The following is a 57671-nucleotide window of genomic DNA, read 5'->3' as shown; positions in this document are numbered from 1 at the left end:
CAAAGCGACTGTCTGATTCTTGAATGCCTTTGATGGTTGACAGACTGTCATCTGCTGAACCATCATCCACAAACAGCACACGCCACTGGACATCACAGGTGGCCATCACCTCAGTGATGCGATCCTGAAACAAAGGAATGACGTCTTGTTCGTTGTAGACAGGTACAATGATGTCAACTGTTGGCATGTATCAAGCGTTGGTCAAAACGGGTATTTTACCCAATAAAACCATGAACTTGGGACTTTACTGCAATTGATCCAACAATCGTTCTGTATTTTACTCATCGGTGTAGACCCATAGCGGGATATGTATTGAACCTGCCAGCTGGTCGTCCAGTCTCCTGGTGGTGTTTAACCACCACCCTGATCTGATTGCACAGGGCGGATAAAAAACCAGCGCCAACCGAATACCTGGTATACCACCCAGGCCAGCCCAACACCGCAGGCATTCATCAATGCATCCAGCCATTCGGTACTGCGCGCAGGGTTCAGGGCCTGTAAAGCCTCGAGGGACAGCCCCAACAGTACCAAACCGGTCAATACCTTCAGTAAATGACGGGGGTAGAGATGATAAAACCAAAACCCAAGCCAGCCATAACTCAACAAATGCAGCCACTTATCAGTGTCAGGTACTCCGGTGTTGACAGCAGGCAAAGAAACCAGTGACAGCACCACCAGTCCACCAAGCATCATCCAGCCTGAGACCATCGCCCAGCGGGGCGCCTGAGTTAACTCAGCCATTGCAGGTAGTCCTGATGTAATGCACGCCATTTCAAGGCCGACAGATCGATCGATTGGGTTGGCAGTTCCAACAGTTTGTGAAACATGTGCCTGGCCTCTTCCTGGGGGTTGTCGGGGCAGGAAGGATAGCGGCAGTCCTCTGGATACCATTCCGGATAAACCAATCGGTCAGGTGCCAGCGGAACACAGCCACAAGCCACTGCTTCCTGCAATGCCAGGCCCTGAAAGTCATGGTAAGCGGTTGAAATGCCGACATCTGCCTGTTGCAGGGTGGCCAGGTAGTCAGAGCGGTCTGTCAATCGACCAGTTTGCTCCAGTTGTGCGGCGTGCTGATCAAGTATTTGTTGCATGGCATGTGGAACTTTTTTGAATGACTGGCCCAACAGGTGAAACCGAAATGTGCTTGCTTTTGGATGTTGCTGACAGTGTTGCAACAATGCCAGTAACACCTCAGGGCCCTTGTCATGTTCCCAACGGTGGTTCCAGATAATGTGCAGTTCGTTTTTCTGGTTTTTGTTGGTCAGTGGCTGACAGTCTTCTGTCAACGGCACCGGCAACACCACCGAGCGAGCAGCCAATTGTTCAGGTAAATCATCAGGCGTGCCGTCAGGCATGCTGTTAAGCATTTGTCTGAGGCCTGCCAGGAAGGTGTCTCTGTTGTAGTGGGAGTTAAACGCCAGGCGGTCTGCGCTGCAGGCGCTGAGTACTGAGCGTAATTGCATTTCCAGCAACCCCTGTTGCCTGTGATTGACTGGGTAAGCAAACTGGTTTTCATGAAAGTACAGCAGGTTGGGCACCTGGCTCAGGTGCGGATACCAGCTTCTCAGGGAGGTCAGATCAGTCATTGATGTGGCCACAACCAGATCATATGCCTCACTCAGTTGCCGGTCATATGCGGCTTTAAAACTGAGGGCATTACCCCCCATGCGCCAGGCAAAATAACGGTCTTTCAAACTAAGTAGGGTCCAATTCCAATTGGGGAACTGCAGGCGCAACTGCTGGTGCCAGTAGCGATGTGATGCGGCATCATAGGCGGACAACAGCAGCACCCGCCTGTGGTTTATCTGGCTCACCTTTGGTGCATCATTCAACGTTGATTTTTCAGGTCATGTTTCAATCGTTCAACAAAGCCCATCACTGCTTCCTGGGCGGTATCGGTGGCATTCAGGCTGGTATAACTGAGCTCTGAGCCATAACCCATGCCAATGGAGTCACCAGTGGCCAGGTCATAACTGTCCACATCCAGTTGTGCATTGACCAGGATGGACTGGCGGCCGTAATATTCAAGGGTTTGTTCTCCCACATGGTTGACATTGGCAATGATCATTGTCTGACCACCGTAAGCATCGAGTTTTTCTTTGATCATGGCCAGATCGATGCCTTGTGACATGACTTGTGACAGGCCAGGAACAAACTGTTCATTGAGCACTTTGATGTTGGCCCTTTTGAGCTCTGACTCAAGGATCTTTTCAATCGGATTCGCCACCGCTGGATCACCAAATACCAGCACCGCAACGCCTTTGTTTTTGATCACTGGTTTGGGTTTGCGCACCACAGGTTTGCTTTGCTGTTCAATGAATGCTTGCTTGTCATTGCTGGTTTTGTCTACCGAGGCCATCAGCGAGGCATCATTGATCACCTGTTTGCTGACCTGTTTGTCGAGCTGTTGTTGGCTGGTGGTAGTCTGTGTGGTTGCCAGTTGCTGGTCAGATTGGTTGCTGACAACCGGTGGCTGACCGGTCGGTTTGGCAGTGTTGTCTGTCAGTGGAGTAGTTTCGGCAGTTGGTTTTTGTGCTGTTGCGATGGCATTGTCTTCAGCTGCTTCGGTGTTTGTCGAAGTGCTTTTCTGGGGCTGAGCGTCTTCCAGGGCGGCATTCATATCGGCGCTGATGGCTGCCAATTCTTCTTTGGATTTGAGGTTGACATCCTGCAGTTCCATGTCATCTTGCTGGTTGCCCAGCAAGGTCATGGCCTGACGGTCATCAGCCTTGAATGGAGAAGGAATGTAGCCTTCATGAATGCCCACAGCGCCAACACCGACCGCCAGTGCCAGCACCAGAACACTCCACACCGCTTTGTTGGATTTCTTGCGACCTGAGGGAACCACGGTATCGATCGCAGCTGATTGCAGGGTCACCTGTTGTGACACCCTGGCAGTGGGTTTCTCGGGTTTCACAGAGACGGCTTGCTTTTTTATCTCTGCCAGGCTTACAGTACCAGATGATGGCCCCAAAAACCTGATCACTTCCTGACAGGACTGACAACGCTCTTCGGGATTCTTGGCAATCATTTTTTCCAGGATATAACTGGTTTTTTTGTCGACTTTTTTGTTGATGGCACGAATGTCAGGAATGTCGGCCTGTACCACTTCCAGCATCAGCCCCAGCGGACTGTCGTTTTCAAAGGGCACTTTTCCGGCTAGCATCTCATAGAACACAATTCCCAACGCGAAGATGTCTGAACGGGCATCCACTTCTTTGCCGGTACACACTTCAGGAGACAGGTATCCAGGGGTGCCGACGAACTCACCGGTGTTGGTCAGTTTGTCACCATATTCACGGGTTTGCGCGATGCCAAAATCAACCACTTTAACCGTGCCGTCATCACACAACATCAGGTTGGCGGGTTTGATATCCCGGTGCACCAAATCCTGGTCATGGGCCACGGCCAAACCAGCACAAGCTTGTCGCAGTATGTCTTTGGCGTGGGGTACGGACAACACATGATTGCCGCGCAACAGGTCATCCAGCGAAACGCCTTCAATGAACTCCATGGCAAAAAATGGCTGACGATCCTCTTTACCAATGTAGTAGACCTGAATCACATTTGGGTGGTTAATGGCAGCCATGCTTTTGGCTTCCCGGGTGAATCGTTCAATCAGGCCTTCGTCTTCAAGCAGGTGTTCACCCAGTGCCTTGATCGCCACGTGTCGGTTTAATGAAGGTTCCCAGGCTTTATAGACCACACCCATTCCGCCTCTGCCCAGTTCAGAGACCACTTCATAATGACCAAATTTCTTTTTCATGTTTGTTACCCCGGTCAACGGCGCTAGGCCTTACTGTTTCGGTGACATTGTGGTTACAGCCTCATCAAATTCAGACCGCCACATTGTCAAATATTATACCTCTGATTGGCTGAAGGTCTTGGTGTTCAACCTATTCAGTGGTGCCAGGCTGTTCAACAGCCCATTGATGAGACTACCATTGTAATGATTGGGTTTGAATCTCAGCTTAACGCAAAAAACCGCTAATTGTGAAGCACGTCACTTTTAAATCACCTTATTTGGCCACTTTAGCGCATAAATAGGTGTAATCTGAAGGATGGGTTAGGTAAAATTGCCTGCTTTTTTACGGTAAATTAGGTTTTTTCATCATGAGGAACGAGTTTTGTGGTCAGGTCACGGAAAAATACCTGGATCAACAAGTTGAAGTGAGCGGCTGGGTGAACAATCGCAGGGATCACGGTGGCGTTATTTTCATCGACCTCAGGGACCACACAGGACTGGTTCAGGTGGTGGTCGAGCCAGACAATGAAGCGGCATTTCAGATCGCTGACAGTGCCCGCTACGAGTATTGTCTGCGGGTAACCGGGCAGGTCAGGAAACGACCCGCCGGACAAAGCAACGATAAATTATCCACCGGGCAGATTGAAGTGGTGGTTGATGAGTATCACGTGCTTAATGCCTCCAAGCCCTTACCATTCATGCTGGATGAAAATCCTGGCGAGAACATCCGACTGCAATACCGTTATCTGGATTTGCGACGCGATCGCATGCAACACAACATGCGTCTGCGTTCAAAGCTGACCCATGCCCTGCGTCATCATTTGCATCAACGTGATTTTCTGGATATTGAAACACCGGTACTGACCAAAGCCACCCCGGAAGGTGCCCGGGATTTTCTGGTGCCCTCCAGAATGAATCCCACGCAATTCTATGCCATGCCACAATCACCACAACTGTTCAAGCAGTTGCTGATGATGTCGGGTATGGACCGTTATTATCAAATTGCCCGATGTTTCCGGGATGAGGATTTGCGTGCTGATCGCCAGCCGGAATTCACCCAACTGGATATAGAGATGGCTTTTGTGGAGCAGGAAGATGTGCTGAACATGGCCGAAACCCTGATTCGTGACACCTTCAAAGAAGTCATGGATGTTGAGCTGGCCAATCCTTTTCCCCGCATGACCTATGCCGAAGCCATGCGCCGCTACGGCTCAGACAAGCCTGATTTACGCATCGACCTTGAGTTGGTGGATGTGGCTGATGCGGTGAAAGACTCTGAATTCAAAGTATTTTCGGCACCAGCCAATGACCCCAAAGGCCGGGTGGCGGTATTGAAAGTGCCACAGGGCGGAGCCAACTTCACCCGCAAACAAATTGATGAGTATGAGCCATATGCCCGTCGTTTTGGTGCACGCGGTTTGGCCTGGATCAAGGTGAATGATAAAGATGCCGGTAAAGAGGGCTTGCAATCGCCAATTGTGAAATTCCTCAGTGACGATGCCCTGACAGGCATTTTGGCAGCCACCGGAGCCGGGAATGGTGACTTGCTGTTTTTCGGTGCTGGCAAGTACCACGAAGTTTCTCAGTTCATGGGTGCCCTGCGATTGAAAGTTGGACATGACACCGGCCGGGTTGCAGATACCTGGCAACCATTATGGGTGGTGGACTTCCCGATGTTTGAATACAACGACGATGAAGATCGCTGGGATGCTTTGCACCATCCTTTCACGGCGCCAACCGGAACTGTTGATGAGTTGCAGGCCAACCCGGGCGATGCTTTGTCCAAAGGTTACGACATGGTGATGAATGGCGTTGAGTTGGGTGGTGGTTCAATCCGTATTCACGACCAGCAAATGCAGTCGTCGGTGCTTAAATTGTTGGGCATCAGTGAAGAACAGGCTGAGGAGAAGTTTGGTTTCTTGCTGGAAGCCCTGCAATTTGGTTGTCCGCCGCATGGTGGTATTGCCTTTGGTATTGACCGCATGGCCGCTTTGTTATGTGCTGAGGACTCCATCCGTGAAGTGATTGCTTTTCCAAAAACTTCCAGTGGTCATTGCCCGTTGACTTCGGCGCCATCGAACATTGATGCCAGCCAATTGGCGGATGTGCATGTTCAGGTCATTGAACCTGAGCAGGATGACTGATCAAGCTGCCATAGTTATGGTCCACGGTTTATGGATGAAACGGTGGACCTGGTCGGCTTATCGTTGGTTTTTCAACAGTCAGGGGTTCCGGGTTTACCTGTTTGGCTATAAAACCACAAAACAACCATTTGAGCGCAGCGCCATGAAGCTGGCGGCTTTTGTCAATTCACGTCCAGAATCAACGGTTCACTTGCTGGTGCATTCCATGGGCGGGTTGTTGGCCATGCAGGCCATGCCCAACATCATCAAAACAGGCAAATTACTGATGCTGGGTTCTCCGGTGAGGGGTTCTCAGGTGGCCAGAAAACTGCATCGGCTTGGCTGGCACCGCCGGTTACTGAAGCATGCCACCAGCCCGCTGACCACTGGTGTCAGTCAGAGTCAGTTCAAAAGACCCAGTTTGATGATTGCCGGCACTTCACCTGTGGGCCTTGGGCGAGTGATTGAGCGTCAGTTGGGTCATGGAGATGGCACCGTTTCAGTCGAAGAAACCCGTGCAGAATGGATTGATGAGCACCGCGAGGTTCACACCAGTCATTTTGGGTTACTGATGAACCGACAAGCCATGCAATTGGCTCTCGACTTTCTCAGTCCGGTCATGGATTCAGATGAATCGGCATTGTGACTTTTCTTCACAATCAACTGACTGCATAATTTGTTAAAATGGGATTTTTTATTTGCAGGGAAATCACATGGCAGAAGAAAATCAAAACCTGTTTCAACAGATCAAAAACCAATTAACCGATTACATGTCCAACCCGGAAATGTTGCTTGATGTGGCTCAGTCGTTGTTACTGGCACTGGCCATTTACTGGGTGGGAAAACGCATTGCCCGTTTGGTCAGTAACATGACCGGTAAAGGCCTGACCCGTACTGGCAATGAAGCGATTCTGGTTAATTTCATCAAAAACATTGTTTATTACATCCTGTTGACGGTGGTCATTGTGATGGCTCTGGGACAGTTGGGCGTACAAACCACCTCACTGATTGCGGTGATGGGTGCAGCCGGTCTGGCCATCGGCCTGGCGTTGAAAGATTCATTGTCCAATCTGGCCTCCGGGGTTATGTTGGTGCTGACCCGACCCTTCAAGAAAGGTGACTTTGTCGAAGTGGCAGGCACTTCCGGAAAAGTCACTGGCATTCGTTTGTTCAGCACCATCTTACATTCACCTGATAACAAGGAGATGATCATACCCAATGGGCAAATCACCGCAGACATCATTGTGAATTACACCACTGAAGATAAACGTCGCATAGATCTGGTCATTGGTGTCAGTTATGACGATGACATCCGGGAAGCAAAGAAAATTTTACAGGACACCATTACGAGTCATGAGCTGGTGTTGTCAGAACCTGCCCCGGTGGTCATGCTCAAAGATCTGGGTGCTTCCAGTGTGGATTTTGTGGTGCGTCCCTGGGTCAAAACCGAAGACTACTGGACGGTTTACGGGGAGTTAATGGAACAAATCAAGCTCAATATCGAAGCCGGAGGTTGTGCTTTTCCATACCCGCAAACCGATGTGCATTTACATCAGGTCAACGCCGGGTAATCGCATTCAGAAGTTTTTCAGAAAGGTCCGCTTGCGGGCCTTTTTTATTTGCGGGCCAGCACCACCAGTCGGTCTGCCTCCAGGTCATAATCGGCGCCGTCCAGTGAACCATAAATCATCACCTCTGAGAACCCTGCCAGCTTCAACATGGCGGTGATTTCATCGGCCGAATAGACATAATGCTGGTATTCCCAACGGTAGGCTTTGTTGCCCCTGACCAGGGTCCATTCGTTGGCATAAATACGCATCTGGTCAATCAATAATGGGCGCTCAAAACGAAGGTCTCCGTTGTCATATTCCGTGCAATGAACCGGTTCAATGTCCCGGGCTGCCTGTTCCTTGCCAAAGGTGTCTATCAGCAAAGTACCGCCTATATTGAGCCAGGTACAGGCATTGTTCAAGACCTGTTGATTTTGTTCAGCATCCGGATAATAACCAAAAGAAGTGAACAGGTTGGTGATCAGGTCAAAACGACCTGTTGGCTGATAGTCCAGCAAGTCGCTGTGAACCAGATTGGCGGTGAGTTCCTGTTGGGAAACCAGATTGGCTGCCTGATTGAGTAAATAACCACTCAGGTCAACGCCAGTTACCGGCAATTGCCGGCGGGCAAATCCCAGTACGTGCCGGCCAGGCCCGCAAGCCAGATCAAGGATGGATCCGGGCGTTTGGCCGATCAACCGCAATACCTGTGCACACTGCTCGTCTGCCAAGGCAAAACTGTCATCGTCAAACATGCAGTCGTAAAACACTTCCCACATGCTGTTGTCATCAAACCAGCTCATTGATTCTCACATAAAAAAAGGACACTTTAACGTAAAAGTGTCCTTGATGGTTAACCGTTTGAGTTGATTACTCTCTTTCGTCAACCACGGCTGCATCGCTGGCATTTTTGGCCACTGAAGCCATGCCGTTTTTACAGCCACTGTTGGTTTTGTACATTTGTGAACGTCCAATTTCCTGGCCGTTGCTGGCTTTCAGAACGAAATAGGTGCGACCATCTTTGGCTTCTCTGCACTCAAATTTAGATTCATCAGCGGCGTTGGTTCTGACTGATTCGATGCCGTTCTCACAACCGGAAGCTGAGCTGTAGCCCTGTGATTGTAAAATGACTTCACCATTACCGGCTTTCAATACAAAATAATCTTTACCGTCTTTACCTTTAGTGATACAAAATTTTCCTGCCATTTTGATTTGCTCTCATTTTGGTGGCTGATGGTTCTGAAAAGAACCAATGACCACATCGTAAAAATAAACATCCGCTGAGGACATTTGCCTTCAACCATATTAAAATAGGCGGTTGAGAATGTAAAACAGATATTATAAAAGTTTACAATTGCCCTGAAATCAATTTGTCCGAGTTCATTTTGCCTGAGAATAATTTAAATAACCAACAGAAGCCAGCCTTGCTTGCCGGTTTGATGCTGACGGCATTATGGCAGTCAGCCCTGGCTGACCTCAGTGAATGTCCGGCTGTGGATGTGTTGCTCAATGAGTCACAACTACGCTGTGTGAATCAAACGGCACCTGACAACCGCATTGGGGTGATGGCCAATCGCTCTCAGATGCTCAATGCCAATGAGTTTTTGCTGGATGGTGAGGTGTGTATCATGCAGAATGACTTACGTCTGATGACACCACAAATCAATTACCATCAGGGACAACAGACATTTGACACCACCGGTGGGGTGATGCTGCAAGACAGCAATCAACGCATCGCTGCCGCCAGCGCCAGTTTCGATTCGGGTCAAATGAGTGCGACCTTACAAACAGTGGATTATTTTCTGCGGGAATCAGACATCAACGGCAAAGCCGATGTGTTGTGGTTCGATGAAGATCAATCCACCCTCAAGGCGTTGACCTTTTCAACCTGTTCTCCTGAGCAGCGTGACTGGGAAGTGGTGGCCCGTGAAGCCAGGTTGGATCATCAAGAGGGCACTGGCACATTTAAAGGCGTCAGCCTGCGGTTTAAAAACGTGCCGATTTTATATCTGCCATGGGCAAAATTACCCCTGAATGATGACCGCCGTACAGGATTGCTGGTCCCTGGGTTCTCATATTCTGACAACACCGGCGTGGATTTGTCATTGCCTTATTACATCAACATCGCACCTCAAATGGACGCCACCCTGACGCCGCGTTATTTGCAGGAGCATGGCTTGATGCTGGGTGCTGAATTCCGTTACCTGGGCAGTCGTTCAAGTGGGGTTTTCGAGGGTACCTATTTACCTGATGATGATTTGCGCAACCGTGACCGGGGATTGATTCAATACGCTCATCAAACACGCCTGGGTGGTGGTTGGTTGTTCAACAGCAACCTCAATCATGTGACAGATTCACAGTACTATGAAGATTTTTCTTCCAGCTCTTACATCACCTCTACGCCATTTTTGCGGAGCACAATCAATGTCCGGGGACAAGGGGCAGGGTGGCAGTTTTTTGCAGGCATCAATGACTTTCAGGTCCTCAGTCAGGCCATCAGTGATGATCAGGAACCATATCAAACTTTACCCGAAATTGATTTTAACTGGTATCGCTACAACCCGGCTCAACAATTGAATTATGGCGTCAATTCCGAGCTGATCAATTTCTATCGTGAAGATTCGCTGGGAGCCTGGCGCAGTGACATCACTCCCTGGGTTGAAAAACGATGGTCCAACGCCTGGGGTTATCTGAAACCCAGGTTGCAATACCGCAGCACCCATTATCAGTTTGATGATGACCGCCCTGATCTGAGCAGGAATCTGCCTATTGCCTCAGTGGATATGGGTATGAGTTTTGAAAAAAATCTTGCTGACGGCCGTTTCCGAACCTTGGAGCCCCGTTTGTTTTATGTGTATGCGCCTGATCGTGATCAAACCGACATTCCGGTTTTTGATAGTCGCGAACTGACCTTTGGATCGGCTTTGTTGTTTCAGACCAATCGTTTTTCCGGTGCAGACCGGCAAGCGGACATGAATCAGGTGGCGGTGGCCATGACCCACCGCAGTTTCACCGCCCAGGGACAGGAATCATGGAACCTGACCATTGGGCAGATCAAATATTTCACTGATCAGCAGGTACAAATCAATAATCAACCGGAAAATTTAACGAAATCCCCATTGGTCATTGAATACAATCACTTCCTCAGCCGGTACTGGAACGCCGGGTTGAGTTTGCATTATGATCAGAGTGCATCGGAGGTGGAGCGGGGTTTGTTTCGGGTGCAACGAAAAGGGGCCAACCAGAGTCTGTTTAATTTTGCATACCGCTTCAGACGCAATCAATTGGAACAGTTTGACACATCTTTTGTCTTACCCATCAAAGACCAGCATCGTCTGATCGGCAGGTGGAATTATTCCACCCGGGAAGACAAAACCATTGAAGCCTTGCTGGGCTATGAAAGAAAAAATTGTTGTTGGGCATTTCGACTGATGGCCAGACATTATATCAATGATGAGCTGGGTCAGTCCAACAACGGCATTTATGCTGAAATACAACTGAATGGGCTGGGTTCTCTGGGCAGAAACCCAAGGCGCATTCTTAAACAATCAATATCAGGATACCAAGAGGCCTTTTAAGTATGAAAAAATTCATGATTTTTAGTTTGCTGTTTTCCAGCCAGCTGTATGCACAGGAACTGCTGGATGAGATCGTCGCAGTGGTTGATGACTCAGTCATCATGAGGTCAGAACTGGAACGTTCGGTCAATTCCATTAAACGCCAGATTGAAGCCAGCGGCAATCAGGTGCCACCGGCTGAAATTCTCAATGAGCAGGTACTGGAGCGAATGATCATTCAGGAAATTCAGCTTGAGCGGGCAAAAATGGTTGGTATTCAGATTTCCGATGCCGAACTTGATGCTGCATTGAGCAACATCGCTCAGCAAAACGGCCTGACCCTGGCACAAATGCGCCAAACCATTGAAGAAGATGGTTTTGATTTTTCTGAGTTTCGTCGTGATATGCGGCGTGATATGCAGGCAGAAAGGGTGCGCTATGCCTATGCCAATTCAAATGTCAAAATCAGTGATCATGAAATAGACCTGTTCCTGGCTGACAATGAACTTGATCAGGGAGAAGTTGAATTGCAGCATATACTGATCGCCACCAGCAGTGAAAACGATGCAGCGGCCACCGAAGCGGCTTTTCAGGAAGCCACTGAATTGTATGATCGGATTGTCGCCGGAGAAAACTTCGCTGTGATGGCCACCCAATTTTCGGATGGTCAAAAAGCCCTGGAAGGTGGTCGTCTGGGCTGGCGCCCGGTGAATCAACTGCCACCGCTGTTTGCAGAGCAGGTGAAAAGCATGACGGCCGGAGAATTGACACATCCGATCAGGTCGCCCAGTGGATTTCATATCTTGAAGTTACTGGACAAAAAGAGCAACACTGTGAAAACCCAGGATCAGTACAATATGTTGCACATCATGGTGGAAACCAATGAAGTGGTTTCGCCCAAAGACGGTATGAATATTGCCAATGGCCTGTATGACAAAATCATCGCTGGTGAAGACTTTTCTACCATTGCCGAAGAGCATTCTGATGACCACAGTTCTGCCCCATTGGGTGGCGACATGGGGTGGTTCGAAATCAACAAATTTGGCCCCCGCATGGCTGATGTGATCCGCAGCCTTAATGAAGGTGAAATTTCCCGTCCTTTTCAAACTGACGTGGGCTGGCACATCATCAAATACCTGGGTAAGAAAGAAGCCGATGTGACCGAGGAGTTCAAACGAACTCAGGCTTCCAATGCCATCAGAGAACGTAAAGTGCAGGAAATCATCGATTCATGGATCCGTGAGATCCGTGGCGAAGCCTTCGTTGATATCCGCATTTAAACTCAGTCGGCCGGTGTTTTCATGATTGCCATAACGGTGGGAGAGCCGGCCGGTATCGGTGTCGAACTGGTGGCCCAACTGGCTGACCGACAGGAGCTCGATGATTGTGTGTTGATTGGAGATGAGTCTTTCATTTCAGCACATGTCCCTCAGGCACAACAGCTCAACATCCACCATGTTCCACTGGCCCGGCCGGTTACATTGGGCCGGCTTGATGTGGCCAATGCCGGCTATGTACTGAACACCATCAAAGCCGCGACCATGGGTTGCCTGTCAGGACAGTTTTCGGCGATGGTAACTTGTCCAATCCACAAAGGCATCATCAATGATGCGGGCATCACTTTTTCTGGTCACACCGAATACCTGGCAGAATTGACCGGTACCCGGCAGGTGGTGATGATGTTATTGAACCAGGTTATGCGGGTGGCACTGGTCACCACCCATCTGCCACTGAAAGATGTATCGGCACAGATCACCCCGGAATTGCTCAGTACAGTAACCACCATACTGAACCAGGACATGCAGGATAAATTTGGCATTGCCCAACCCCACATCGGGGTGTGTGGTTTGAACCCGCATGCCGGCGAAGATGGTCACCTGGGCAATGAAGAGCTGGAGGTCATCATTCCCACCCTGGATGCCTTGCGGGAACAGGGTTTGCATTTAAGTGGGCCGATTCCAGCAGACACCCTGTTCACCCCGAACAAAGTAAAACAGTTCGATGCCATCCTGGCGATGTATCATGATCAGGGATTGGCGCCACTCAAATACGCCGGTTTTGGAGAATCCGTGAACATCACTTTGGGTTTGCCGGTGATTCGCACCAGTGTGGATCATGGTACAGCGCTTGACATTGCCGGACAAGGTAAAGCCGATGCCGGTAGTTTGCGGGCGGCGCTGAAACTGGCCCGGGAATGCATCAGCAGGAGCGTTTCATGAGGGCTAAAAAATCCCTGGGGCAGAATTTTCTGCAGGATGAGGGAGTGATACACAACATCGTGCGCCTGATTAACCCTCAGGCGGATGAACCCATCATTGAGATTGGTCCAGGACAAGGTGCCATCACCGACCACTTACAGGCCAGTGGGGCACAATTGCGTCTGATTGAACTGGACACCGATCTGATTCCCAAACTGGAGAGCCGTTATGCTCAGGCCGCAAACGTACGCATTGATCACATGGATGCCTTGCAGCTTGAACTGACCGGAGAACCGGTCAAAGTGGTGGGTAACCTGCCTTACAACATTTCTACTCCCTTGCTGATCAAGATGCTTTATCAGTCTGCCCAGGTCAGTAAAATGGTGTTCATGTTGCAGAAAGAAGTGGTGCAGCGGATTTGTGCCGTTCCGGGACAAAAGCTGTTTGGACGCCTGTCGGTGATGCTACAGCACCGGTTTGATTGTTCTGCCCATTTACACATTCCTCCGGAAGCCTTTATCCCTCAACCAAAAGTGGATTCGCAAATTGTGGTGATGGTGCCCAAAGTCAACCCCAAACAGGTGCCCCTGCCTGAACTGGAACAACTGGTTAAACAAGCCTTTGCAATGCGTCGTAAAACCATTCGCAATAACTTAAAGAAAATCGTCACAACAGCCCAGTTGGAGGCAGTGGGGATCGATCCGGGTCAGCGGGCTGAAACCATCGAGCTGACACAATTTGAACAACTGACTCTGCTATTGACAGATGCTGATCACTGAATTTGACCAATTGCCATCCTGTTTTATCACCGCCACCGATACCGATGCCGGTAAAACTTTTGTATCCGCTGAAATCCTCACGGCCTGGAAGCAAGCGGGTTTCACAGTGGGGGCTTATAAACCTGTGGCTTCGGGAGCCATTTGGCAAAAAGACCAATGGGTCAGTGAAGATGCCCTGGCTTTGGCCGCTGTGACCGGTCAGCCGCTGGATGAAATCAACCCCTATACCTTCGAAGCACCTGCTTCACCCCACATTGCAGATACCGGAGGCGTTTTTGATTTGCAGGATTGTCTTCGGCGATTCGGGGACATGCTCAACAGGTATGACCGGGTGTTGGTCGAAGGCGTGGGTGGCTGGTGTGTGCCGTTGAGCCAAGAGTTGATGTTGAAAGACCTGGTTCTGGCAATTAACCTGCCAGTGGTGATGATCGCCCGGATTGGTTTGGGGTGTATCAATCACAGCTTACTGACCATTGACCGGATCCGTCAAGACACCCATTTATACCACGGTTGGATTGCCAATCAGATTGATCCGGGTTTCATCGATGCCCGGGCCAACATTCAAGCCATCATTGACCGCAGCTGAGTCGCAGAGGGCGCCTTCATCAAAGCTTCATAAAACTGACACAATACGGCAACACCAGCACACTAAGATCGGCGAATTTTATAGACACATATAAAGAGGTTCTCTATGTCAAAAATTCGCCATTCACTGAAATTATTGGCCATGCTGGCCATGACCGGCAGCAGTCAGGCAGCCATTGAACTGGAAAAAATCAATCACCTCAGTACCGGTTTGGGTGAGGGTTCTGCTGAAATCAGCAGTTTTGATGCCGGCAGTGAGCAGTTGTTTGTCATCAATTCCGGCTTTGCCTCGTATTCGGTCTTTGATTTCTCCGATCCGCTGAATGTACCGGCGCCAACCACGGTTGACCTCAGCTCATTCGGTGCCGGCCCCAACAGCATCGCCAGCTTCAATGGCCTGGTGGCCGTGGCAGTTGAAGCCAGCACCGTGACCGATCCGGGCACCGTGGAATTGTTTGACAGCAATGGCAACCACCTCAAAACCCTGACCGTGGGCGCCTTGCCGGATATGCTGACCTTCAACCAAGCCGGTGATCAGTTGCTGGTGGCCAACGAAGGTGAACCGGACGCCGGCATCAACCCAGAGGGCTCAGTAAGCATCATTGACCTCAGTCAGGGGGTGGCCAATGCCACGGTGAATACGCTGTCGTTCAGTGCATTCAATGTGGGTCAGCCGCGTCATGGTGAGTTGCCGGCAGAAATCATCCTGCTGGATACCGTGACCGTGGCCGAAGACCTGGAACCTGAATACATCGCGATCAGTGAGGACGATGCCGAGGCTTATGTGACCCTGCAGGAAAACAACGCCGTGGCGGTGATCAACCTCAACAATGAAACCATCACCGGTATCCAGGCGCTCGGCTTCAAAGATCACTCTCTGGCAGGGAATGAACTGGACCCCAGTGACCGCGATGGGACCGGTGGCACCGGCGCCATCAACCTGAACACCTGGCCGGTCAAAGGCATTTACATGCCCGATGCCATCGCCGCGGCCAGTTTGAATGGCAGCCATTATTACCTGACCGCCAATGAAGGTGATGCCCGTGATGAAGATGACCGCATCAAAAACCTGACCCTGGATCCGGTGGCCTTCCCACAGGCAGCGACCCTGCAACAGGATGCCCAGTTGGGTCGCCTGGATGCCCAGACCAACCTCGGAACCGGACCCAATGGTTTCACTGAGTTGTATGTTTATGGCGGACGTTCTTTCTCAATCTGGGATGCCGGCAGTGGTGCCCAGGTATTCGATTCGGGCAGTGAAATCGCCATGAAAGTGGCTGAACTGAACCCGGAATTGTTCAATGCCAATGATTCAACAGCGGCCAAGTTTGATGAGCGCAGTGACAACAAAGGTGCCGAACCGGAAGGCATCACCGTAGCCCGGGCGAAAGACAAAGTCCTGGCCTTCATTGGCCTTGAACGGGTGGGTGGCATCATGGTCTACGACATCGGAACGCCTGCGCTGGCAGCCTTTGAAAGTTTCGTCACTGCCACCGATGGTGATGTGGCTCCTGAAGGTCTGTTGTTTATTCCGGCTGCTGACAATGCCAGTGGAGAAGACCTGTTGGTGGTGAGCTATGAAGACACTGGCACCCTGGCGGTGTTTCGTCTGATCGAAGTGCTCTTTGGTAATGGTTTCGAATAAGCTGTGACGAAGTAACTGCACCCCAAGAGGGGTGCAGTCAATGGGTTAATTTTTCTGTAAAGCCTGAATCGGATCCAGTTCAGCGGCTTGTTTGGCCGGATAATAGCCGAAGGCAATGCCGGTGAGCAGACACACCCCGACCGCCAGGATGATGGAGAACAGGCTCCAGGCCACAGGCCAGGCGGCAAAAGACTGGATGAGGAAAGACAACGCCACCCCCATGATAATCCCCAGTACCGCACCCACCGCAGCGATGGTGGCACTTTCAATAAGGAATTGATTCTTGATGTCTGACTTGCGGGCGCCCAAAGCACGCAATAAACCAATTTCTTTGGTGCGTTCCAGAACCGTGGCAAGCATGATGTTCATGATGCCGATTCCGCCAACCAGCAAAGAGATCCCTGCAATGCTGGACATCACAATGGTGAATATCTGCTGGGTTTGGTTTTGTTGGTTTAACAATGATGCCGGTACCACAATCTGATAATCATCAATGTTGCCGTGTCGTCTTTTCAGTAAGCGATCAATGGCCACAGATGCCACTTGTGGTTTGACACTTTCATCCAGGCCCACGCGAATGGTGTCCAGTTGACTTTCCAGCGATTCGAGTTTTAACCGCTTGAAGGCGGTTTCAACAGGGATGAATATCTGGTTGTGTTCGGCACCCAGCTTGATACCCTGTATTTCATCTTTGCTCAATTCATCTTTTTCCAACACACCGATGACTTCCACCCACAGGTGGTTGACTTTGATCAGTTCGCCAATCGCGTTACCCTGGGGAAACAACTGGTCGGCCACTTCTGAACCAATCACTGCAACCTGGGCAAATTGATTGTTGTCAGCTTCAGTGAACAGGCGACCCGCAGATACCTGCAGGTTGGTCATGTCAAAACAGCTGGGTGATACGGATTTCACTGAACCGTCTGAATTGGCATTGACTGAGAACAAGCTCCAGGTTTTCAGGGTTTTTTCACCACAGGTTCTTTCCACGAAAGGCAGGCTTTTGCGAATTGCGCGAACATCATTGATTGACAGTCCCAAGGTGTCTTCACGGATTTCCTTGAGGGTTTCCTGATCAAATTTCTTTTCTTCAATGACCAGGTTACGCAAACCCATTTTTTCAATCAGTCGGGTGGCTTCTGCCTGTGCGCCTTCGCCAATGCTGAGCATTGCGATCACTGCACCAACCCCAAAAACCATACCCAGCAAGGTCAGCAGGGTGCGCAGTTTGTGATGCAACATTTCAGATATTGCATGTTTTAAGTTGATGGTGAGGGTGTTCAAGATTTATTCTCCGGCGGTTGGCTGAGGGCGATGATTTCACCACTGTTCAGGCCTTCCTGAATGGTACATAGTGTGGCACTGCAGAAGCCTGTGGTGATGGGTCTTTGTTGGAAACCGTCGGTGCTCTTCACATACACCCAGGTGCTGTTTTCTTCACGAAAAACGGTTTGAATGGGGACCACCAATCCTTGATCCTGCTTCACCACATGAATGCTGGCGGTCAGCCTCTGCCCGGGTTTCAGTTGTTCGGTGCCGGTGGCATCCAGAGCCACTTCTACCGTGAAGTACTTGACTGGATTATCCCGCTCTCGTGGTTGTGCGGTCTGACTGATCGAGCTGACCGTACCACTGAACATGCTGCCGGGATAGGCATGCAATGACACTTCAACTGCTACCCCTTCTTTGATGCCAATGGCTTCGACTTCAGGAACAAATACCTTGGCTTGCATTTGACTCAGGTCGGGTAAAGAGGCCAATTTACCGCCTGGGAATATCGATTTCCCTGGTTCCGGTAAACTGCCATCCCAACTGGGCTCCAGAACCAATAAGCCGTCATGTGGAGCCACCACTTCGAGCGCACTGAGGCTGGCGTTGTTCATGGCCAGCTTGGCTTCCTGAACTTTCTTGGAACTTTCCAGAACGGCGATTTCTGTTTCGGATTTTTCCTCAAAGTTGTCTTCTACTTTGTCGATGTGATCGGCTTTGGCTTTGAGAAAATCTTCATTGTCGCCGGCCTCGATCATTTCGATCTTGGTGTACAACAGTGGGTCGTCTATGTTGAACTGTTTGGCCAGTTCATATTCATAGTCTATGACCTGTGATTCGGCATTAAAGCTGAATTTACTGTTGTCTATTTCCCGGTCTTTGGCCATCATTGAGTACATCAGCTTCTGAATTTCGTAACTGGTTTCATCGACTTCAATCTGAAAGTTGCTGCCATCAAAACGAGCCACCACTTCACCTGCTTTCACCCGTGAAAATTGTGGCATGATCCAGGCCAGTGTTTGTGGTCTGCGGGAAGTGGCCGGTGCGGTAATCGGGGTGGATTTAACGGCTTCCAGTTCACCTTCGGCATAAATTTCAAACAGCACCTTATCCTGATTGATCTGAATCACTGGTGTGCTGAGCTCTTCACTCTGCTGACAGGCGCTGAGTATGAAGATCCCCACGGGTAAAATCCATAACCGGTTCATGATGACTCCGTGATGATGGTGGCTTTGATGCTCATGCCTGGTCGCATGATGTCAAGATTCAGTTCGTCAATCGCCACCACGGCATCCAAAATTTTGGAGGGTTGGTTTTTTGATTTGGTGCGCACCACTTTGGACAATGACTGAATGTGACCAGTGAATTCCAGATCAGGGTATGCATCCAGGGTGAATTTAACCGGTTGGCCTTCAGAGACCCGGGACATGTCATTTTCTTTGATTTCCAACTGGGCAACGATCTGATCGAGGTCAGCCACTTCGACCACCCGCATGCCTCCCCATATGTTATCACCCACTGAAAACTTGTTGTTTTGCCAGTCAGTCTGATGCATCACGATGCCTTTGCGCTTGGCCATGATACGCATTCTTTTGATCGAGCTTTTGAGTTCATTCACTTCAGCTGTGAGCTTGGTGATGTTGCTGTTGATGATGGAAACTTCAGTGGCCAGCTTTTCTTCATTCAGGCGTCGGTCATCCAGGGCGTGCTGATATTCCAGTTTAGCCAGTTCGTGATTCAGCTGGTTTTCTTCATATTCATTCAGGGCAATGACGCTTTTGGGTAACTCGGCTTTGCGGCGGGCTTTGTCCAGCAGCATTTTTTTCTCTTCCACTGCCAGGTCTTTGTTCTGCAGGGTTTCTACTTTCCCGACCTCGGTGTTTTTCAGCTCTGATTGTTTGACGCTCAGTTCGCCTTCTTTTTCCAACAGGCGCTCTTTGAGTTGATCAGTTTTGAACATCAACACAGGTTGGCCGGGATTCACCTGACTGCCGTCGGGTGCCATGAAGGCGATGGTGTATTGCCAGATACGGCGAATCTTAGGTGGTGAAATGTTGTCAGTTTCCACTGCTTTCAACTCGCCACTGGAGCTGATTTGATTGGCCTGAACCGGGGCGGCCAGGAACAACAATAAGATCATTAATGGTTTCATGTCATACCTCCTGCATACTGACCAGGGCGCTCATACCAGGTAACAAAGGAACCTGATCTGCGTTCTCAAGGGCAATTTCAATTTCATAATACAAACCGGAACCCCAGTCTTTTTTGTCTCTGCCACCGCTGGAAACAGTCTTGATCCGGCCTGCCACACGCACCTCAGGCAAGGCATCGAATGCCACGTCAACTGATTTGCCTACAGTCAACTCAGGGATGTCGATGGCGTTGACCCAGGCGGTGACTTTCATGTTCTGTTTTTTTGATACTTTGAGGATCTCCATCCCCGTTGAAACCTGGTCTCCTGTCTGGTATTTGCTGCCAGTCTGGGGATGTGCTGCAAAGACCACATAACCCTCTTGAGTGGCGTTGATGGTCAGTGAGTTCAAGCGGTTCTGCCAGTGGGCCAGGTCCTTTTCTTTTTGTTCCAGTCCCAATTTTATTTCACTGCGCTTATCAACCATTTTTTTCTTGATGGCGCCCAGGTCGTTGTTTGCTTCGTCCAGGGCTTTGATGGCTTTTTGTAACGCCAGCTGACGTTCCTTGAATTCCAGTTCGCCGATGAAATTTACAGGTACATCGGCTTTGAGTTGGGCCACTTTGCGGGTGACCTTGGCTTTCTCAAAGTTCAGGTTGGCATTGTTCAGGTCGATTTGCAGTTGGATGATGTCCCTTTCTGAGCTGGCTTTGAACACATCCAGTTGTTCAATTTTCCCTTCAATGGTGCTGTCCAGTTCACTGCCATCGATGCGTACCAGGAAATCCCCGGGTTTGACAAAAGTCCCTTCGTCAACCATTTCACTGATTTTGCCTTGCCAGGATCTGACTTGCGGCATCGAAACGACTTGAGTTTGACTGGATTCCACCATGCCGGTGAACATTTGTGAAAGGCCCAGTGATGGGATGAGAAGAAGCGTGATGTAGATGAGGATTTTCATGAGATGATCTGCCCGTCAAGAAAATGAATGGTGCGCCCGGCGTTTTCCGCAATGTCGGGTTCATGGGTCACCATGACAATGGTTTGCCCGGCTTCATTCAGTGATTTCAATAAGTCGATGATTTGCTGTGAGATGGCACTGTCAAGGTTACCAGTGGGTTCGTCAGCCAATAACACGGCGGGCTGATTAACCAGTGACCGGGCGATGGCCACCCGTTGGATTTGTCCGCCTGACATTTCGTTGGGCATGTGATTCAGGCGTTCGCCCAGACCGACTTTATGCAGCAGGTCAATGGCCCGTTCTTTGCCGCCTTGTTGCTTTTCAGGTGAGGCAAAACGCAGCGGCACCATGACATTTTCCAGCGCTGTTAATCTGGGCAGCAGGTGAAAACCCTGAAACACAAACCCGATGTGATCATTGCGTATTTGCGACAGCGCATCATCGTTCATGACGCTGACGTCATTGTTGGCCAGTAAATAGGTCCCGGAAGTCGGTTTATCCATGCATCCGAGGATGTTGAGCATGGTAGATTTACCAGAGCCAGACCGGCCCATGATGGCGACAAACTCTCCGGATGCTATCGATAAATCCACCCCCGCCAGTGCGGTGATGGTCTCTCCCTGAGTCTGGTATATTTTGGTGATTTTGGATAGCTCCAGCATGCAATCATATTCCCATAAAGCGTGATGTCAGATTAGGTGATCTCACCACCCTGAGACAGTGTCAAAAGTCAGTTTTGTCACAACCACAGTTTAAACCACAAAAGATGACGAAAGTTCAGTTATTCTAAGCCTGTGTTGTCAGATTCCTGTGAAAGGTTGAGATCATCAGGGGATACAGAGGCTGAGCACGGCGCTCAATTCAGTGAAAAAACGACTGTCTTCAGGGATTAGCTGGTGGGCAAAATAAGGAGCCAACAGCACCCACAGGCCAAGCAGCATGACAAAAACCGCAGACAGACGGCGCAACCACAAGGCGCTGCCAGACTGAACAAAGCGTCTGATCAGGGTTTGTGAAAACATCAGCGGCAGTAGGGTACCCAGACCAAAAAACAACATGAACAATGCGCCCCTGCTGACCTCTGCGGTGGTCGCTGCAATCACCAGCATGCCATACAGCAAGCCACAGGGTATCAGCCCCCACAACATGCCTTTGAGTAAGGCCGCCCCTGTGTTGTTGTGCTGATGCAGACGTTGTAACAGCCCAGACACCTTGGGCCAGAATGGCAGGGGTTTGGCAACCGTCAGCCACCGCGATTTGTTTTTAAAGAACAGCACCAGGGCCGTGAGGATCAGCATTGATCCCATCATCAGTCGGAGAAATTGACCGATGCCAGTGAGGTTTAATTGCAGGCTGGCGCCTTGCAGCAGGCCTGCAAACAGCGCTCCCAGCAGGGTATAAGTGAGTACGCGGCCCAGGTTGGTGAGCAATACCTGCTGTTGGTTTTGATGCTGACAGATGACGGCACACAAACCACCACACATGGCGATGCAGTGAAAGCCCGAAAAAAAGCCAATCAGCAGCGGCGTAATGGCAGACATCATGGGTCAGCTTTGGCCTTTGTCTTCAGATTTTTCAGGACTGCGTTTGTGCGGTTCATTGTCATCATCCAGGATTGAATATGCAGGACTGTCGAGGTCATCAAACTGATTCTTATTAATGGCCCAGAAGAGCGCCCACACCGCCACGCCAGCCAGTACCAGAGACAACAGCACCAAAACAAAAACCATGTTCATATTAAACCTCCTGCTGACCCAATAAACGCCGGGAATTCAAGACCACCAGCAAGGAACTCAGTGACATACCAATGGCAGCCATCCATGGGGCCAACAGACCCATCATGGCCACCGGTGTGATGCTCAGATTATACAGCAGTGACCAGCTCAGATTTTGCTTAATGATCCGCTGGGTTTTCTGTGATGTTGCCAGGGCTGCTTTCAGTGGCCCCAATGATTGACCCAGAATGATCAGGTCTGATGCCGAATGTGCCAGATGCGCGCCCTGTTTGAGACTGACCGACACATCAGCCTGTGATAACACCGGGGCGTCATTAACCCCATCACCGACCATCACGCAGCGGTGTTTTTGTTGTTTGGCTGCCAGGTGATTGATTTTGTCAGTTGCAGACAAGCCGCCCAGGGCTTGGTCTGTGCCCAGCTTTTGTGCCCAGTTATTAACGGTGTCCGGCTGATCTCCACTGAGTATGGTCAATGATTTACCCGCTGCTTTGAGGTGTTCAAGTAAGTCCTGAGCACCGTCCCTGACCTGCACGGTCAGTTCATACGCCCCAATCAATTGCCCATCACAGGCCAGGTAAACCACGGTGTGTTGTGGGTCTGCCTGTAGCTGCTCTGTGTCAATGCCGTGTTGGTCAAACCAATCCCGGCTGCCCATCATCCAGTGCCTTTGTTCAATGGTGGCTTTGACGCCCAAGCCAGGAAACTCTTCGGCAGCCGAACAGGGCAACAGCTGACCTTCGGCGAAAGCCGAAGCGATGGGGTGGTTGCTGATGTGCTGCAAGGTGGTGGTGATGTCAGGCAAATTGTCATGCGGATTCAGTACAAGTTGCCTGGCAATGCTCAGTTGCTCATTGGACAAGGTGCCGGTTTTGTCAAAAAACCAATGGTCAATTGGCGCCAGTTGGGTGATCGCTTCGGTGTTGTTCACCAGAATACCATCCTTCAACATACGGATGCCGGCTGCGGTCAGGGCAGTTGGGGTGGCCAGTGACAAAGCGCAGGGGCAGGTGGCAATCAACACCGCCAGCAAGGCTGTCATTAAACCCGATGGCTGGTACAGCAGATACCAGGTAGCCGTTGCTGCGGCCAGTAACAACACGGTACCGACAAAATAGCTGGCCAGTTGATCAACCAGTTGCAGGCTGCGGGGCTTCTGACTTTGTGCCCGCTCCATCAATTCAGCCAGTCGGGCGAGAAAGCTGTGTTCGTTATTGGCCGTGGTTTCCAGCACCAGTTGGCCGCCAATTAAGGTCGAACCGGCGAATACCAGGTGATCAGTGGATTTGTTGATGGCCCTGGATTCTCCAGTCAGCAATGCCTCATCGACCTGACCTTCACCACGAAGAACCCGCCCATCACAGGGGATGACCTCACCGTTCTTGACGATGATCTGCTGACCTTTGCTGACCTGTTCCAATGGAATGGTTTTCTCTGAGCCATCGGCTTGTAACTGATGGGCACTGACCGGAATCAGGGCAAACAAGGAATCCCTGACATTCATGCCCTTGTGTCTGACCTGGGATTCGACAAAGCGGCCCAGTAGGAGGAAAAAAACAAACATGGTCATGGAGTCAAAATAGACATGGCCTTGTTGTTTGAAACTCAGGTACAGGCTGACAAAGTAAGCCAGCGATATCGATAAAGCCACCGGTACATCCATCCCCAGGTGGCGGTTTCTCAGATCGCGGATGGCATTGCTGACGAACACCTGACCCGAATAAAAATAAACCACAGTGGCGATCAACAGGCTGATCATCAGAAAAAAGCGCTGAATGTGAGGTGCCACGGTGAATTGTTCAGGAGAATAAAGTGGCACGGCCAGGGTCATGATGAACATCATGCCAAACCCAGCTACGGCGATGCGTTTGAGTTGTGACTTGCGGTCATCGTCAGCAGCTGAACCGAGTTGCTGGTGTTGTCTGGGCTGATAGCCCAGGGCACTGATCCGGGCAAAAACATCACTGAGTGTAATGATCTGTGGATCAAACACCAGTTGCAGGTTTTGGGTGACGGTGTTGATTTGCAGGTCTTTGATACCGTCCAGGTCCTGTATCACCTTTTGTAACAACCAGCCACAGGCACTGCAATACATGCCCTCGACTTTGATGGTGACCTGGCGGTACCCATCTCCAGCGTCCCGGGTCAGGCTGTCGAATACTTCAGGGGCATCGAGAAAGCGCCATTGATCATCGCTGGTTGCCATGACCTGTTCGCCTGGCAACTGATCCTGGCGGTAGCGATAAAACACTTCATGGTCATGGTTGGTGAGGAATTGTGCCACGGCCTGACAGCCAATGCAGCACATGGGCTCATCCCGGCCGTCAATCCGTGCTGTGAGTCGGACATTCGCTGGCACCGTTTCACCGCAGTGAAAGCAGCGGGTCATCAGTCTTCTTTATCGATCTGAAATTTATTCTGTTTGACGATCACCTGCGGGGCATTTTGCTGGGCTATATACACCGTGTACAGGCCGGCCACCACCGCACTGGCGGGCAGGGAGATGATGAACCACACCCAGGGGTATTTGTACCAGGGTAGTTTTACGGCTTTCTCAGTGGTTTGTTGGGTCATTTGTTGTATCCAAAATATTTGACGGTTTCTGAAGCCGCATCACCTGTTTCATCCAGGGCAGTAACGGTAACTTCAATGGTATGTATCTTCTTGTTGGCCACAGCTTTTGCAGCCCTGATTTTGATCGGTACTTCGACCAACTGGCCGGGTTCTGCCACGATTTCGGTTTCATTCATTCCCAGCAACACCTCAAGTCCTTCCAGGCCAGTGGCAGACAATTTGTATCCGGTGGTGGTCTTGCCTTTGTTCATGACTTTTAAAGTGTACACGTTTTCAATGGTCTGTGCATTGACCACCCGGTAAAAGCTGTTGCGGTCATGGATCACATTCATGTCAATCGAACTGCGACTCAGTAAAGCAATGCCAAAAGAACTGACCAGTAACATCAGAATGGTGAAGTATACCAATGTTCGCGGGCGGATGATGTGGGTGGGTTTTCCATTGAGGGCATTTTCTGTGGTGTACTTGATCAGGCCTTTGGGCATGCCACTTTTTTCCATCACTTCATCACAGGCATCAATACAGGCAGCACAACCGATGCATTCATACTGCAGGCCATCACGGATGTCGATGCCGGTGGGACACACCTGCACACACAAGGTACAGTCGATACAGTCCCCCGGGGCCTCTGCTTCCCGTCGCTTTTTACCGCGCATGCGGGGTTCGCCGCGTTGTCCATCATAGGAAATGATCAGGGTTTCCTTGTCGAACATGGCGCTTTGGAAGCGGGCATATGGACACATGTACAGGCAGACCTGTTCACGCAGGAATCCGGCATTACCGTAGGTGGCCAGGGAATAAAAAAACAGCCAGAAGGTTTCCCAAGGGCCCAGTTGCCAGCTCCAGACATGAGCGGCCAGTTCTTTGATGGGCGTGAAAAACCCCACGAAAGTGAAACCAGTCCACAAGGCAAAAGTAATCCACAGAAATTGTTTGCTGGTTTTGCGCAGGACTTTTTCCGTACTCCACGGTGCTTTGTCGAGCTTCATCCGTTTGTTGCGGTTGCCTTCGGTTAGCTGCTCCATCCAGATAAACACTTCGGTCCAGACGGTTTGCGGACAGGCAAATCCACACCACAACCGGCCTGCCAGAGCGGTGAAGAAAAACAGCGAGAAGGCAGCGATGATCAGCATCAGCGCCAGAAAAATAAAGTCCTGAGGCCACAGTGTCAGACCAAAAATATGAAAACGCCGGTGAGGCAGGTCAAACAGGATCGCCTGTTGCCCCTCCCAACTGATCCAGGGCAGGATGTAAAACAAACCCAGTAAAACCAACACCGCCAGTTTGCGTTTGTACTGAAAGCGGCCTTTGATTTCTCGTGGATAGATTTTTTCATGGGCCTTGTAAAGGCTCAATTCGATCGGCTTGGTTTCTTGGTCAGTCATGTGTGGTCAACCAGTTGGTGGGTGTGGTTATGGTTATGAGTGTGGGTTGCGTTTGGCCAGCCGGGTCCTGGGCAGGGCCATCACCACCCCGGCGAACAGCGCCGCTGAAAAAGTGAAAGCCCAGAAAAACACAAAGCCCAAAGCGTAACCCTGCCAGCGGGTGATGTCGACAGCTAAGCTGGACAACTGTCCCAGGTAGGCAGGGTCAAACAGGGCAAAAAACACCATGGATTCAACCGCTGCGGTAAAAAAGGACACCCACAGCACAATGCCCATGCGCCGTAAGAAGATGCGTTTGATCTGACGATCATTGAAGTCCCGGTTTTTAACGATTGGTTCAGTACCCATGGTGGTCACTCCTTATTGGCTCAATGAGTAAACATAGGCGGCAACCAGCTTGATGCGGTTTTCATCAAGGATCTCTTGTTGCGCCGGCATGTTACCGTTGAGGCCTTCATACAATGCGGTTTCAATGATGTCATGTGAACCATACAGCCAGATGTCATCAGTCAGATTGGGTGCGCCAAACATGTCCTGTCCTTTGCCATCCGGTCCATGACAGGCGGCACAAAACATGGCAAACTTACTCTGCCCTTCCGCGGCCAGTGCGGCATCATGCTCAATGCCTGACAGGCTGCGTACATAGTTGGCTACCTGAACCGTTCCGTCTTCACCCAGCGCCGGTGCAAAAGCGGGCATCACGCCCATGCGGCCATTGTTCAGGGTGGTAAGGATGTCATTGAATTCACCGCCCCAGTTCCAGTCATCGTCATGAAGGTTGGGAAAGCCCACCGCACCGCCGGCATCTGAACCGTGACACTGGGCGCAGTTATTGGCAAAGATTCGTCCGCCAATTAACATGGCCTGATCATCTTTGATCAACTCTTCAACCGGTTTGTTGATGAATCCGGCAAAGGATTTATTCCGTGCTTCGGTGTTGGCTTTGTAGTTGGCTTCAAAACGGTTGATTGAGGTCCACTCCTTGCTGCCCTTGTAGTTGCCCATACCCGGGTACAGGTAGAGGTAGCCTACAGAGAACACAATGGTGATGATGAACAGCCACAACCACCACCTTGGCATGGGGTTGTCCCATTCTTTTAAATCACCATCCCAGACATGTCCGGTGGTGTTGTCAGCCCGTTTTTCGGTTTTCTTTTTCGAAGTCGAAAACAACAACCATAAATAAGCAATCAAGTGGAGGACCACCACAATGATTACTGTCCAATGCCAAAAATTACTCATGGTTTTTCTCCTCAGTTTCTGCTTTGATTTGTTCGTCTTCTTTTAAAGCGGTGCGTGACAACTCATCAAATTTTGCTTTGTTCTGTTTGCTCCAGGCCCAGGCGATGATGCCCAGGAAGACGACCAGCAGCAAACCGGTGTACAGGCCGCTGATCATTGGTAACTCCTTGGCATGGCTGTGCCCAGATCCTGCAGATAAGCGACCAGGGCGTCCAATTGGGTCTTGCCTTCAAGGCTGGCGGCGGCAGCAGCAATTTCTTCATCAGAGTATGGATGACCCAGCATTTTTAAAACTTTCATACTGGCCACGGTTTCCTCGATGTCGACTTCATTTTCTGCCAACCATGGATAACCTGGCATGTTGGATGTGGGCACCACTGACCGTGGATCGATCAGGTGAATTTGGTGCCATTCATCTGAATAACGGCCACCGACACGGGCCAGATCGGGACCGGTGCGTTTGGAACCCCATTGGAATGGACGGTCGTATACCGATTCACCGGCCACTGAGTAATGACCATAGCGCAGGGTTTCATCAACAAAAGGCCTGACCTGTTGTGAGTGGCAGTTGTAACAACCTTCAGCGACGTACAGGTTTTGTCCAGCCAGTTCCAGCGGGTTGCGTGGTTCAAGGCCTTCAACCGGTTCGACCACACTGGCTTGCGACATCAGCGGTACGATCTCGATGATGCCGGCAAAGCTGATGACCACGGCCACCAGTACACCCATCAGACCGATGTTCTTTTCAATTTTCTCATGCTTGCTCATGCGCCTACTCCCACAGCTTCAGAGGCTGATTTAACTTCGGCTTTCTCACCTTTGATGGTTTTCCAGGTGTTATAGGCCTGGATCAGGATGCCGATGAAGAACAACACACCACCAATTAACCGGATGACATAATACGGATAGGTGGCTTCAATACTTTCCACGTGGCTGTAGACCAAGGAACCATTGGCATCCACTTCACGCCACATCAGACCCTGCATCACACCGGCAATCCACATGGAAGCGATGTAAAGCACGATGCCCAGCGTGGCAATCCAGAAATGCACGTTGATCAGGTGGGTGCTGTACATGCCATCACGGCCCCACAGTCTTGGGATCAGTGAGTACATGGAGGCCATGGTCATCAGCGCCACCCACCCGAGGGCTCCTGAGTGCACATGACCAATGGTCCAGTCGGTGTAATGCGACAGGGCATTGACGGTTTTGATCGACATCATCGGACCTTCAAAGGTACTCATGCCATAGAATGACAGGGCGACGATCATCATTTTAATGATTGGATCAGAGCGCAATTTGTCCCACGCACCTGACAAAGTCATGATGCCGTTGATCATGCCACCCCACGATGGCGCCAGCAGAATCAGTGAGAACACCATACCCAGTGACTGGGCCCAATCAGGTAATGAGGTGTACTGCAAGTGATGGGGACCGGCCCACATGTAAGTGGAGACCAGGGCCCAGAAATGCACAATGGATAAACGGTACGAATAAACCGGGCGTTCGGCTTGCTTGGGGACAAAGTAGTACATCATGCCCAGGAAACCTGCAGTCAGGAAGAAACCCACGGCATTATGCCCGTACCACCATTGGGTCAGTGCATCCACAGCCCCTGAGAACACAGGATAAGACAGGTGCCAGTTCACCGGAATCGCCAGGTTGTTGACGATGTGCAACACGGCGATGGTGATAATGAATGCAGCATAAAACCAGTTGGCAACATAAATATGTTTCACCGTCCGGGTGGCGATGGTACCAAAATACACGATGGCATACAGTACCCAAACAACGGTCAGCAATACATCCAAAGGCCAGATCAGCTCGGCGTACTCTTTACCCTGGGTGAAACCAAATGGTAAGGTCAGTGCGGCACCGACAATCACCAGCTGAAACCCCCAGAAGACCACGCTGGCCATTGAGTCTGAGAACAGCTTGACCTGACAGGTGCGCTGAGCGACATATAAAGACGTTCCCAGTAAAGCATTACCACCAAAGGCAAAAATCACCGCGTTGGTGTGCAATGGCCGTAAACGGCTGTAAGTCAGCCAGGGAATGTCGAAATTCAAAGCCGGCCAGGCCAGTTGAGCGGCGATAAACACCCCAACCAACATGCCAACAATGCCCCATAATATCGTCGCAATGGTGAATTGCTTGACTACTTTATCGTTAAAATCAATCATATTTTCAATGCTTTGTTGCCCATTTAGTGATTGCCATGAATTATAATGACCCCAAAGGAAGGCGAAGATTGACATAGATCAAGATTCGCACCGTTAACGAAAAAAAAACAAATTATGCTCAATACATCCATCGATTTTCAAAAGCCTAAGTCCAGTAACTGTGGCGATTGTGAGTTGTGTACCCAAACCGTCGAAAACCGTCGGGTCCGAATTCAGTCAGAAGAAATTGCGGCCATTGAATCCATCATTGACTCCCACATCCTGATCGAAAAAAACCAAACAGTTTACGAAGCTGGCGCTACTTTTCAGAATCTGTTCACTGTCCATTCCGGTATGTTCAAATCGGTTTACCTCACCCAGCAGGGGGATGAACGGATTGTGGATGTGTTTATTCCTGGCCAGATCATGGGTTTTGATGGCATACACAAAGGCAAATACAAAACCACTGTCAAAGCCGTCAGTTCAGGCTCCTATTGTGTGATCCCTTTTTATCCATTGCAGGAGCTGGCTCATAAGCACCGGGACATCCAGAACCGATTGATGAAAATGATGAGCGAAAAAATCATTCAGTTTGAGATTTCCCACAGTGAATACAACGCCAAACAAAAACTGGTCAGTTTCATCAAAGACGTGTCTGATCTGTACTATTCACGAGGATTTTCGGCCAATCAGTTCCCTTTTCAGATTTCGCAACGTGATCTGGCCAATTACCTGGGCCTGGCTGAAGAAACGCTGAGCCGGGTGTTTTCCAAACTGAAGAAAGCCAATATTCTGGCCCTTGCGGATCATCAGATCACCATCATTGACCATGACAGTTTTCTGGAAATCATCGATTGAGATTGAAAAACAATTGAATAGCCCCATATTGGGTGAAAATAAAATTTGAGAACTGTTGGACAGTTCGATCCGCCGTCATGGCTGCTGAGCGAACGACAGGCAATGCAAATGGCCTTCATGCGTGAATCAGGGTGACGGGTAATTAATGACCCGACATGATCGCTGCAGTCGTTTTTACAGGTGATACAAACACCGGTGATTGCGTTGACAAGATCATTCAATATTTGACCTTAACCACAAGGCATTTTACGGAGACACACATGAGCGAACATATTATCAAGGCCACCGATGACACCTTTGAAGAAATCACCAATTCTGACGTTCCAGTATTGGTTGACTACTGGGCAGAGTGGTGTGGTCCTTGTCGCATGATTGCCCCCATCCTGGAAGAAGTAGCTGATGAGCTGCAAGGCCAGGTTAAAGTGGCAAAACTGAACATTGAAGACAACAAAGAAACCGCCGTGAAAATGGCCATTCGTGGTATACCCACTTTGATGGTCTTCAAAAACGGAGAGGTCATTGACCAGCACGTGGGTGCGGTTTCCAAAGGTCAACTGCTGGAGTTTTTGAACAAACACACCGCCTGATCCTTAAAAACGCCTGATTCACGGCAGAATCGGGCGTTTTTTTATTTTCAACTGGACACACATTGACTTACATGGTAGTTTATACCCCATCAATTCCGGCAAGTCTTTTGTCGAAAATAATTTAATCCTTTTTACATCATCCAGCCGGGTTCATGTGCGTCAATTGCGGTTAAACCTCATGATGAAAAAGGGCAACTGTTTAATTAACCCGTATCTATCAACAACCATCTGACCGGCATTCTGCCATGAATCAAAACATCCAATATGAATCTATCTGAACTGAAACAAATGTCGACCACGCAGTTGACACAAATTGCCAAAGAAACCGGAGTGGAGACAAGATCCCGTGTTCACAAACAACAAATCATCTTTTCGATTCTGAAAAAGCATGCCAAAAAAGGCGAAGACATCTTTGGTGATGGTGTGCTGGAAGTATTGCCGGATGGCTTCGGATTCCTCCGGGCGCCGGAAGGTTCTTATCAGGCCGGCCCGGATGATATTTACGTATCACCCAGCCAGATCAGGCGATTTGGCCTGCAAACCGGTGACACCATTGTTGGTAAAATCAGGCCCCCCAAGGATTCAGAACGTTATTTCGCATTGCTGCAAGTCAGCACCATTAACTATGAGCCACCCGAAAATACCAAGGGCAAAATCATCTTCGAAAACCTCACGCCGTTGTTTGCCACCGAACAACTCAAAATGGAGCGTGGTGATGGTTCCCGTGAAGACCTGACAACCCGGATCATAGATCTGGTGTCACCGATTGGTAAGGGACAACGCGGTTTGATTGTGTCACCACCGAAAGCCGGTAAAACCATGATCCTGCAAAACATTGCCACTTCGATCGCTCAAAACAACCCGGAAGCCAAACTGTTTGTGCTGTTGATTGATGAGCGTCCTGAAGAGGTGACTGATATGCGCCGCACGGTCAAAGGTGAAGTGATTGCTTCAACTTTTGATGAGCCGGCCACCCGTCACGTACAGGTTGCTGACATGGTGATTGAACGGGCTAAACGCCTGGTGGAGCACAAACAAGATGTGATTATTCTGCTTGATTCGATCACCCGTCTGGCCAGGGCTTATAACACCGTGACCCCGGCATCAGGTAAAATCCTCACTGGTGGTGTCGATGCCAACGCCTTGCACCGACCGAAGAAATTCTTTGGTGCGGCCCGAAACGTGGAAGAGGGTGGCTCACTGACCATCATTGCCACGGGTCTGGTTGAAACCGGTTCGAAAATGGATGAAGTGATTTTTGAGGAGTTCAAAGGCACCGGTAACATGGAGGTCCACCTGGATCGCCGTGCCGCAGAAAAACGCATTTGGCCAGCGATGAACATCAACAAGTCAGGTACCCGTAGAGAAGAGCTGATTGTGGAAAGTGAATTCCTGCAAAAAGCCCATATCCTGCGCAAGATCCTCAATCCCATGGATGATTTGCAGGCGATTGAATTCCTGCTGGACAAACTGAAAGACACCAAGACCAACGAAGAATTCTTCACCTCGATGAAGCGCTGATCGGATTCAACTGTTTGCTTCAAATCCCCGGCCAGCCCGGGGATTTTTTTGCCTTAAAAAACCACTCAACCCAGATCGCCAGTCTGAAGCAGGCTTCCGAGATGCCCAGTCAACGGCTCCACCAAACTTCGCCAATTCCCTGTTGTCCCCCATTCCTCCAGCCCTGACGTTTCCTGAGTTTGTCTGAGGGTTCATGTCGGTAGCCCTTAATCCGGAACATGGACTTCAACCCACGTCAAACATCCGGTCAGGTGTGTCTTTGAATTTCCACCTGTCATCCCAGCAGAACTCAATAACTTGAACACAAGCCCCAAACCATTGGGTAAAATAGCTGCATGACAGATTCATTGCGCAACACTTTCGCCGCCATAGACCTGGGGTCAAACTCCTTCCATTTACTGGTGGCCTCATTTAAGTCCGGCCAGATTTATCCACTGGATTCAGTGAAACACATGGTGCGTATGGCAGCGGGCCTGGATGAGGACAAAAACATCAGCCCTGAATACCTGGAAAAAGCCTATGAATCACTGCGGCTGATGTCAGAACGCATTCAGAACATTCCGGATAAAAACATCCGTATAGTGGGAACCAATACCCTGCGGGTGGCACGCAATTCAGCGGAGTTCCTCCGAGAGGCAGAAAAAATCCTCAACCATGAAATCGAGATCATCTCTGGTCGGGAAGAAGCCCGTATGTTGTACCTCGGCGTGGCCCAGTCAACCCGGGGTAATCCGGCCCGCAAGCTGGTGATGGACATCGGTGGCGGCAGTACCGAGTTGATCATTGGGGATGGTATGAAACCGGCCAAACGGGAAAGTCTGTACATGGGTTGTGTCAGCTACACCCGCAAGTACTTCAAAAACGGCGTCATTGATAAGCACAACTGGAAAAGGGCGGTCATTCATGCCTTGCAGGAACTCAATCCCTACATCCAGACTTTCAAAAAACAAGGCTGGGATCACAGTGTTGGGGCTTCTGGCACCTTACGGGCGACTGCTGCCATTCTGGAAAGCAATGATTGGTCTGTGGTTGGTATCACCATGGCTGGTCTGAAATTACTCAAAAAGCAATGCATTGAACTGGGCCACATTGATCAGCTGAATCAAATCAGTGGTCTGAGTGAGGACCGTCGACCGGTGTTCATTGGCGGCCTGGCCATTGTTTATGCCCTGATGAAAGCTTTTGACATAGCGCAGATGGATGTATCACCCGGAGCGCTCAGGGAGGGCTTGATCTATGAAATGTCAGACGGCCCCGAAACCACCTCAGTGACCCGGCGCAGCATTCGCAAACTCAGCGAACAATTCACTGTTGATTTGCAACATGCCGACAATGTACAGCGTTACAGTGAAGACATCATTCACCACATGAACCTGAAAATACCACGACGCATTTTGTATTTATTAAATGGTGCCATCAAGCTGCATGAAATTGGTTTGTCAATTGCCCACAGCCAATACCACAAAATCGGTGCTTTTGTGGTCCACCATGCTGACATGCCGGGATTTTCCAATCAACAAAAGCTGATCATGGCCACCCTGATCCGGCTGCATCGGCGCAAAATCAGCAAAAGTGTGCTGGCCGGTCTTACTGAGCGCCAGTATGAGGTGGTTGTGGAGTTGCTGGTCATCATGCGGCTGTCGGTGGTGTTTGCCCGTAACCGGCATTTTGAGCCAGTACCCATTGAGCGGCTCAGTTGGCAAAACCAAAGCATTCGGTTGATCATCAACCGGGAGTGGCTCAGCGATCACCCGTTGATCAAAGCGGACCTGAAAGACGAACAGAAACAATGGGCCAACATGGGCCTGGAACTGGTGATCAATCAACCGCAAACAGTTGCGACCAGTCCTTGAATGCTTTGAATTCCAGGGCATTGCCTGAAGGGTCAAGAAAAAACAACGTCGCCTGCTCTCCGGGCTGTCCTTTGAAGCGCACATAGGGTTCAATGATAAATTCAACACCTGCTGTGGTCAACCGATCTGCCAGCGCCTGCCAGTCGGTCATGTTCAGTACCACGCCGAAATGGGGTACCGGAACGCCGTGGTCATCGACGTCATTTTTGATCAGCCTGACCTGGCCCTCATCGCCCAGTGTTTCATCAAGATGACATACCAGCTGATGGCCATATAAATCCAGGTCCACCCAATGGTCTGAACTTCGACCTTGTCGGCAGCCCAGGGTATGGAGGTAAAAATCACGGGCCTCGGTAATGTTTCTGACCGGGATGGCTAAATGAAAGGGGTTGACCATGATGAACCTTGTTATAATTCAAACCACGTCATCTTAACAGTCCAAGCTCATTCTGTGAAAGTCATTTTAAATGTTGATGCCATCACCCAGCCACTGACCGGTATTGGGCAGTACACGCTGCAACTGGCGAGGGGATTACAATCCCTTGAAATGATCGATGAGCTGCGTTGTTTTTCGGCCAGTCGCTGGGTTAACCCTGAACACCTGGGTGGAGATGTGAACCCCTGGTTGAGCCGATTCAAACAGTGGGTGCCCTTCAAAGGTCTGGCACTGGCCGCTTATGCCAACCGCCGTAACCGACACTTCAGCCGGTTAACCCAGGACCTCAGCGACCATGTATTGCACAGCCCGAATTTCATCCTGATGCCTTTTCTCGGCCGTTCGGTGGCCACTTTTCATGACCTGAGCTTCGTTCATTACCGGGATACACAGCCGGCATACCGGTTGCGATTCCTGGACCGGGAAATTCCCAGGACCCTGGAACAGGCGACTGCATTGATCACTCCCAGTGCATATGTCAAACAGGAAATCGTCAGTCATTATGGCTTTCCTGCAAAGCGCATTCAGGTCACGCCTCTGGGTGTAGACCCTGGTTTTCAGCCCCGCGATGAACAGCAAACCCGGGGTACATTGGCTCCGCTTGAATTGGTGCATAAGCAGTATGTGCTGGCGGTGGCCACCACAGAACCGCGCAAAAACCTGTCCCGCTTGCTCAGCGCTTATGCCGGATTGCCGGCAGGCCTGCGGGCTGACTGTCCGCTGGTTTTGGTCGGTGCCAAAGGCTGGCTCAACAGTGACCTCAACCGCCAAATAAAAACCATGCTCAATGAGGGTCAAATCAGGGTGCCAGGCTACTTACCTGAGGATCAACTCAAGGAACTGTATGCCGGTGCCCGCCTGACGGCATTGCCCTCCTTGTATGAAGGTTTTGGTTTGCCGATCATCGAATCCATGGCCTCTGGTACGCCCGTGCTCACGGCCAACCATTCAGCCATGGCCGAAGTGGCTGCCGGTCATGCCAGACTCTGTGATCCACTTGATGTCAGTGACATCCAACTGCAACTGCAAACCGCTCTGGAAGACACCACCTGGTTAAACCAGGCGACTCAGAAGGGCCTGTCACACGCCCAATCCTTCAGTTGGCAACGCTGTGCCCAAACCACCCTCTCAGCTTATCGGGCTGACTGACCCCTCAATCATCTTCTTTACTGAAAATATTCAATTATTTTGACAAGCTTTGCCGGTGAACTCCGTTTAGGAAACCGGTGACCATTTTTTTTACTGAGAGCTAAGTGCCGGAAAACCTCATGATCCGGGCCTTGAGTCCTCAAATTAAAAAAAACAGTCCTGAGTTAAAAAAAAATCAAACACATGCCAATTTAAGATGGGCGCTGAAACCATCCACGTCCGACCAGACACCTTTTGAGGTTAGGCCGGATGATGACATGAGTTTGATTTTTCAGAACTTGGCACATCAGTCGTAAGCCATAGAAGCGGGGTTTTATGAAGTACATCTGGTGAGTCACTCAAGCAATTGACAGCAATAAACGTATTGGAATACAGACATGAAAAGAATAATTGGATTAATGGTATCAACCTGGATTTTACTGATGGCCACCACCGCTCATGGAGTGGTCAGAGTCAGTGATGATTTGCGCATACAGAAAGCCCAGGAAGTGATCAATGAATTGGGTTTTTATGACGCCATGGAGGTGGAAAAAAGAGCAAGACTGCATTTGCTCGATCAGCCAATTCCTGACATACCTGGTAAAAAACAAGGCAGTGGCCAGTGCAACACGGTACCTTGTTATCCGATTACCAAACCATTCTCATATCCAGTGCCAAATCCCTTAAAAGTACAAGGGACATTGCTCAATAAAATGAACATGCCCAACATCCGGCTGAAGTTTTCTGGCAGAAATGAGCAACACACTGCAGAAACAGAAGCGGGCCTGAATGCCTATGTGATCAGAATTGTGAAGGATGGCGCTTACTATGAAGACTACAGTTTTAATGCTTTGAGAACGGCTGACGGCGGTCTGCCAGCAGTGCAGTTTGCCAGAATCAGAAACCTGCAACCTGGTAATTATGAAATTCATCTGGCCAGCTACTACTACATCAACGGACAAGGTTCTTACACAGACTTTACAAGTTTTGAATCCTTTACCGTAACAGCATTTGAAAAGGTTGTGGCTGAACTTGCAGACCCCCAACTGAAAAGTTGTATCCTGGCCAATGGCCACAGCCAATCTGACTTGTTGAAGGATTTGGAAAAACTGGACTGTGCCAACAGCGGATTAACAGACAATTCTGTCACAGAACTGAAAAACAATCTGATCAGTCTGCGCTATTTGAATTTATCAAACAACAACCAATTAACCAAATGGGGTGGTCTGGGCTCCATGACTCATTTGTCGTGGCTGGATTTGTCTGACAATCCGCAGATGAATGTCGCAGGTGCCCGTGGTGCGGGTGACATTGACAGCATCATATTATCCGGCTTGAACCTATCCAGCGTACAAGGGGCTTCTTGGAATGCCAGTTACATAGACCTGAGTAACAACAACATCACCGGAGCCTATTCAGAGTTGTTCAGGCCCAATCGCAGTGAAGCGATTCAGGCTTTGGACCTGTCTGGAAACCCAGTGGTCACGGCAACAGATCCTGCGGGTTTCAAAACCGCAGTCACCGGACAGTTCATCGATGCGATTGATCTGAGCCAAACAGACATTCAGGACGTTAATGACCTGGTGGACACCAATGGGCTGAAGCATGTCAATCTGAATGGTGCGAGTCAATTGAGTACCACCCAGGACATCACTGATTTTGGTGGTTTTTGTGGTTTTTCGATGAGTAACACTCCGGTTAAAAACTTCAATGGCACCATGAAACCCATACAGTTTTTGAACCTGAGCAACAACCCCGATATGTATAAGGTCCAAGCCCTCAATCAGAGCTTGGCTGAACCGCAAAACTTCTGGCCATTGCACGTCGATCTGAGTGGTTCCAACGCCATGAAATGTGGTAATTATTACAACTTCATCGATTTCACCACGCCACCTGATGCGTTCCCATTACTGACCAGCATGGGCGTATCTGGTCTGGACCCGGCCACCTTACCCACCTGTCCAATGATCAATTGGCCTGGAGTGTTTAATCAGGCAGAAGACTGTATGATGCACAAAGTTGAGACGGCTTCAGGTTATGAAGACATCACAACACAAACCCGCTACATCACCTGGACACTGAACCACGCTGCGGTTGATGACATTTATCAACGCTGGGGTGTGACGCATCATCAGGTTCTGGCATTGAACAGCAATGACGAAGTGATTGACAGTCGGAATGTTCTGTTGAATGCTGAATTTCAGGCGGCTCGATTTGACTCATTAGAGGCAGTCCAGTACACGGTCGCAGCCTGTAATCCAAACAGCTGTGGTTACACCAGAACTGTTTCCAGCTTTGACCGGGGTTTGACCCGACCCACTCTGGATGATGGTGCGGTGATTTTTGATACGTCAGATCCGAATAATCTGCGCTTCAAATTCAATGTGAAATATGAAGCCAATGCGTTTAATCAGGTGCCTGGAGGCAGACCTGATTCTTTCAGGATTTACTCAACATTCCCTCAATCTGATGGTGATTTTCTGGTGGTTGATTTTACCAACATTGGAACCCAGCATCGGCTCAATGGTTGGTTTACCGCATTTCGTGATCGTGAAGATGTGGTAGGCACGGCGTTTCAGGTGGTGGCTTGTAACGCTTTGTTGGGCTGTTCCAAAGCAGCTTCAGTATCCGTAAATGATCCGGTGATTGATGCGTCATTACCCCGGCCCATCTGGAGTGGTGTCAGTTATGACGCCAGTGAACTGAACATGACGCTTAATTGGCATTTTGGTGGCAATGATTCTTCAGCTGTTGATTATATTGAAGTCAGTGAAATCAAGCCGGCTCAACAGGAAGGCGAAGTGATTTCCGCCAACCCCAATACCGATCAACTGGCACCCTTGTTGTTCACCAGTCATCTGGTTGAAGGACCCCTGGTACTGAATCGCATCGGTAAGGGTGATTATGATTATAAAATTCGTACATGTCAGCGTGACGATGATGCCGGTGACCGCTGTTCAGCCTGGTCACTGCCTCATTCTACGGTCACCGTGTCCCGGTCTGAAGTGAATGCCGTGACGATGAAACAACCATCCAACATAGGCTGGACCTGGACGGTTGATGAATTTGGCAACCCTGTGGTCGACGAACTGTTCTGGGAATTACAAGGCGGTTCTGTTGAGCCCGACTATTTTTTGCTCAGCACGCCTAACAACATACATTCCGGTTATTGTTTGTTGAAAAAGCGAGTCGTCAATGACGCTGGTAATAACTATGAGATTCAATACGAAGCTGTGACCGGTGTGAGAATCAACTGGTCTGATTTCAAGGACCCGTCAGGTGACATCACATTCAATACGCAATGGAGTTCATCCACATATTGTGAGCACATCAAGCCATCAGCTGATTCAAGCTTTCATAAAAAATTCTATTTACAAACCTGTAAAAACGGTGTGGGTTGTACCGAGCCGGTTGGCATTGATTTCCGGGAACCGTCTCCCAACAGCAACCCACCACAAAGTAACAGCTCACGCAATTCAGTCAGTGGGGGGCCTGGTGATTTCAGCCCCGGACATTGGTGGCACCGGGACCTGGCAGGCACCGGTTGGAATTTTTTCTGGGCCAATGGGCTGCGCTTTACTGAACAACATGGTCGGTATGGCGAAGCCTATGATTTGGTGGGGTATTGGCTGTCGTACAAAAAACTGGGAGAAAACTGGACGCCGGCCTGGTTTGAGGCACGATTGAAATTCATGCAAAACACCAGTGGTGGCAATCAACTCTTTCAGGGCGACATCTACTATCACGAGCGCATAACGGATCCGGTTTCTGGTGAAACACAAATCAATTCAATTGATACCGGTAACATCATGTTGCGCTTTGACCCCAATTCATCCAGCCAGGCAACCATGGCTTTAAACCTGGATTATGCCCTGGGCCATTTCACAGAAGTAGACATCAGTAAAAACATCCACCCTTACACCGTTTGTGATATCGCTGCTGGATGTAATGGCATTGAAACCGGCAGTCTGATGCTGGAAATAGAAGACTTTTCAGTCTTCAACATCAACCAAACCAATAACACGCCCAATGATGCTGATCATTACATGGGTTTGTGGCAAAAAAACATCACCGACATGTCATCACCGCTGAGTTCAGCCGAAGTCTCGGTGCTGACCTGGATCGATGGTGGTGTGGAGACTGAATTCTTCCTGTATTTTGATGGCGACGGACAACCGGTGTGGTTACAAAGTGCTTACGTGTGCTTTACCGACAATCCTTTGTGTGAAAATGCGCCGGCAGGCTACTTCGATGATTTTGATCAAAATGATGACGCCAACGATTACAATTTAATCACCATTCCCAATGGCTTCAATCCACTGACCCAACGTCCTGCTGAAGGTTGGGTAGGCGATGCATTGACTGGTGTTGGGTATGCAGGGCGGTCTTTTGAACAATCTGATGGTGACACCGCTTTCAGAGAAGCAAAATTCTGGTTTGACGTGGAACGAGCTGGGGTGTTGGAGTACCGAAACATTGCCACATTTGGAGCTCATGGAACCGGCCAGTCAAGCATGCAAACGTATGAAAAACGGGCCAATCTGCATGGTATTTTTTACCAAATCAATGATGCCGACATCAGTTTACAAACCTGTGATCCCAATGTGCAGGGCCAGTGCGACATCCGCTTCAGTTGGTACACGGATGACAATTTTGACAGCATACACCCCCAATATTCTTTCAATGGTGGTGGCTTCCAGCCGCTGGAAAACCTGCCAGGATGTTCCTCCAACGTACCAGGTGGATATGTGGTAACCGGAGAATACCAATGCACCATCGAACAGCCAGGAACCTATGTGTTCCAGTTACACAAAGACAAATACCTTTCGCCCACTCAGACAGTGGCGATTGCCGAATCCAAACCCCTGATCATTGAAGACTGTGTGTCTGGATTGTGCAGCACCGGCAATGACCCTCAATATGCGACTGCGCCCAACCCGGCCCAGCACACTTTGGCAAGCAATGATGCTTCCAGCCTGGTGGGTTTCACTTCAGGTGCATTGAATATAGACATGAGTGGTGCCAGCACCTATTCAATTCCTGTGTTCACCCCCAAAGGCACCGGTGGTCTGTCACCACAATTGTCATTGAACTACAACTCCAACGGCGGCAATGATGTGGCCGGTCAAGGCTGGAACATCAGCGGGACCTCTGCCATCAGCCGCTGTTTGCGAAATGTCGAACAGGATGGCATCACGCTGGAACAGTACCAGCCCATCTCGCTGACAAACGCTGATGCGTTTTGTCTGGATGGTCAAAAGTTATTACAGGTTCCCAACGGCAACACACATGGAACAGTGGGAGCAGAATACCGCACTGAAATGGAATCATTCAGTAAAGTTGTGGTGGCTGCCGCTGATGCGTCTGGTCCAACACAGTTCAGCGTTTATCTGAAGAATGGTGAGATCCGCACTTATGGAGCCAGCGGGGTTTACGATGCTCAGGTGATGAGTGCCGACGGAACCGCAGTGATGACCTGGTTGATGAATGAGATCGCCGATCGCAATGGCAACAGCATGCGTTTTATCTGGGATAATTCATTGGTTGGAGAATCCTATCTGGAGCAAGTGGAATACACCCTGCGCAGCAACATGCTGACCCCACAAAATGTGATTGAATTTAATTATGAAACCCGATCTGATCAGGCGGCTCACTATTCTCAGGAAGCGGTCAATAAACGACACAAGCGCCTTTCAAACATACAGACCAAACGCAGAATCACACCGGCTTCTAGCCTGCAAACCATCCGCAAGCTGGATTTAACCTATGCCTATTCGCCGTTGTCCGGTCAGTCTCAGTTGAACAGTGTGACTGAATGTGCTGATGCCGGAAACACCAATTGTTTACAACCGGTGGTATTCACCTGGAGCAGTGATGGCAGTGAAGATTGGTTCAAACCTTATAACACAGCCACCGGTAACATCCTTCGTTTCAAAGACATGATGGGCAGTCCAAAGCCGATTGACATCAATGGTGACGGGGTCAGTGAAATGGTGTTTGCTTTCTACTTTGAAGACAATGGTAATAATCCGGAAGTGCGGTTTGCTTTGGCCGGAAATTCGAGAACCATTGACCTCGAGGGTAACGGTAATTTGTTCCCACCAGACACACCGGAATTCAATGGTGGCGCTTTCTGTGCCGACACCAACAACGGCAGCTTCTACAACCGCACCTGTAATACCGAGATTCAACCCGCTGAGCCGGAAGATTACACCATCAACAACAATGATTTTTATGTGTTTGATTTCAATGGTGATGGGTTTGATGATCTGTTAACCCCGGTGAAAAACAACATGACCTGGCGCGTGAGTTTCTCTAACGGTTCTAAAATATGCCAGTCTGCTACATCAGGTATTGGCTGTCTGAATCAGATGGATACCCAAATCGGCTGGTTTCCTAATGCCAATTCACAGAACTTTGCGGATTTCACCGGTGATGGTTTACCAGACCTGTTGGCCTTTGATGTCAGCGGCGAAGTACAAGACCAGGGTGGCCGCGGATTGTATACCAGTATCTATGATTCAGCCCAGTTGCATATCAGTGACTACGTGGCCGGTAGCGATCGGGTGGAGTTCACCCAGTCTGTTCCGGTGACTTTGGATACCTCTGGATTCCCGATAAACACATATCAAATGTATTGTGAAAATCTGGATCCAAATTCCGGACCGCCTTTCGACAACCCTTACATCAGTTGTCCCGAATTTGAAAATGGCGGCGTGTTTATACCCAGAATTGCTTCGATCAGTCCGCTGCCAGCCGATGTCAATGGAGATGGTTTGAATGATGTTTTGGTGGCATTTCAGTACCTTCATGACACCCAGCGTTGTCTGGACGGGACCAACCGCAGCATCATCAATGAGGATAATTACTGTTGGGTTAAGTTCTGGTCGGTGCATTCGTTTGAGCCAGGCCAGGGAGCCAAGGGCAACCTGACTGGACACCTCAAATTCATCAGTAACATTGGTTATTCAACCAGTCCTGGATATGTCATCCAGACGTCAACAGACCAGGGGGCAACGATTCAGGACTTTGATTTTGGTTCTTTGATTAACTTTGGTTTTGATCAGGATATTCAGATGATGGACATGAATGGTGATTTCCAGGCCGATGTGGTGACCACCGAAGGTTTTTACCTGAATCAGCACGGATTGTTTGAAACCTTTGTGCCTTTTGATTTGATCGATGCGTCATACGCTGCAGCGATTCAAACCAACCCAGGTTACAACGAAGAAAAACGCGATGATGATTTCAAGTACCTGACCCAGTATGTTGATGTGGATTACGACGGGGACCTGGATGTGTTGTATCCGTCTGCTGATAACAATTCAAACAATGGCCGGGTGAATTACCGCTACAAAACCCTGGAATACACCGCAACCAGTGGTTACCACATGTCAGCGGCGAAAACGCCCCCCAGCAGCATTCTGGCCAGAAAATCGAACTCCAAGGCAGAGGCCACGGTTCACATGTTTGCTGATTTGAATGGTGACTCTTTTGTTGATCACTTTTACCTCAAGCGTGGTGACAGCAATTCCACAGCTCAGGAAAAACACACCTTCATCGGCAATGATTCCTGGAAAGCCAAAGACAAGATTGTCAGCATCCGCAAAACCGCACCGAATGGTTTATTTGATGAAACCATCATCAGTTATGAATCAGCGACCCTGCCCACGGTATATGCCCGTGGAACCAATGGCTATGGGGCCAATTGGGGCAATGGTTCTTTTGTATTTGATGTGAAATCACCGATGTATCTGGTGCGCCAGGTTGAACAAAAATCTCCGACTGAGGGTCTTGCCAATAACTACAGTAAGGTGTTGTACCATTACAAAGGCCTGCGGGTTCAGGGCGGCGGTCGTGGATCATTGGGATTTGCAGAGATTTCCAGCATTGATTATCAGAATCAGATCAGCACACAAACGGCTTATCGTCAGGACTACCCGTTTACGGGCAATCCTGAATGGACCATGAAAAACTATCACAGTGCGCTGAACAATGCCGCACAAACCACTTTCAGTTGTGCGGTGGGTGAGGATGATTGCAGTTACTCGGTTTGTTCATCTGGAGACAGCTGTATGGATCCGATGATTGATGGTCAGAACTTTGCTCCAATGACCAGCAGCTTGAACACTTACAATGAGGTATCACCAGCCAGCACTGCCGGCAGTTCATTTGTGTATTTGTTCAAATCAGTTGAGGAACAATTTGAATTTGGAGCCACCGAAGCCCATGCTTTTGTGGTCACCAAAATGAACTATGAAAACACCACAGATCCAGCTCACTTTTATGGCAATGTCAGTCGCACCATCAGCAAAACCTGTACCGCTTACAATGTCGCAAGTTGTGATGCATTAACCTATGTCGAGGTAGACAATACCTATGCCGAAGCTGAGCAGGATCCGGACAACTGGATTCTGGGCCGTCTGACGACCAGCGTGACCACCAACGGCAGGAGGAACCTGATCACAGGTACAGGTTGGCTGACCGATGCCACCCAAACTGGTTTCAGTTATGATCCAGTCACCGGACAGGTTCTTGAGGAAGTGATTCATGAAGATAAAGCTGATCAAAGCCTCTACCTGAAGACCCGGCACTATTATGACAGCTATGGCAACGAAACCCATAAGCTGGCCTGTTCTCGCGCTGTGGTCAATGCCCAGAATTGCCATAAGGATTACCGTCCAGCGAAGATCATGCCAAGTCAATTGGATGTGTTCAGGTACTCGGAGATGAGTTATGACAATCAATGGCACATGTACCCCGACCGCACTTATGGCCTGTACCATGATGATGGCCAACAAGCCGTCATCAAAGTGCAAACCGGTCAGGTCAATTCACGTGATGTGTTTGGCAACGCCCTGAGATCATCAGACCTGCTCAACAACACCACCGTTGAATCTGTGTTTGGTCTATTTGGTGAAGAACAAGCCAACAAGTCGAACACCGGTGCTTATTCAGAATCGCATAATTATTGGTGTGTGAGTAATTCTTCGCTGCATTGTCCCTCATCCGCAGCGATCGTCAGTGTCACTCATTCGCCTTCAGCTCCTGATAAGCGAGAATACAAAGATGCCCAGGGCCGCGTGGTGCGGGCACAAACCCAGTCAATGGGTGATGCGTCCAACCCAGGTGCCTGGACCACCATTGATACCTGGTACGATGATGTGGGTCGTTCAGTGAAAACCAGCATGCCGTATTTCAGGAAGAACAGCGATGGCAGCAGAATTGGCAGCATGTACTCAGCGGTCAATCTTTATGATGTTTTTGGCCGGTTGGAGTTGACCAGCACACCAGCCCACACCGGTGGTTCAGCCATCACCACCATCACTCGTGATGGATTGAAAACCACCACCATCAATGCCAAAAATCAAAAGCGTGTGGAATACTCAGATGTCAGTGGCAAAGTGGTAAAAATAGAGCAGTTCCTGGATGACCACAACACGGTGTACAGCACCATTGAATACATTTACGGTGCCTCAGGAAACTTGCTCCAAATGACCGCCAATGGTGCCACCACCACCATCACCTATGATGATCTGGGCCGCAAACGGACCATGAGTGATCCGGATAAAGGTAATTGGAGCTACACGTACAATGCCGTGGGTGAGCAATTGACTCAGCAAGATGGTCTGGGCCAGGAAGTGATCAACACCTATGATTTTAAAGGGCGTTTGGTACAAAAAACGGCCATCAATGTGATTGGCGAACAGCCTTTGGAAAACCACTGGGTTTATGGTGCTGCTGGTCGCTATGGCAAACTGACCAGTGAATATTCTGTGATCCAGGATCAGGCTGATGCCGTCAATGGTCGTGAGCGGATTGATAAAGTTTACCAACATGACTTTTTTGGTCGGGTCAATGAAGTAACCACTTATATAGCAGATGGTGAACAGGGCAATGATACTTCGGTTTATACCCAGAAAACCACCTTTGATGAATATGGGCGGGTATTCCAGAATATTGATCCAACAGGCTTCGGTACCATGGCATTGTATAACAGCTACGGCTATCAGGACCGCATCCTTGAAGCCGCGGAATGCATGAACCAGAGCAGCAGCACCTGTGTGAACTATCAGGGCCGCAAATACCGGTCGTATTATCAGGCACTGGCCATGGATCCCTTTGGGAATGTGATCAAGGAAGCCCATCATGATGGCACCCTGACCACGGTGAAGAATTACCACAAACAAAATGGTTTCATGCAAAACACTTGTTTTGCTGAAGGCAGTACACCTGACTGTGCCAGCAACGGGCCCATGAATTTCTCGGTTCAGTTTGGCTTTGATGTGTTGGGTAATCTGGTCAGTAAAACCGATGCTGAAAACGCCGAAACCTTTGAATATGATGCACTCAATCGCCTGCGTGAAGAGTCCAGACAAATCAATGGTGGTCCGGCAATCCTGAAGTCACACGACTACCACGCCAACGGCAATCTGTGGCATAAAGATGGGACGTTGTTGGAATACGACCAGATCAATGGGGCAGGCCCGCACGCGGTGACCGGATTTGGTGGTATCAGTTATCATTATGATGCGGTTGGCAATATGACCTCCAGCATCAACCCGAATGGTGAGGGTAACAAGGCCATTCAGTACACGGCGCTGAACAAGGCGTACCTGATCCACAACAGTGACAACAACAAGTCGGCTTACTTCCAGTACGACAACGGTCACTCCAGGTACGTCAGAAAAGACCTGACCGATGGTGTGGTGGACACCACCACCCACTACATCGGTAATGTCGAAATGATCCGCGGCGGTGAGGTTGGCAGGGCTGAGCGATACAAACGTTACATTGGAAATCTGATCATTGATCTGCCGGCCAGACTGGCTTTCCAGAACAGCTGGGATTACAGCTACCAGTTCAAGGATCACTTGGGGTCGGCGCAAGTGACGGTAACGGTGAATCGTGAAGGCGTGCTCGCCGGGAATGTGCAGCGACCATCTTTCGATGCCTGGGGGCAACGCCGTTATTCTGGTTCTGATGACTTGAGTAACCCTGACTTTGATGTGTTCATTGCCACCACCACCCGCGGGTTTACCGGGCATGAGCATCTGGATGATGTCGGCATCATTCATATGAATGGCCGGATTTATGATCCCACCCTGGGTCGCTTTTTGCAGGCTGATCCGCACATCCAGGATCCTTTTGACACGCAGAGCCTGAACCGCTATTCCTATGTGGGTAATAATCCACTGTCATTGAACGATCCAACCGGATACTGGTCCATGGATGTGTTCCTGAAAAACTGGGGACGACCGCTGGCTTCAATCGCTGTGAGTTTTATCCCGGTGGGCGGTCAGTACCTGGCAATCATGCTCAAAGGAGCGGTTTCTGGAGCCATCACCGGTGGCACCAAAGGGGCCCTGATTGGCGCCTTCACCGCTGCTGCATTCCATGGCATCGGTGAGTCCTTTGATAAAGTGAAGGCCAAGAACGTCAAAGCGGCTGATTTTAAGGAGTTTGCCAACACCGGATTGTCAGCCGGACAGTTTGCCGGTAAAGTGGCCATGCATGGCATGGTGGGTGGCGCCTCTTCGGTGCTACAGGGTGGTAAGTTTGGTCATGGCTTTGCATCAGCAGGTGCCACTGAGGCCCTATCCCCTGGCATCGATAACATAGAAACAGGAGGTGCCCCAATGAGGATTGCGGTGGCAGCCATTGTCGGCGGCACCATTTCAGAGGCCACCGGAGGTAAGTTTGTCAATGGTGCGGTAACTGGAGCTTTTTCCCGTGCTTTCAATGCAGAGCTCCATCGTGAAGAAAAGAGAAGGCTCAGTATCTCAAGAGCAGAGAGAAAGGGAATGTCTGTTAAGGAGAGAGAAATTTTTGACAAAGCCATTAAAAAACTGAAATTTGAGCTAAAAGTAGCCGAAGATGACTTTTTAAATTATTCTGATGAATGGAATAACCGCCCTTTAGGTGTGGCATTAATTTCTGCTCATAAACATATTTTTTATTGGAAAAAAGTTGATGCTACTATGTCTTTTGTTTCGCCAGAAACTGCTGAAAGTGGAATCGTTTATAATAAAAGTGAAACAGATTTTCTCCCTTATCAACATGGCGGACAGTGGGAAATGTTTGGAACCAATAGAACTTATCTCTCATCTGGTCAATATGACTACTTTGGCGTGGTGGTTATAGCCCCGACTATAAATAGCAGAAATCCGTTAAGTTCGTTTTCAAATCATCTACAAAATTTAGCAAACAGTGCGAATGCACCTAGTTTTTTAATATTGAGAGGTAAAGTATATGGGTACCGTCCAGAAAGTAATTAATTGTTTGATATTACTGTTTATGATTTTTTTCACTGTCTTTTTTATCTCAGGAGACAGATCGAGCGAATTTTCCAGTAGTGCATTTTTGGAGGCAAATATTGTTAATATCACTCAAAAGCCTGAACTATATGAGAATAAAAGAGTATATGTAACTGGATATCTAATTGAATTTCCACTGATGTTATATCTTAATAAAGAGCAGTCTGATTTTTCATTAGGAGGCATCAGTGTTTCTATCCAAGACTCAACCAAAAATGGTGATCTGGTAAGCTCGGTTAATTGTTTTAATAAATATGTTGGAATTACAGCTGTATTAAAGAAGCCTGAAAAATATAATACTAAAAACTATTACTTAACAGATGTATCAAGAGTTGAATCAATAAATGATGGATTGGTTGAATCTTGCTACACAATTAAGGAATAGACAATTCGAGGGTTGTAAACGGATAAGCTCGTTTTGTATTTCTAATAATTGGGTAGTATGTTAGACCCTGTAAAAAAAGCAATTAAATGAGCATGAATCATCAAACTGCATTGTTATTTGAATACCTAGGTTTAAATGAGTTTTATAATAAAAGTTCTGTTCAGAAATACATGTCAATGCTTCAATTCTGAGCCAGAACAATACAGAAAGCGCGCGGAATGATTCACAGCGGCTTTCTGTCGGCATATAATCAACTGAACTGTTTTATTCAAGGAGGAATCATCATGAATCAACATAACTTTATCAAACTGGCCCTGGTGGTGCTGGCGTTGCTGATGTTGGCTGAGCCGGCGTTGGCGGGTCCTGGTGGGAAAATAGCCAGTGCGGTATTTGAGTCATTCTGGGGGCGGGTTTTGCTGGTGGTACTGACCATCGTCTTCTTGCCACTGATCATCTACGCCTTATTGCGTGAGAAGCTGTCTGAGCGACGGGCCCGCAAGGACCTGCGTTTCATGGCTGGATACAGCGCCCAGTTTGATTGGCTGAAGATACAGGAAAGAGCCAAGGATTGTTTTTACCGGGTCCATTCCGGTTGGGAACAGCAAGACCTGTCAGGCGTCAGCCGGTGGATGACGGACTGGTACTGGCAGAATCAGCAGATGGTGCACCTGGAGCGCTGGAAAAAAGCCGGTTTACAGAACATATGTCAGGTCAAAAAAATCAACACCATCAAACCCCTGTTGTTTGTGCATCGCAATCAAGACGCCGAACACGAAGGGTCTGTGGTGGTGATTTTGATGGCAGCCAACATGCAGGACTACCTGCAACAGCGCGATTCCGGAAAAGTGGTTGAAGGCTCTCGACGTTACAAAGATGTGGAGACGGTTTGGTCATTCACCATGATGGATGGTCAGTGGAAAGTGTCTGACATCGAAGAGGGCAGCATGTCACTGTCTTATGCCAAACTGGTCAAAGAATTACCGGCCATTGAAAGCACCGTGGTGTCTGACCTCAGGGCCTGATGGAAATCAGGTGTAATGCGCAGCACTGGCATTTCCGCAGTTGAGTCTGAATCAGCCTGCAGCCTGATGACAAGCGATGCAGCAGTGATTATGTTGATGGGCATTGAACCGATGAAAAAAGGTCGTTTCCGGGTACCAGTTAAGCTTCGAATCCAAAGCAATGATGTACTGTGTCAATGATCTCAAAAGCATATCAATGGTTGTTTTTTCTGTTCAGAAGGTGTCAGGCATTGATCATCCTGGTGGTGTTCCTGTTGCCTTATGATGTGGTGCAAAGCTGGCCACTGCAAATCATCTTGTTGCTGGTATTTATCTCACTGGGTTATGATTTCTTTCAGTTGCTGACGGACCCGGATTACAACAAAAAAGCAGCCGCAAAAGATTGGCAGGAAACCAGGCGTTTGATGGGCCAGGATGGCAAACCACGTCAATCTGACGAAGCTGGTTCAGGTGATTAGGTTCAGGCTGTGATTTCCCTGAGTCTGTTTGTGAAATTCCTCAGCCACAATCTGTTCTTCAGTGGGTGACTTCCTGAGCCTTCCCCGATAAACTGAGCAGATGATATTCGCTTTGTTAACCTTTGCCCCATGAACCAGCGCCCACTCATCAACCTTGATCGGTCAATTTCCGAGATCGGCCTGGGCTGTGCCAGTTACTGGGGTAACAAGCGTTTTTCTGAACGGCAGGCGGTGGCGGTGGTGCATGCCGCTTTGGATCATGGGATCACCTATTTTGATACCGGGCACAGTTATTCCGGGGGGTATGCTGAGGCGCGGTTGGGGCGGGCTTTGGCCTCATCGCAGGTGTCCCGTGATGGCTTGTTGATCAGTTCCAAGGCGGGCACCCGGGTGGGAAATTACGGGCGTTTATGTAAAGATTTTTCGCCGGAGTGGTTGCGCCGTTCCTGTGAGCAGTCGTTGCGTGATTTGGGGCTGGGGCAGTTGCCGGTGTTTTATTTGCACGGGCCCAATCCGGAAGACTTCAATGACGACGTTTTTGGTCTGTTGGAATCCCTCAAAGCAGAAGGCAAAATCGGTCTGGTTGGGGTCAATGCTTTTGATGACCACATCATTAAATTGACGGTTGAATCGGGTCAGTTCCAATGTCTGATGCCGGATTTCAACATCCTCAGGCCCGAGCGCATTCCTCAACTGGCCAAATGGCGGGAGCAGGGGTTTGATGTGTTCGTGGCCGGCGCTCTGGCTGGTGGTTTGTATGACCAACGCTTCAAACAGTTTCGTGGGTTGAAATCAATCTGGTATTGGTTGCGGGCCTGGAAGAACAACCGCCACCAACTCAGGCAGGCCAAAACCCTGGCTTTTCTTAATAACCACCCAGAGCATGCTGCGACTCAATTGGCGCTGGCCTATGTGTTACAACAGCCACATTTCAGTTCGGCCTTGCTTGGCACCACGTCGGTGGCTCACCTGACCGAGCTGGCTGGGGTTTCGGCCGCTGACCTGGGGGCTGACTGGGCACAGCGCATCGGCGAGCAGCAAAACACCTGGTGATTCTTCGCTCGGTTCCTGTATTTTGATGGTATAGCCCTGTCTGCCAGGTGCTGTAAAAGTGCAATTTATCTCTTTTTTTCATTTTTTTTGACAAGACAGCTTGTGATTTTTCGTCTGGAGAATAAGGAGCCTGTTGTACAGGTGATTCAATCCAAGGAGAAGACGTGATGAAAAAGCACATATGTTACGGCACTTTACTGGTGCTGCTGTTGACCCAGATTTCGCTGGCAAATGCCAAACAAAAGACCTTATATACCATTGATCCGGCGGTGAAATCGCGGTTGGATGCGGTGATCCCGATCAATCAATCGGTTGAGGAATGGGACATCAGTTTTGATGTGTCTCAGGTCACCGAGACCAACAAGGTCCTCAACCTGCAATTACCAGTGGATAAAAAAGGCTTGTGGTCATTTTCGGTGACCCAGACCACCACCCGCCTGTATGACAACGGCGATTTTCAGTGGGCCGGAACGCTGGGTTCTGCTGCCGATGCCGGTGGCACGGTCATCTTCAATATCATTGGGGGCCAACCTTATGGCCTGGTGATGGCAAATGGTTTGAGTTTCGAAATCTACACCGATCCGGCGTTGGGTACCCGCCTGGCCCGTACCGAGTCGAAATCATCTACCCTGGATGATCTGCTCGAAGAAGAGGTCAGTGCGCTTAATTCAGTGAATCTGGATGATACCAAGCCTGCTGGCAAATCGCACATGAAAGGCGGGGTGGCACCTGGTGTCTCGGTGGTCGATGTGCTGGTGGTGATCGATGATGATTTGTATTATTCCGGCAGTCCCATTTTTGGCAAAATTCAAAATGAGAAAATGAATGCGGATTACATCCTGGCCAATTCGGGTCCGAATGCCGTTGGGGTACCGGTTCGTTTGAATTTATTGCCTTATCAACCGATCAATGTGCCGGCACAATATCAGAACATCACATTCGTCAACGGACAGCTTGAATCTTACAGCCACATGACCGATGAACAATCGGCGCTGTCATTGAGCCTGATGCAAATGCAAGAAAACTCAGGTGCCGACTATGTGGCACTGTACATTCCATTCGATCCTGATGTGTTGGGCACAGAAGCCTGTGGGGTGGCTTCCATTCCCAGGTACAATGCCCAGGATATCAACCAGTTCAGGTTTTCGTTTTCCCTGCATGCCTCTACCTGTAATGCCGATCAATTTGTGTTTTTGCATGAGCTGATGCACAATTTTGGTTCGGCACATATCGGAGGCAGTACGGTTGCTTTTGAACCCTATGCCAGGGGGTATGATATTTGGGGATCTGTAGATGGTGATTTTTCTACCCTCATGGGTTGTACCCAAACCACAGGCACTGATCCCAGTGACTTCACTTGTAACCGCATTCCTCACCTTTCTACCCCTGAAGTGGTGATCAGTGGCCAGCCGATCGGCCGGTTCACCAACAGCAATCCATCTTCTAACTTCAATGCCGATAACGTGCGGTTTTTAACAGAGTGCGCGGGTTATGATCCGGTTTCTCAGGCAGTCACTGAGCCATGTCGCCGCTATCAGATGGCCACCAAAGGATCCAACACCAATCCGGTGGACAGCGCCCCAACTCTGGCCATCACCTCACCGCTCAACAATCAGCTCATTGAACCGGTCAGCAGCTTTCAGTTAAGCGCCTCGGTCAGTGACGACTATGGCGTGGCAGCGGCCAACTGGACCATTTCTGACTTGGGTACCAACCCACCAACGGTGGTGGCCACCCATGACTTGTCGGTGTCAGGGACTAACCCCAACATCAATCTGAACACCCCGGTGTTCAATGTTCCAGGCAGTTACCTGGTGTCTGCCAGGGTGACCGACACCGCTGGACAGCAGGTCTCGGATAGCCATCAACTGACGGTCAATGACGACGATGTGCCGGTGATTATCCTCACCAGTCCTGGTGAAGGTCAGTATTTCGCGGTGGGTGAGCAAGTGACCTTGCAGGCACAGGTGGTTGATGACAACCCGATTAATCAGGTCAGCTGGACGGTTTACTACCAAAACCTCAATCAACCGGTTGCAACCGGGGTGGGCAATGACAGCAACTACAGCTTTGTGACCCAACCACTGACCCAGGCAGGTCACTATCTGATTGAAGCAGAGGTGGTAGACAGTGCTGGTCAGCCGGCTTCAGTCATGGGTTCTTTTAACATTGATGCCAAGCCCGTGGTCAGCATCATTGATCCTGCGGCGGCAGCGCAATTGGTCGCCATCGGTGGGATCCACAGCATGACAGCAACAGCCAGTGATGACCGGGGACCGGTGTCGGTGTTTTGGGAAGTGGAAAATGCCTATACCGATGAAGTGATTGACAGTGGTTTTGGAAATCGCTCGCAGTGGACCTTTGTCACCAATGCATTGACCCAATCCGGTCATTATGTGCTCAGAGCCACCGCCACAGATGTGCTGGGTCAGACCGCTTTCACAGCCATCATCATAGAACTGATCGAAAGTACAGATGTGCAATCGTCTTTTTCATTCTTCAGCAAAGACCCGCTGCCCCGGGTAACGGTGACTAACACCGGTGACATTTCTGCCCGCCATGTGGTCACCAGACATGCCCTGTATAAACACCCCAGTGTGGTTGGGCAGGCAGCGGTCAGCCAATTGCCCGCTGAGTGTGTTGAGTTGGATCCAAACAGCCTGCCATTTGTTGATCCCAACTTGGCCGTCATGTATGAGTGTCAGCTGCCAGGTCTGGGTACCTTTGATTGGCAACTTGACTGGGATTTGATCTGTCTGGAAACCCCCAAAGCCAGTCTGTTATTCACCACCGAGCTGGTCAGCATCAATGGCGTTCAGATTCCCGGTGATGACAGTAACAGCAGCATCAACTACGGCCATCAGTTCTGTAATTACTGAGCCTGCCAAGCGATGCTGAGCATCATATCAGCATAACCCCAAAAGCCAGCCGAGGTTCTTCGTGCTGGCTTTTGGGTGTTATCTTCTCAATCAAACCAAAGTCTGTCATCCAAGGTGTCAAAGCACTGATGCGCCAGACCAAATTCAGAAATATTCAGAACTTCTCAGAACCTGATTGTCCCAATGGGCACTACACTGGCAGGTACTTGGTCACACAATCGTTGAGGAAACACAAATGAAACCTGGGTACATAAAAATGCTGCTGAGATTGGCTTTATGCGTCATGGCCTGGAGCCTGTGGGCACAGGATTATGCCATCACCAAAAAAGTGGTGGGTTCGGGTCACCAGGCCTCAGGTGGTTCTTATTCGCTGCAGGGCAGTTCAGGGCAGACGGTGGTTGGTCAGTCCGACGGTAACGATTTTGAGGTTTCAGCTGGCTATTGGCAGAGGAACCAAGATTTGATTTTTAAAGATGATTATGAATGAGGGAATGATGATGTTGAACGCACAATACAGAAGAGGGCTGATGATTGGTTTGTTGTTGCTGGCGGGGGTGGCTCAGGCCCAACAGGTAGGCAGCCGGTTCACGTATCAGGGCACACTGACTGACGGTGGTTCACCGGCCAGCGGTGATTATGGGATGCGTTTTGAGCTGCGTGATCAGGCCACTGGCGGTAACATGATTGCTTTTCAGGAACTGGCACAGGTGACCACAGATGCTGGTTTGTTCACGGTGGAGTTGGATTTTGGTCCCGGACCATTCACCGGTGCCGAGTTTTACCTCAGGGTAATGATCAGGCCGTTTGGTTCGGTCGATCCTTACACCGAGCTCACACCCTGGCAAAGGATCAATGCCACCCCTTACGCACTGCAGGCTGAATACCTGGATGACAAAGGGGCCAGTGCCGGTCAGGTACTGAAGTTTGATGGCAGTGACTGGGTGCCTGGCACCGATGAAGCCTCAACGGTTTGGGTTCAGCAGGCCAATGGCATCACTTATCCCGGCGGCAACGTGCAGATCGGTGGTTCCGCCAACAGCAACCCGCCTGCTGACAACACTTTGTTCATTGAAGCAGCAGCCGGTGACAGTCCGATTCGGGCCCGCATCGGTGGTCAAACCCGTTTTCAGGTTCAAAGCAACGGCGGCACCAACCTCGGTGGCGGTCCGCTGGCGCCTGCCAATGGTTTGTATGTGCAGGGTGATACGGACATCAATGCCGGACTGACGGTTGAAGGCAACACCTTGCTGGATGTGACCAACATGGCTGTCAGCAGCGGAGCCCACCCATTGACTGCCACTGTCAATGGTCAGTTTGCCTTACAAATCAGAAGCAACCTTGGGGTCAGTGTGGGCCCGGCCAATGCCGCAGTGATACCACCTCCCACCCAGGGACTGTACGTGTTTGGTGAAACAGTGCTGAACAACAAAACCACGATCAATGATGACCTGGCGGTGGATGGGGATGCAGTCCATGACAAGCCGGCCACACAATATGGTTTTGTGAAAGCGGGAGTGACTTTTTCATGTGGCAATGCCGGTTCCATGGTTCAACAGTCATTCAATAACATCAATGCCCAGTCAATCATGGTCAGCAACGGAGCCACCTTTGGCAATTGTGTGGTGGACCTGCCGTTTTCCTATCAGGGCTTGTTTTTCATGACTTCGGTGGAAGAAAATGGCAGTGATGTGATGACCGTCAATTGCAACAAAGGTACCCAGGGAGGGGTCAATGAAGTGGTGGTCTGTCAGGTGTATAACGTCACTGATGACACCAACATCGTGGTCGCTCAAAGTGTGACCCTGCTGATGTTCTGAAAACCATCAGTTCAGGGTAACTCGTTACGCTTACGGTTTTTGTCGGCATACATGGCCTGATCTGCGGCCTGAATGATGGCCCTGGCTGATCGGTGCAGGTCGCTGGCATGCACCGCGCCAACTGAGATGCCAATCAGCGCCGGGTGGCCATCTGGTAATGGCAATGGTTCCTCAAATGGTTTGCGGATGGCTTTGATCAGTGGTTTCAGATCCATGTTGTGCTGATCTTCAGTGTCCATTGAGACCAGAATGATGAATTCGTCACCACCCATGCGCGCCAGCATGTGTTGCTCGGGCAGGGCGGCCCTGAGGCGTCCGGCAACGGCCTTAAGCAGCCAGTCACCCATGGCGTGTCCGCGCTCATCATTGATGTTTTTGAAACCATCCAGATCAAGGTACAACAACGCAAAACTGACACCATGTTGTTGCTTTTCCTGCAAGCGTTCACGCAATTGATCAAGCAGATATTTGCGGTTTGGCAGCCCCGTCAGGTGATCATGGTTTACCATGTGTTTCAGCTGTTTTCGGGTTTGTTTGTGGTCCTCTATTTCCCGGGTCAGTTTTTCGTTACTTTCCAGAGCCTGGATGGCAGTGATGGACACCAGCCGGGCTTTGTTGATCAGTACCCCCCAGATCACGATCATGGTGAAGGCCAGACCCAGGTTGAAAACAGAGACATTCAGCATGAGAAACAACAGCATGGGCAGCATGGTCACTGCACTGACCAGGTAGGTATACACCGGCATCACTGCAAATCCTGTGGCGCACAGTGCCACCAGGGCGATCAGTAACATCACTACATACATGACGTGATGTGACAGCACCTGATCCGGGTAAAAGAACACCAAAAGGCCATACATCAGGGACACCAGGCCACCACTGATCATGCGCAGCTTAAGCCACCAGTTGGCGTTGTCAATGGTCAGGACAGCTGCTTCAAACCGGACCTCAACCAACAACACCAATGCAATGAACAACACCAACAGACTCAGCCAGATAAATATGGCAAGGATACTGACACCCGCATCGATCATGATGAATGAGGCAATCACCGCTGTGATCATGGCCACTGCCACATTGCCACCGGCATTTCCGTAAAACAGAGTCACCCGCTTGAGAAAAACCTGTTCAGCCGCACGTTTTGTTTGAGGATTGTTCACACCACTGTCTGCCGGATCAGCGGCAGTTATTGACACACCCGGGTAGTTTATCATTGACTGAACCACAAATTCTTGTTTGTGACGTAAAACAACGTTTCAGTCTTGTGTCATGACCTGATCACGCCCCTGTGCTTTGGCCAGGTACATCCGTCTGTCGGCATCAGCATGTAGTTTTTTGAATGGTAAATCCGGGGTGTCACTGGTGGCAATTCCACAGCTGACAGTCACAGGTTCGTTGATGCCAAGTTGGTGCAGCGGATGCTTGCGCAGGTTTTGTCGGAGTTGTTCAGCCAATTGCCCGGCCTGCAAACACGTGGTGTTGGGAATGATCAGACAAAACTCTTCCCCACCCAACCTGAAAGCCAACTCTGGACGGTTGGTACACTGTCTGAGGATGTCTGCAAAAGCCTTCAAAACCTGGTCGCCAACTTCATGGCCGTATTGGTCATTGATGGTTTTGAAATGATCAATGTCAGCGACAATCAGTCCCACGATTTGCTGGTCAAACGCGGTCTCTTCACAAGCCTGCTGAAAAGTCTGGTTGAGCAGTGAGCG

At 49.7% G+C, this 57671-nt stretch carries 45 protein-coding genes and 1 pseudogene (2 of these 46 running past the window's edge); 22 read left to right on the top strand and 24 right to left on the bottom strand.

Features of this window, described 5'->3' with window-relative positions:
* The 4 genes from B0475_RS11325 to B0475_RS11310 form a co-directional block, all read right to left on the bottom strand.
* A protein-coding gene (locus tag B0475_RS11325) for a glycosyltransferase family 2 protein (protein WP_077411968.1) crosses the window boundary here: on the bottom strand, positions 1-187 show its 5' portion. The gene continues 743 nt to the left of window position 1, outside the view; only the first 187 of its 930 coding nucleotides appear in the window; the start codon lies at positions 185-187; its stop codon lies beyond the left edge, outside the window.
* Positions 188-351: 164 nt separating this feature from the next.
* Positions 352-741: a VanZ family protein gene (locus B0475_RS11320; protein WP_157892885.1), complete on the bottom strand. Its 390-nt coding sequence runs from the start codon at positions 739-741 to the stop codon at positions 352-354.
* Positions 729-1814 (bottom strand): tRNA-queuosine alpha-mannosyltransferase domain-containing protein, encoded by a 1086-nt coding sequence (locus B0475_RS11315; RefSeq protein ID WP_157892884.1) that lies wholly within the window; start codon positions 1812-1814, stop codon positions 729-731. The genes B0475_RS11320 and B0475_RS11315 overlap by 13 nt, the downstream gene beginning before the upstream one ends.
* A gap of 14 nt (positions 1815-1828) precedes the next feature.
* Positions 1829-3766, bottom strand: coding sequence for a serine/threonine-protein kinase (locus B0475_RS11310; RefSeq protein WP_077411966.1), 1938 nt, complete (start codon positions 3764-3766; stop codon positions 1829-1831).
* A 347-nt stretch (positions 3767-4113) separates the two neighbouring features.
* Here B0475_RS11310 and aspS point away from each other — a divergent pair, with 347 nt between their 5' ends.
* The 3 genes from aspS to B0475_RS11290 all read left to right on the top strand — a co-directional run bounded on the left by aspS (position 4114) and on the right by B0475_RS11290 (position 7439).
* Positions 4114-5889, top strand: a complete 1776-nt coding sequence (aspS, locus tag B0475_RS11300; protein WP_077411964.1) for an aspartate--tRNA ligase — start codon at positions 4114-4116, stop codon at positions 5887-5889.
* Positions 5882-6514: an alpha/beta fold hydrolase gene (locus B0475_RS11295; protein ID WP_077411963.1), complete on the top strand. Its 633-nt coding sequence runs from the start codon at positions 5882-5884 to the stop codon at positions 6512-6514. The genes aspS and B0475_RS11295 overlap by 8 nt, the downstream gene beginning before the upstream one ends.
* Before the next feature lie 67 nt (positions 6515-6581).
* Positions 6582-7439: a mechanosensitive ion channel family protein gene (locus B0475_RS11290; protein ID WP_232781873.1), complete on the top strand. Its 858-nt coding sequence runs from the start codon at positions 6582-6584 to the stop codon at positions 7437-7439.
* Positions 7440-7483: 44 nt separating this feature from the next.
* Here B0475_RS11290 and B0475_RS11285 read toward each other — a convergent pair whose 3' ends face one another.
* Both B0475_RS11285 and B0475_RS11280 read right to left on the bottom strand, forming a co-directional pair.
* Entirely contained in the window at positions 7484-8221 is a 738-nt protein-coding gene (locus tag B0475_RS11285; RefSeq protein WP_077411962.1) for a class I SAM-dependent methyltransferase, read from the bottom strand.
* A 67-nt stretch (positions 8222-8288) separates the two neighbouring features.
* Positions 8289-8624, bottom strand: a complete 336-nt coding sequence (locus tag B0475_RS11280; RefSeq protein WP_077411961.1) for a YegP family protein — start codon at positions 8622-8624, stop codon at positions 8289-8291.
* Positions 8625-8788: 164 nt separating this feature from the next.
* Here B0475_RS11280 and B0475_RS11275 point away from each other — a divergent pair, with 164 nt between their 5' ends.
* The 6 genes from B0475_RS11275 to B0475_RS11250 all read left to right on the top strand — a co-directional run bounded on the left by B0475_RS11275 (position 8789) and on the right by B0475_RS11250 (position 16182).
* Complete coding sequence (locus tag B0475_RS11275; protein ID WP_077411960.1) at positions 8789-10996, top strand: LPS-assembly protein LptD; 2208 nt, start codon at positions 8789-8791, stop codon at positions 10994-10996.
* A 2-nt stretch (positions 10997-10998) separates the two neighbouring features.
* The gene (locus B0475_RS11270) at positions 10999-12255 is read left to right on the top strand and encodes a peptidylprolyl isomerase (protein ID WP_077411959.1); all 1257 of its coding nucleotides are present in this window, start codon (positions 10999-11001) and stop codon (positions 12253-12255) included.
* A gap of 21 nt (positions 12256-12276) precedes the next feature.
* Positions 12277-13194, top strand: a complete 918-nt coding sequence (gene pdxA / locus B0475_RS11265) for a 4-hydroxythreonine-4-phosphate dehydrogenase PdxA (RefSeq protein ID WP_077411958.1) — start codon at positions 12277-12279, stop codon at positions 13192-13194.
* Positions 13191-13952, top strand: coding sequence for a 16S rRNA (adenine(1518)-N(6)/adenine(1519)-N(6))-dimethyltransferase RsmA (gene rsmA, locus B0475_RS11260; RefSeq protein WP_077411957.1), 762 nt, complete (start codon positions 13191-13193; stop codon positions 13950-13952). Before pdxA ends, rsmA begins: the two co-directional genes overlap by 4 nt.
* A complete protein-coding gene (gene bioD, locus B0475_RS11255; protein WP_077411956.1) occupies positions 13939-14538 on the top strand; it encodes a dethiobiotin synthase in 600 nt (199 codons plus the stop codon). The genes rsmA and bioD overlap by 14 nt, the downstream gene beginning before the upstream one ends.
* 105 nt (positions 14539-14643) lie before the next feature.
* The gene (locus B0475_RS11250; RefSeq protein ID WP_077411955.1) at positions 14644-16182 is read left to right on the top strand and encodes a choice-of-anchor I family protein; all 1539 of its coding nucleotides are present in this window, start codon (positions 14644-14646) and stop codon (positions 16180-16182) included.
* 45 nt (positions 16183-16227) lie between these two features.
* Here B0475_RS11250 and B0475_RS11245 read toward each other — a convergent pair whose 3' ends face one another.
* The 15 genes from B0475_RS11245 to ccoN form a co-directional block, all read right to left on the bottom strand.
* Positions 16228-17424, bottom strand: coding sequence for an ABC transporter permease (locus B0475_RS11245; protein WP_077412033.1), 1197 nt, complete (start codon positions 17422-17424; stop codon positions 16228-16230).
* Between the two features lie 38 nt (positions 17425-17462).
* The gene (locus tag B0475_RS11240) at positions 17463-18659 is read right to left on the bottom strand and encodes an efflux RND transporter periplasmic adaptor subunit (RefSeq protein ID WP_077411954.1); all 1197 of its coding nucleotides are present in this window, start codon (positions 18657-18659) and stop codon (positions 17463-17465) included.
* Positions 18656-19603 carry an HlyD family secretion protein gene (locus tag B0475_RS11235; protein WP_077411953.1) on the bottom strand — a complete coding sequence of 316 codons (948 nt, stop codon included), beginning with the start codon at positions 19601-19603 and terminating at the stop codon, positions 18656-18658. The genes B0475_RS11240 and B0475_RS11235 overlap by 4 nt, the downstream gene beginning before the upstream one ends.
* Before the next feature lies 1 nt (position 19604).
* The gene (locus B0475_RS11230; protein WP_077411952.1) at positions 19605-20543 is read right to left on the bottom strand and encodes an HlyD family secretion protein; all 939 of its coding nucleotides are present in this window, start codon (positions 20541-20543) and stop codon (positions 19605-19607) included.
* Positions 20540-21205, bottom strand: coding sequence for an ABC transporter ATP-binding protein (locus B0475_RS11225; protein WP_077411951.1), 666 nt, complete (start codon positions 21203-21205; stop codon positions 20540-20542). The genes B0475_RS11230 and B0475_RS11225 overlap by 4 nt, the downstream gene beginning before the upstream one ends.
* Positions 21206-21370: 165 nt before the next feature.
* Positions 21371-22087 carry a sulfite exporter TauE/SafE family protein gene (locus B0475_RS11220; RefSeq protein WP_077411950.1) on the bottom strand — a complete coding sequence of 239 codons (717 nt, stop codon included), beginning with the start codon at positions 22085-22087 and terminating at the stop codon, positions 21371-21373.
* Between the two features lie 3 nt (positions 22088-22090).
* On the bottom strand, positions 22091-22279 hold the full coding sequence (ccoS, locus tag B0475_RS11215; RefSeq protein ID WP_077411949.1) for a cbb3-type cytochrome oxidase assembly protein CcoS: 189 nt from the start codon (positions 22277-22279) through the stop codon (positions 22091-22093).
* A 1-nt stretch (position 22280) separates the two neighbouring features.
* The gene (locus B0475_RS11210) at positions 22281-24668 is read right to left on the bottom strand and encodes a heavy metal translocating P-type ATPase (protein WP_077411948.1); all 2388 of its coding nucleotides are present in this window, start codon (positions 24666-24668) and stop codon (positions 22281-22283) included.
* Positions 24668-24853 carry a FixH family protein gene (locus B0475_RS11205; RefSeq protein ID WP_077411947.1) on the bottom strand — a complete coding sequence of 62 codons (186 nt, stop codon included), beginning with the start codon at positions 24851-24853 and terminating at the stop codon, positions 24668-24670. The genes B0475_RS11210 and B0475_RS11205 overlap by 1 nt, the downstream gene beginning before the upstream one ends.
* On the bottom strand, positions 24850-26238 hold the full coding sequence (gene ccoG, locus B0475_RS11200) for a cytochrome c oxidase accessory protein CcoG (RefSeq protein ID WP_077411946.1): 1389 nt from the start codon (positions 26236-26238) through the stop codon (positions 24850-24852). The genes B0475_RS11205 and ccoG overlap by 4 nt, the downstream gene beginning before the upstream one ends.
* Positions 26239-26271: 33 nt before the next feature.
* Positions 26272-26586, bottom strand: coding sequence for a hypothetical protein (locus B0475_RS11195; protein ID WP_077411945.1), 315 nt, complete (start codon positions 26584-26586; stop codon positions 26272-26274).
* A 12-nt stretch (positions 26587-26598) separates the two neighbouring features.
* Entirely contained in the window at positions 26599-27480 is an 882-nt protein-coding gene (ccoP, locus tag B0475_RS11190; protein WP_077411944.1) for a cytochrome-c oxidase, cbb3-type subunit III, read from the bottom strand.
* Entirely contained in the window at positions 27473-27637 is a 165-nt protein-coding gene (locus B0475_RS11185) for a cbb3-type cytochrome oxidase subunit 3 (RefSeq protein ID WP_109862383.1), read from the bottom strand. Before B0475_RS11185 ends, ccoP begins: the two co-directional genes overlap by 8 nt.
* A complete protein-coding gene (gene ccoO / locus B0475_RS11180) occupies positions 27634-28248 on the bottom strand; it encodes a cytochrome-c oxidase, cbb3-type subunit II (RefSeq protein WP_077411943.1) in 615 nt (204 codons plus the stop codon). Before ccoO ends, B0475_RS11185 begins: the two co-directional genes overlap by 4 nt.
* Entirely contained in the window at positions 28245-29663 is a 1419-nt protein-coding gene (gene ccoN / locus B0475_RS11175) for a cytochrome-c oxidase, cbb3-type subunit I (RefSeq protein ID WP_109862387.1), read from the bottom strand. The genes ccoO and ccoN overlap by 4 nt, the downstream gene beginning before the upstream one ends.
* 114 nt (positions 29664-29777) lie before the next feature.
* Here ccoN and B0475_RS11170 point away from each other — a divergent pair, with 114 nt between their 5' ends.
* From B0475_RS11170 to B0475_RS11155, 4 genes and pseudogenes are all read left to right on the top strand, one after another.
* Positions 29778-30500, top strand: a complete 723-nt coding sequence (locus B0475_RS11170) for a cyclic nucleotide-binding domain-containing protein (protein ID WP_077411941.1) — start codon at positions 29778-29780, stop codon at positions 30498-30500.
* Between the two features lie 260 nt (positions 30501-30760).
* Positions 30761-31087 carry a thioredoxin TrxA gene (gene trxA / locus B0475_RS11165; RefSeq protein ID WP_077412031.1) on the top strand — a complete coding sequence of 109 codons (327 nt, stop codon included), beginning with the start codon at positions 30761-30763 and terminating at the stop codon, positions 31085-31087.
* Between the two features lie 267 nt (positions 31088-31354).
* A pseudogene (gene rho / locus B0475_RS11160) lies at positions 31355-32608 on the top strand (transcription termination factor Rho); the annotation flags it as partial.
* Positions 32609-32943: 335 nt separating this feature from the next.
* Positions 32944-34461 carry a Ppx/GppA phosphatase family protein gene (locus tag B0475_RS11155; RefSeq protein ID WP_077411939.1) on the top strand — a complete coding sequence of 506 codons (1518 nt, stop codon included), beginning with the start codon at positions 32944-32946 and terminating at the stop codon, positions 34459-34461.
* Here the strand turns inward: B0475_RS11155 and B0475_RS11150 are convergent.
* Entirely contained in the window at positions 34427-34858 is a 432-nt protein-coding gene (locus tag B0475_RS11150) for a VOC family protein (protein WP_077411938.1), read from the bottom strand. The genes B0475_RS11155 and B0475_RS11150 overlap by 35 nt on opposite strands.
* A 54-nt stretch (positions 34859-34912) precedes the next feature.
* Between B0475_RS11150 and B0475_RS11145 the strand changes: the two genes are divergently transcribed.
* From B0475_RS11145 to B0475_RS11100, 9 genes are all read left to right on the top strand, one after another.
* Positions 34913-36046, top strand: a complete 1134-nt coding sequence (locus tag B0475_RS11145; RefSeq protein WP_198538218.1) for a glycosyltransferase family 4 protein — start codon at positions 34913-34915, stop codon at positions 36044-36046.
* 377 nt (positions 36047-36423) lie between these two features.
* On the top strand, positions 36424-48303 hold the full coding sequence (locus B0475_RS11135) for an RHS repeat-associated core domain-containing protein (protein ID WP_077411935.1): 11880 nt from the start codon (positions 36424-36426) through the stop codon (positions 48301-48303).
* Positions 48278-48727: a hypothetical protein gene (locus tag B0475_RS11130; protein ID WP_077411934.1), complete on the top strand. Its 450-nt coding sequence runs from the start codon at positions 48278-48280 to the stop codon at positions 48725-48727. Before B0475_RS11135 ends, B0475_RS11130 begins: the two co-directional genes overlap by 26 nt.
* Positions 48728-49011: 284 nt before the next feature.
* Entirely contained in the window at positions 49012-49749 is a 738-nt protein-coding gene (locus B0475_RS11125; RefSeq protein WP_077412030.1) for a Tim44 domain-containing protein, read from the top strand.
* Positions 49750-49925: 176 nt separating this feature from the next.
* Entirely contained in the window at positions 49926-50207 is a 282-nt protein-coding gene (locus B0475_RS11120) for a hypothetical protein (RefSeq protein ID WP_077411933.1), read from the top strand.
* 129 nt (positions 50208-50336) lie between these two features.
* A complete protein-coding gene (locus B0475_RS11115) occupies positions 50337-51260 on the top strand; it encodes an aldo/keto reductase (protein WP_077411932.1) in 924 nt (307 codons plus the stop codon).
* A gap of 167 nt (positions 51261-51427) precedes the next feature.
* On the top strand, positions 51428-54139 hold the full coding sequence (locus tag B0475_RS11110; RefSeq protein WP_077411931.1) for an Ig-like domain-containing protein: 2712 nt from the start codon (positions 51428-51430) through the stop codon (positions 54137-54139).
* 235 nt (positions 54140-54374) lie between these two features.
* The gene (locus tag B0475_RS11105) at positions 54375-54626 is read left to right on the top strand and encodes a hypothetical protein (RefSeq protein WP_157892882.1); all 252 of its coding nucleotides are present in this window, start codon (positions 54375-54377) and stop codon (positions 54624-54626) included.
* A gap of 4 nt (positions 54627-54630) precedes the next feature.
* Positions 54631-55956, top strand: a complete 1326-nt coding sequence (locus B0475_RS11100; protein WP_157892881.1) for a hypothetical protein — start codon at positions 54631-54633, stop codon at positions 55954-55956.
* 11 nt (positions 55957-55967) lie between these two features.
* Here B0475_RS11100 and B0475_RS11095 read toward each other — a convergent pair whose 3' ends face one another.
* Positions 55968-57152, bottom strand: coding sequence for a GGDEF domain-containing protein (locus B0475_RS11095; protein WP_157892880.1), 1185 nt, complete (start codon positions 57150-57152; stop codon positions 55968-55970).
* Positions 57153-57212: 60 nt separating this feature from the next.
* A protein-coding gene (locus tag B0475_RS11090) for a GGDEF domain-containing protein (RefSeq protein WP_077411927.1) crosses the window boundary here: on the bottom strand, positions 57213-57671 show its final stretch. Its footprint extends 606 nt past the window's final position; the window shows 459 of its 1065 coding nt (coding positions 607-1065); the start codon falls outside the window, past its right edge — the gene reads right to left on this strand; its stop codon occupies positions 57213-57215.

This window comes from Marinicella sediminis, assembly GCF_002000055.1.
Lineage (GTDB): Bacteria > Pseudomonadota > Gammaproteobacteria > Xanthomonadales > Marinicellaceae > Marinicella > Marinicella sediminis.
This window is presented reverse-complemented; position numbering and strand designations above follow the sequence as displayed.

Excerpts from the sequence above, each read along its gene's own strand:
- B0475_RS11320 (WP_157892885.1), bottom strand. The coding sequence starts at position 741 with ATGGCTGAGTTAACTCAGGCGCCCCGCTGGGCGATGGTCTCAGGCTGG.
- B0475_RS11310 (WP_077411966.1), bottom strand. The coding sequence starts at position 3,766 with ATGAAAAAGAAATTTGGTCATTATGAAGTGGTCTCTGAACTGGGCAGA.
- aspS (WP_077411964.1), top strand. The coding sequence starts at position 4,114 with ATGAGGAACGAGTTTTGTGGTCAGGTCACGGAAAAATACCTGGATCAA.
- B0475_RS11295 (WP_077411963.1), top strand. The coding sequence starts at position 5,882 with ATGACTGATCAAGCTGCCATAGTTATGGTCCACGGTTTATGGATGAAA.
- B0475_RS11290 (WP_232781873.1), top strand. The coding sequence starts at position 6,582 with ATGGCAGAAGAAAATCAAAACCTGTTTCAACAGATCAAAAACCAATTA.
- B0475_RS11285 (WP_077411962.1), bottom strand. The coding sequence starts at position 8,221 with ATGAGCTGGTTTGATGACAACAGCATGTGGGAAGTGTTTTACGACTGC.
- B0475_RS11280 (WP_077411961.1), bottom strand. The coding sequence starts at position 8,624 with ATGGCAGGAAAATTTTGTATCACTAAAGGTAAAGACGGTAAAGATTAT.
- B0475_RS11270 (WP_077411959.1), top strand. The coding sequence starts at position 10,999 with ATGAAAAAATTCATGATTTTTAGTTTGCTGTTTTCCAGCCAGCTGTAT.
- pdxA (WP_077411958.1), top strand. The coding sequence starts at position 12,277 with ATGATTGCCATAACGGTGGGAGAGCCGGCCGGTATCGGTGTCGAACTG.
- rsmA (WP_077411957.1), top strand. The coding sequence starts at position 13,191 with ATGAGGGCTAAAAAATCCCTGGGGCAGAATTTTCTGCAGGATGAGGGA.
- bioD (WP_077411956.1), top strand. The coding sequence starts at position 13,939 with ATGCTGATCACTGAATTTGACCAATTGCCATCCTGTTTTATCACCGCC.
- B0475_RS11250 (WP_077411955.1), top strand. The coding sequence starts at position 14,644 with ATGTCAAAAATTCGCCATTCACTGAAATTATTGGCCATGCTGGCCATG.
- B0475_RS11245 (WP_077412033.1), bottom strand. The coding sequence starts at position 17,424 with ATGTTGCATCACAAACTGCGCACCCTGCTGACCTTGCTGGGTATGGTT.
- B0475_RS11240 (WP_077411954.1), bottom strand. The coding sequence starts at position 18,659 with ATGAACCGGTTATGGATTTTACCCGTGGGGATCTTCATACTCAGCGCC.
- B0475_RS11235 (WP_077411953.1), bottom strand. The coding sequence starts at position 19,603 with ATGAAACCATTAATGATCTTATTGTTGTTCCTGGCCGCCCCGGTTCAG.
- B0475_RS11230 (WP_077411952.1), bottom strand. The coding sequence starts at position 20,543 with ATGAAAATCCTCATCTACATCACGCTTCTTCTCATCCCATCACTGGGC.
- B0475_RS11225 (WP_077411951.1), bottom strand. The coding sequence starts at position 21,205 with ATGCTGGAGCTATCCAAAATCACCAAAATATACCAGACTCAGGGAGAG.
- B0475_RS11220 (WP_077411950.1), bottom strand. The coding sequence starts at position 22,087 with ATGATGTCTGCCATTACGCCGCTGCTGATTGGCTTTTTTTCGGGCTTT.
- ccoS (WP_077411949.1), bottom strand. The coding sequence starts at position 22,279 with ATGAACATGGTTTTTGTTTTGGTGCTGTTGTCTCTGGTACTGGCTGGC.
- B0475_RS11210 (WP_077411948.1), bottom strand. The coding sequence starts at position 24,668 with ATGACCCGCTGCTTTCACTGCGGTGAAACGGTGCCAGCGAATGTCCGA.
- B0475_RS11205 (WP_077411947.1), bottom strand. The coding sequence starts at position 24,853 with ATGACCCAACAAACCACTGAGAAAGCCGTAAAACTACCCTGGTACAAA.
- ccoG (WP_077411946.1), bottom strand. The coding sequence starts at position 26,238 with ATGACTGACCAAGAAACCAAGCCGATCGAATTGAGCCTTTACAAGGCC.
- B0475_RS11195 (WP_077411945.1), bottom strand. The coding sequence starts at position 26,586 with ATGGGTACTGAACCAATCGTTAAAAACCGGGACTTCAATGATCGTCAG.
- ccoP (WP_077411944.1), bottom strand. The coding sequence starts at position 27,480 with ATGAGTAATTTTTGGCATTGGACAGTAATCATTGTGGTGGTCCTCCAC.
- B0475_RS11185 (WP_109862383.1), bottom strand. The coding sequence starts at position 27,637 with ATGATCAGCGGCCTGTACACCGGTTTGCTGCTGGTCGTCTTCCTGGGC.
- ccoO (WP_077411943.1), bottom strand. The coding sequence starts at position 28,248 with ATGAGCAAGCATGAGAAAATTGAAAAGAACATCGGTCTGATGGGTGTA.
- ccoN (WP_109862387.1), bottom strand. The coding sequence starts at position 29,663 with ATGATTGATTTTAACGATAAAGTAGTCAAGCAATTCACCATTGCGACG.
- B0475_RS11170 (WP_077411941.1), top strand. The coding sequence starts at position 29,778 with ATGCTCAATACATCCATCGATTTTCAAAAGCCTAAGTCCAGTAACTGT.
- trxA (WP_077412031.1), top strand. The coding sequence starts at position 30,761 with ATGAGCGAACATATTATCAAGGCCACCGATGACACCTTTGAAGAAATC.
- B0475_RS11155 (WP_077411939.1), top strand. The coding sequence starts at position 32,944 with ATGACAGATTCATTGCGCAACACTTTCGCCGCCATAGACCTGGGGTCA.
- B0475_RS11150 (WP_077411938.1), bottom strand. The coding sequence starts at position 34,858 with ATGGTCAACCCCTTTCATTTAGCCATCCCGGTCAGAAACATTACCGAG.
- B0475_RS11135 (WP_077411935.1), top strand. The coding sequence starts at position 36,424 with ATGAAAAGAATAATTGGATTAATGGTATCAACCTGGATTTTACTGATG.
- B0475_RS11130 (WP_077411934.1), top strand. The coding sequence starts at position 48,278 with ATGGGTACCGTCCAGAAAGTAATTAATTGTTTGATATTACTGTTTATG.
- B0475_RS11125 (WP_077412030.1), top strand. The coding sequence starts at position 49,012 with ATGAATCAACATAACTTTATCAAACTGGCCCTGGTGGTGCTGGCGTTG.
- B0475_RS11120 (WP_077411933.1), top strand. The coding sequence starts at position 49,926 with ATGATCTCAAAAGCATATCAATGGTTGTTTTTTCTGTTCAGAAGGTGT.
- B0475_RS11115 (WP_077411932.1), top strand. The coding sequence starts at position 50,337 with ATGAACCAGCGCCCACTCATCAACCTTGATCGGTCAATTTCCGAGATC.
- B0475_RS11110 (WP_077411931.1), top strand. The coding sequence starts at position 51,428 with ATGAAAAAGCACATATGTTACGGCACTTTACTGGTGCTGCTGTTGACC.
- B0475_RS11105 (WP_157892882.1), top strand. The coding sequence starts at position 54,375 with ATGAAACCTGGGTACATAAAAATGCTGCTGAGATTGGCTTTATGCGTC.
- B0475_RS11100 (WP_157892881.1), top strand. The coding sequence starts at position 54,631 with ATGATGATGTTGAACGCACAATACAGAAGAGGGCTGATGATTGGTTTG.